Genomic DNA, 56,139 nt, shown 5'->3' on the forward strand with positions numbered 1-56,139 from the left:
ATGAAGAGCACCAACATGCTCGAGCGGCTGAACGAGGAGATCCGCCGCCGGACCCGGGTGGTCCGGATCTTCCCCAACACCCACAGCTGTCTACGCCTGGTACGGGCCCTGGCCGTCGAAATCCACGAAGGCTGGCTGGAGGACAACCGCTACCTGAACATGGATCTGCTCAAAGAGCACAAGAAAATCCTGCTGAGGCAGGCCGAGGCCGCCTGAGCCATACCGACCAACCGAACATGGCTGACTCACTTCTGCACAACTTGACGCACACAACCTTGCGGTTCCCTTGTGCAGAATAACTGCACGGCAGTCACCGCGCCTTGTTCGCACGCAAAAGCGACTCGAGCGCGGACGTGCGATTCAATCAGCGTCTCCCTAGGTTTCGCGCCCGGAAAGGGCAATGGCCCCGTCGCGGGCAGGGTTGAGCGGGCACCGCCCGTCGCCGATACTGTGTTGTTGACCTGACGACTCGGATTTTTCGTGGAATACGTCCTGATCCTCATCAGTACGATCCTCGTGAACAACTTCGTACTGGTGAAGTTTCTGGGCCTGTGCCCGTTCATGGGGGTCTCGCGCAAGGTCGAGACGGCCACCGGCATGGGCCTGGCCACGACCTTCGTCCTGACGTTGTCCGCCGTCAGTTCCTACGTGATCAATGAATACCTGCTGACCCCGCTCGGGCTGGAATACCTGCGCACCATCGCCTTCATCCTGGTAATCGCGGCGGTGGTGCAGTTCACCGAGCTGGTGGTGCGCAAGACCTCGCCCCTGCTCTACAACGTGCTGGGGATCTTCCTGCCGCTGATCACCACCAACTGCGCGGTGCTGGGCGTGGCCCTGCTCAACGTCCAGGAGGCACACAATTTTGTCGAGTCGGCCCTGTACGGTTTCGGCGCCGCGGTCGGTTTTTCGCTGGTGCTGATCCTGTTCTCCGCGATCCGCGAGCGCATCGCCGTCGCCGATGTGCCGGTGATGTTCCGCGGCAGCGCGATCGCCATGGTCACCGCCGGGCTGATGTCGCTGGCGTTCATGGGCTTCTCCGGGCTGGTGCGGCTGTGAGCGTGCTTTACGCCATCCTCGCGATCGGCGGCCTGGCCGCTGCATTCGGGCTGATCCTGGGGTTCGCCGCGCAGCGCTTCCGGGTCGAGGCCGACCCGGTGGTGGACCAGATCGACGCCCTGCTGCCGCAGACCCAGTGCGGCCAGTGCTCCTACCCCGGCTGCCGGCCGTATGCCGAGGCCATCGCCGCCGGCGAGGCGGACATCAACCGCTGCCCGCCCGGCGGTCAGGCCACGGTCCAGGCCCTGGCCGACCTGCTCGACCGCGAGCCCACCCCGCTGGAGGAAGAAGAGCAGGAGAAGGCCGTCGCGATCATCGACGAGAACATCTGCATCGGCTGCACCCTGTGCATTCAGGCCTGCCCGGTGGATGCCATCCTCGGGGCCGCCAAGCAGATGCACACCGTGATCGAGGAGGAATGCACCGGATGCGAGCTGTGCATCGAGCCCTGTCCGGTCGACTGCATCACCATGGTTCCGGTCGGCACCGACATCACCGAATGGCGCTGGTCGGAACCGGAACCCTCGCCCATCGAGCAGCCCATCAAGCGGCCCATCCACGCCATCGCGGACGGTTCGGGGGCTTCCGACTGAGTCGGATGTCCGCAAACCGTTAGAATACGCTTATGCAGCTGCATCGCTTCCACGGGGGCCTGAAACTGGCCGACGAGACCGAAGCCAGCACCCGCGATCCGGTGCTGGTGATGGGCGTGCCTCCGCAGCTGATCGTCCCGCTGGGCCAGCACATCGGCGAGGCCGCGGAGCCCTGCGTGGCGGTCGGCGACTACGTGACCAAGGGTCAGCGCATCGGCCAGTCCAAGGGATATATCGCCGCCCACGTGCACGCCCCCAGTTCCGGGGAGGTGATCGAGATCGCCCCGCACGCGGTGCCCCATCCCTCCGGTCTGGACGCCCCCTGTGTGGTCATCCAGACCGACGGGCGCGACGCCTGGGGCGACACCCGCATGGAACCCTGGCTGGACTGGGATACCCGCGAGCCGCGCAAGCTGCGCCAGCGCATCCGCGACGCCGGCATCGTCGGGCTGGGCGGGGCCGCCTTTCCCACCGCGGTCAAGCTCAACCCGCGCGCCGGTCAGCGCATCCATACATTGATCGTGAACGGGGCCGAGTGCGAGCCCTACATCAGCGCCGATGACATGCTGCTGCGCACCGCCCCGGAGGCGGTGTTCGAGGGCATTCGCATCGTCGCCCACCTGCTGGACGTCGAACGGGTGCTGTTCGCGGTGGAAGACAACATGCCCGAGGCGATGCGGGCCCTCACCGAAAACCTGCCGGGCGAACTGCGCGAGCTGATCCAGCTGGTCTCGGTCCCCTCCCTCTACCCCACCGGCGGCGAACGCCAGCTGATCAAGGTGCTGACCGGCCAGGAGGTTCCCAGCGGCGGTCTTCCGGCCGATGTCGGGATGGTCTGCAACAATCCCGGCACCTTCAAGGCGGTCTGCGACGCGATCATCCAGGGGCGCCCCCTGCTGTCGCGCATCGTCACCGTTACCGGGCCGGGCGTGCGGCACCCGCGCAATGTCGAGGCCCTGCTGGGGACCCCGTTCGCCGACGTCATCGCCGCGACCGGCGGTTACGCCGATGGGGTGGATCGCCTGGTGATGGGCGGCCCGATGATGGGTTTCGCGGTCCACGACGACGCCATACCCGTGATCAAGGGCACCAACTGCCTGCTCGCCACTCGCCCCCAGGACACCCCGCCCCCGGGGCCGGTGATGCCCTGCATCCGCTGCGGCGAGTGTGCGGCCGCCTGCCCCGCCCAGTTGCTGCCGCAGCAGCTCTACTGGCAGGCCAAGGCCAAGGACTTCGACGCGATCCAGGACTACGGCCTGTTCGACTGCATCGAGTGCGGCTGCTGCGCGCATGTCTGCCCCAGCAACATCCCGCTGGTGCAGTACTACCGCTACGCCAAGAACGAGATCTGGGCGCGCGAGAAGGAACGGCAGAAGTCCGACATCGCCCGCGAACGCTATGAGTTCCGCCAGGAGCGCATCGAGCGCGAGGAACGCGAGAAGGCCGAGCGCATGGCCAGGAAGAAGGCGGCGGTAAAGAAGAAAGAGGGCGAGGAAGGCGCCGACGACGACAAGCAGGCCGCCATCCAGGCCGCGCTGGAACGCGCCCGCGCGCGCAAGGCCGCCAAGGCCGCACAACCCGCCGAGACCCCGGGGGACGGACAGGACAACGCCGGCACCGCGGAGGCCGGCACATCCAGCGAATCCGGCCCGCGCGATTCCACGGACTCGGGCAGCCGCTGATGCGCTTTCGCACCGAATCCTCGCCGCACATGATCCCGGCCCACTCGGTGGGCGGGGTCATGCAGCAGGTCCAGATGGCCCTGGTACCCGGCACCCTGGCCATGGCCTGGTTCTTCGGCTGGGGCGTCCTGGTCAACGTGGTCCTGGCGGTGCTGTTCGCCGTGGCCTTCGAGGCTGCGATCGTGGCGGCCCGCAAGCGCCCGGTCATGGCCACCCTGAGCGACAACTCGGCCATCGTGACCGGCTGGCTGTTCGCCCTTGCCGTACCGCCGCTGACGCCGATCTGGGTCACCCTGATCGGTATCGCCTTCGCGATCGTGGTGGCCAAGCACCTGTATGGCGGGCTCGGCTACAACCCGTTCAACCCCGCGATGGTCGGCTACGTGGTCGTGCTGGTCTCGTTCCCGCGGGAGATGGCCCTGTGGCCCGCGCCGGACACCCTCTCCGACCTGTCGCTGGGCCTGGGCCAGACGCTGCAGACCGTGCTCACTGGCAGCCTCCCGGCCGCACTCGAGTGGGACACGATCACCCGCGCCACGCCCCTGGACGCAATGCGCGAGGGCCTGGGGGCCGGGCGGACCGTCAGCGAGGTCACCGCGAGCCCGCTGTTCGGCAGCTTCAGCGAGACCAGCTGGGAGTGGATCGGCAATTTCTTCCTGCTCGGCGGCCTGTACCTGCTGTTCCGGCGCATCATCCACTGGCATATCCCGCTGGCGGTGATCCTGGGCGTGGCCATCCCGGCCGGCTTCTTCTGGATGCTGGACCCGGATTCCTTTGCCTCGCCGGCGTTCCACGTGTTCAGTGGCGCGGTCATCATCGGCGCCTTCTTCATCGCCACCGATCCGGTCTCCGCCTCCACCACGCCGCTGGGTCGCATCCTCTACGGCGCCGGCATCGGCGTGCTGATCTTCATTATCCGCACCTGGGGCGGCTACCCGGATGCGGTCGCCTTCGCCGTGCTGCTGATGAATATGGTCGCCCCGACCCTGGACCACCTGACGCGGCCGCGCATCTTCGGGCGCTCGCGCCGCGGACCGCCGCCGGGGGACGGGCATGCTTGACCTGAAGCCCCGCGACATCCTGCTGGCCACCGCCCTGCTCGCCGGCTTTGCGGCCGCCGGGGCGGGGATCGTCGCTCTCGTCCAGGGCACGACCGAGGCCCGCATCGAAGAGAACCGCATGGCGGTCAACCGCAACCGCATCGCGGAGCTGACCGGCGACCTGGATTACCGGAACGACCCCGTGCACGACACCATCGATCTCGGCCATGACCTCCTGGGCGGTGACCACCTGCCGGCCTGGTTCGCCCGCGATGCCGATGACGAAGTGGTCGGCATCGTGTTTTCCGCGATCGCGCGCGATGGCTACAGTGGCGACATCCACCTGCTGATCGGCGTAGATCGCGACGGCGAGCTCCAGGGGGTGCGCGTCTCCGCGCATCGCGAAACCCCGGGTCTGGGTGACGCCATCGAGGCCGAGCGCTCCGACTGGATCCACGACTTCGACGGCCGCTCGCTGGGGAACCCCCCGGCCGAGGACTGGCACGTGCGCAAGGACGGCGGCGTGTTCGACCAGTTCACCGGCGCCACCATCACCCCGCGTGCGGTGGTTCGCGCCGTTTATCGCACGCTGCAATACTTCGACGAACACCGCGAGGAGCTGCTGGCGACCCGGCCCGACGACGCCCGCTCCATGGCGGAACCGCTCCCGCAGCCCGAGGACCACGGGGACGACGAGGCAAGCCGATGAACCCGACCCTGACCGACATCATTCGCGACGGCCTGTGGCACAACAACCCCGGGCTGGTGCAGCTGCTGGGGCTGTGCCCCCTGCTGGCGATCTCCGGCACCATGGTCAACGCGATCGGTCTCGGCATTGCGACCACCCTGACCCTGCTGCTGTCCAATGTGCTGGTCTCGCTGATCCGCAACCACGCGCGCCCGGAGATCCGCATCCCGGTGTACGTGCTGATCATCGCCTCCATCGTCACCGCGATCGAGCTGGCGATGAATGCCTGGTTCCACGGGCTGTACCTGATCCTCGGGATCTTTATCCCGCTGATCGTCACCAACTGCGCCATCATCGGTCGCGCCGAGGCCTTCGCCTCGCGCAACTCGGTGCCGCGCGCCGCCCTGGACGGCCTGATGATGGGCCTGGGCTTCACCGGCGTGCTGATCGCCCTGGGTGCGCTGCGCGAGGTCCTTGGCCAGGGCACGCTGATGGCCAATGCCCACCTGCTGTTCGGCGAGTGGGGGCACGGGATGACCCTGCAGCTCTATCCCTCCGAGCACGGCTTCCTGCTGGCCCTGCTGCCCCCGGGCGCCTTCATGGCCATGGGCCTGCTGATCGCCGCGAAGAACTGGATCGACAGCCAGTTCGAGCCGGAGCCGACCGCCAGCCGCGACGAGAGCGCCACCGAATCCGAAGCCGCACCCGACAACGCCTGAACCGAACCGGCCTTGATTCCTGGCCGTCAGCCGGTAAACTTCCGGCGCCACGAATCCGTTCTACCGGGGCCGCGCGCCCCGGACACTCAAACGTCCCAGGAGATTGGCATGGCTGGACATTTCCCGTTTGCTGGCAAGCGCGGCACGCGCTACGGCCTCGCCCCGCGCGGCACGATCGCCGCCTTTTTCGAGAACCACGGGTTCAACGACAACCTGCAGGAGAAGTACTACAAGTGGTGGTACGACTGGGCCAAGGACTTCGTCGAGAAGGACAGCGACCTGTCCTACACCATGATCCGCAAGTTCGACAGCTACCCGATGGGCACCCACGCCCACCACTCGTTCCACCTGAACGACAAGTACTGGCCGAGCTGCCTGGACGAACTGGGTTCGTTCATCCGCGACGTCATCTTCCCGAAGCTGGACGAGAAGGCGATGCATGATCTGGAAGAGAAGCACGCCAAGCTGATCAAGGATCTGGAGAAGGAAGCCGAATCCAACCCGCGCGACGCCGCGCCGGATGTCGGCATGTTCCGCCACGTCTGAGCAACGCCACTACGCGAGTTGCCGGCCCCGCGAAGCGGGGCCGGTTTGTTTGGAGCCTCCGCATCCATGAACGCCGCAAAGCGAGAAGCCATCTTCGAGCGCCTGAAGGCGGCAAACCCCGAGCCGACCACCGAGCTCGAGTACGACACACCGTTCGAACTGCTGATCGCGGTCATCCTGTCGGCCCAGGCCACGGATGTCGGCGTCAACAAGGCCACCCGCCGCCTCTACCCCGTCGCCAACACCCCCGAGGGCATCCTCGAACTGGGCCTGGACGGGCTGAAGGAACACATCAAGACCATCGGCCTGTACAACGCCAAGGCCGAGAACGTGATCAAGACCTGCCGCATCCTGGTCGACCAGCACGGCGGCGAGGTTCCACGCGACCGCAAGTCGCTGGAGGCCCTGCCGGGTGTGGGCCGCAAGACCGCCAACGTCATCCTCAACACCGCCTTTGGCGTGCCGACCATCGCGGTGGATACCCATATCTTCCGGGTCGCCAACCGTACCGGGCTGGCCAGGGGCAAGACCGTGCTCGAGGTGGAGAAGCGCCTGATGCGCCTGACCCCGAAGGCCTACTTGCAGGACGCCCATCACTGGCTGATCCTGCACGGCCGCTACGTCTGCAAGGCGCGCAAGCCGGAGTGCTGGCGCTGCCCGATCGCCGACCTGTGCGAATACAAGGCCAAGACCCCGCCGCCCGCGGGCGCCTGACACCCCCAACTCCGAGGACAACCCGCATGTACGGCAACCGCGACCAGATCCGTACCCAGTTCGTCGACGCCTGGCAGAAGGCGCAGGCCGGCGAGCCAGTCACCGACCTGGAGCAGCAACTGGTGGACGTGATCTCGGAACACCCCGAGTACCACGAATACCTGAAGGACCGCGAGACCGCGCTGACCGGCGAGTTCCCGCCCGAGCTGGGCACCTCCAATCCGTTCCTGCACATGGCGATGCACCTGAGCCTGCGCGACCAGGCGCGGACCGACCGGCCCGCGGGCATCCGCGAACTGCACCAGGGCCTGTGCGCCCGGTTTGGCGTGATGGACGCCGAGCACCGCATGATGGAATGCCTCGGCCAGACCCTGTGGGAAGCCCAGCGCAGCAACAGCGCACCGGACGAGAACGCCTACCTCGAGTGCCTCAAGCGCCTGGCGAGCCGGTAGCCGACTGTTCGGCCGGCGCCGGCTGCCGGTCCAGTCCCAGCCGATCCAGCAGCACCAGCATCGCAGGGGTGAACAGCAACGTCAGCGGCGTGGCGACAAACAGCCCCCCGGCGATCGCGGTCGCGAGCTGCACCCAGAAGCCGGTCACCGGCGCCCCGACGTAGAAATCCCTGCCGGCGAAGTCCACGGTCCAGGCCAGCACCATCGGCATCAGGCCGAGGATGGTGGTGATCGCGGTCAGCAGCACCGGCCGCATGCGCTGGGCCGCCGCGCGCAGGGCCGCCTCCAGGGCATCCAGCCCGCGTCGACGCTGCTCGTTGTAGGTGTCGATCAGCACGATGTTGTTGTTCACCACGATCCCGGCCAGCGCCAGCACCCCGATCCCGCTCATCACGATGCCGAATGGCTCCCCGCGCAGCAGCAGGGCCAGTAGCACCCCGGCGGTGGAGAACACGATCGCCGACATCACCAGCAGCGCCTGCGAGAACCGGTTGAACTGGGTAACCATCATCGCGAGCATCAGGAACAGCGACAGCGCAAAGGCCGCGAGCAGGAAGCGCGCCGCCTCGGCCTGCTCCTCGGCCTGGCCGCGAAACCGCAGCTGCACCTCCGGGTCCAGGTCCATGCCGGCGATGCGCGCCTCCAGCGCGCGCTGGCGCTCGTCCACCAGGTAGCCACTGGCCGCATCCGCCTCGAGGCTGTAGGCGCGATCGCCGTCGCGGCGCTTGATCAGACCGGTGGCCGGTACCGGCACCAGTTCCGCGAAATGCGCCAGCGGCACCAGCCCGGTCGCGCCGGGCAGGTTCAGGGTGGCCAGTTGCTGCAGGTGGCGCTGCTCCGCCGGCAGGCGCAGGCGGATATCCACCTCCTCGTCGCTGTAGTCCGGGCGGTAGCTGCCGAGCTGGATGCCGCGGGTCAGCAGCTGCACCCCCTCGCCCAACAGCGGCACGTCCACGCCGAAGCGCGCCGCCTGCTCACGATCGAAGCGCACCTCCAGCTCCACCCCGGGCAGTGGCAGGTCGTCGGTCACGTCCTCGAAGCCGCCCAGCTCGTCCATCGCACTGCGGATCTCGCGGATCACCGGCGCGATGCGGTCAGCCTGGCGGCTGGAGGCCTCGACCACGATCGGCCGGCCCTCGCGCGGCCCGCGTTCCTGGGCGCGAAACTGCAGGCGGATGCCCGGCAGGTCGGCGGTACGCTCGCGCAGGTCCTCGATGATCGCGGCCGCCGGCGGGCGCTCGCGCCAGGAGATCAGTTCCAGCTGGATCAGGCCGACCAGGTCTTCCGGGTAGTCGCCCTGCAGCCGCCCGAGCTGGGTACCGATGGTCCGCGCATAGACATGCTGGATCTGCGGCACCCCCTGCAGGCGCCCCTCCACCTGTCTCACCAGGGCGTCCGCCTCCCACACCGACAGGTCGCCGCGCGCCTGTACCTGCACCTGCACGAAGTCGGGCTCCACCTGCGGGAAGAACTCCACCCCGCGCCCCTGCTGGGCATACAGCGCATAGGCGGCGGCGACCAGCGCCAGCGTGCCCGCGAGCGTCCAGACGGGGCGGCGCACCAGCGGCTGCAGCAGGCGGATATAGGCACGGGTCAGGCCCTGCAGTTCGTCATAGCGGCCGTCCTCGGCCGCGCGCACGTAGCGCGTCTGGGCCGCGTTGATCGGGCGGCTCTGGCCGATCACGGACCCCAGCGCCGGGATGAACACCAGCGCCATCGCCAGCGAGGCGATCAGGGTCACGATCACCGTGGCGGGGAGGTAGACGATGAACTCGCCGACCATGCCGGGCCACAGCAGCATCGGCGCGAACACCGCCAGCGTGGTCCCGATCGCGGTGGTGATCGGCCAGGACATGCGCTGCGCCGCGGCGCGGAAGGCCTCCCGCCGCGGCATGCCCTCGGCCACATAGCGGTCAGCCAGCTCCACCACCACGACCGCGCCATCCACCAGCATGCCGACCACCAGAATCAGCCCGAACAGCACCACCACATTGAGCGTGAAGCCCATCAGATAGATCGCCAGGATGCCGCCGAGGAAGGCCCCGGGGATGGCCACCCCCACCAGCAGGGCCGCGCGCGCGCCCATCATTGCCAGAATCACCAGCGCCACGATCAGCACCGCAGCGATCACGCTGTTCTCGAGATCGCCCAGCAGGTCGTCGACATCGCGCGCCATGTCCTGCAGGTAGGTGACCTCGACCGTCTCCGGCCAGTCGGCCCGCGCCACCTCGATGGTCGCGCGTGCGGCCGCCACCACCTCCAGGATGTTGGCCTCCGAGGCCTTGCGGATCTCCAGCGACACCGAGGGCTGGCCGTCGATGCGGGTGAAGCCTTCCGGGTCCAGATAGCTCTGGCGGACCTCGGCGACATCGCGCACTCGCACCACCGCGTCGCCCTCCACCCGGATCGCGGTATCCAGCACGTCGTCGACGTCATCGATGGTGCCCGGCACCCGCAACGGGATGCGCCCGGCGCCGGTATCCAGCGCCCCGGCCGCAACCAGACGGTTGTTGCGTTCGATCGCCCGGGTCAGCTCGTCGAACGACAGCTCGAAGGTCTCCAGCACCAACGGATCGACCAGCACCTCCATCTGCTCCTCGCGATCGCCGCCGACATCCGCCTCCAGCACCCCGGGGATCGCCTCCACGCGGTCGCGCAGGTCGCGCGCCAGACGCACCAGCGTGCGCTCGTCCAGCGGCCCGGACAGGTTCAGCGTGAGCACCGGGAACAGCGACAGGTCGACCTCGGAGACGCTCGGGTCCTCGGCCCCGGCGGGCAGTTCCGGGCGCACCTGGTCGACCTCCTCGCGCAGGTCCGACAGGGCCCGGCGGTTGTCCCAGCCGGGCTCGAAGTCCAGCCGCACCAGGGCAAAGCCCTCGCCGGCCCAGGACTGCATCTCGTCCACCCCGGGCAGGGTCTGCAATTCGCGCTCCAGCGGGCGCAGCATCAGGCGCTCGGCATCCTCCGGACTGACCCCCGGATAGGGCACGGACACGAAGAAGATGGGGATGTCGATCTCGGGGGCCGCCTCCTTGGGCACCACCTGGTAGGCGGTCGCGCCCAGCACCAGGATCAGTAGCAGGAACAGCAGCACCGTCCGGGCGTGCTCCACCGCCCAGGCGATCAGGGCTTTCACCGCAGGGCCTCGCCCACCGGTTCCGGCCCGGCCGCGCCCGTCGATGCCTCCATGGGCCGGGGCTGCACGGTCTCGCCCGGGGTCACGAAGCCGTGGCCGATGGTGATCACCCGCGCGCGCTCCGGCAGCCCGGTAACCCAGACGCCGTCGGTGGCGGCACGGATCACCTCAACCGCGTGGAAGACCACCCGGTCGTCGTCATCCACCGTCTTCACCCCGACCCGGCCGCTGTCGTCCAGCCCCATCCAGGCCGGCGACAGCTTGTGCGCCGCGACCGTCTCGGTCGGGATCTCGACCCCGGCGCTGATCCCCGAGGGCAGCGCCTCGTCGGCATTCGGGACCTCGACCTCCACGCGGAAGGTCTGGGTGCCAGCCTCGGCCACCCGCGAGACGAACCGCACCTCGCCCTCGGCGCGACGCCCGTCGAGGAAGCGAATACGCGCCGCCTGGCCCGACTCCACCCGCCCGATCTGGTGCTGCGGCACGTGCACCACCGCCAGCAGCGGGTCGTTGTCCACGATCTCCGCTACCGGGTCTCCACGGGCCACGAAGTCGCCCCGTTCCGCCAGACGCTGATTCACCACCCCGGCCACCGGCGCGATGATGCGCGTGTTGCGGATATCCAGCTCGATCGCCTCTAGCTCCGCGCGGGCGGCCTCGCGCTCGGCCTCGCGGGCCTCCAGCTGGGTGCGCGACACATGGCCCTGATCGTGCAACCGCTGGGCGGCCTCGAATTCGCTCTCGGCGCCGCGCAGCCGGGCGATCGCCTGGCGCCGGCGCGCCTGGCGGTCATCCATGCGCAGCCGCGCCAGGGGCGCGTCGGCCGCCACGCGTTCCCCGCGGGCCACCTCCCACTCGGCCACCTGGCCGGCGGTCTCGGCGCGCACCAGCACGCGCAGATCCGGCTCCACCCGCCCCTGCAGCACCAGCAGGCGCTCCACCGGCTCCGCCTCCAGCGCGGTCACGGCCACGGCCATCGGCTGCGGCTCGGCCGCCCGCGGCGCCTCGTCGGCCTCGCGCCCGAACATCCCCGAGGCGATCCAGAGGATCACCAGCAGCAGGATGCCCAGCGCGATCAGCACGCGCGCCTGCCCGCGCAGGCGCTGCCACCAGGAATCAGCCATCGCAGCGCCTCCGCTGTATGCCGGCGGTACTCACTTTGCCCCGCCGAACAGACGCTGCCACCAGCGCCGGCGGCTCCCGGTCGGCGGCATCGCCGCCTCCAGGTCCACCGGCGGCACGCGCGACAGCACCCAGCCCGGCAGCACCCGCAGCCCCGAGGAGCCGCAGCTGGAGCCGAGGTTGTTGGGGTCGAAGATCTTCACGAATTCCGGCGCCTCGCGGTCATCGACGTAGACGATCCCGCAGTAGTCCTCGTCGTGATCCTGCCGCAGCAGGGTGTCGACCTCGTCGATGAAACGCCGGAAATCCTCTGCGGAGACCGGTTCCACGGGCACGGTATCCCCTACCGCGTAGATGTACCAGCCGCCATCGGCGCGGTCGCGCAGCCGCGTCCACAGCCGCTCCAGCTGCTCCCAGTACAGGATGCCGGTGGAACCGGCCTCGAAACGTTGCAGGAAGTCGGGCACGGGCCCTTGGGACGCTGGATTCATACGGAGATCCGTTTATCCGGAAAAGACCCTTATCCTAGGGAAACACTGATCAATGTACACACTCGCGTTGGCACCCCAGGTTCTTCGAGACCAGGCGCGTCGTGCGGCGGGTAGTGGTTCTACCCGCCCGTTTTCGATGGATTCGGGGCGCAACGCAGGATCGGGGAACCTGGGGTGCCAACCCCACAACCTATTGAACGAAGGGGCTCGGCCGCCCGTTGTTGACAAAAACGGGCGCGGGAACGGCGTTGCGGCTCCCTTGTGCAGAATGACTGCACGGCAGTCACCGCGCCTTGTTCGCACGCAAAAGCGACTCGAGCGCGAGCGTGCACATGAATCAGTGTTTCCCTCGGGAAACAGCGGTGAATGTACACGCTCGTGTAGTTCCCGCATGGCTTGCAGGGAACCCCCGACCGGGGCCAGGCTCTTAAACGGAAAGCCTTTAGCCAAGAAGACTGCGCCATGCGAACCATCTCCCACGCCACTTCCCTGCGCGCCGAGCCGGAACGGGTCTTCGAGTTGCTGAGTCACGTGCCCAACTTTGTCGACCTGTGCGACCACGTCGAGCATATCGAGTGCCTGGGTGACGACTGCTATCGCTGGACCATTCGGGCCGCCGGGATGCGCATGGATTTCGATGTCGAGGTCTGCACCGCGATCGCGCCGGAGCACTTTGCCTGGCGCTCCATCCGCGGGGTGCAGAACCGGGGCAGCTACCGCCTGAGCCCCGAGGGCGAGGACCGCACGCGCGTGGAGTTCGAACTGGAGTACAAGCTGAACCCGCTGCTCGACGCGGCCGTGCGGCGCGCGGCCCAGTCGCTGGTCGACCGGGTGTCGGGCCAGCTGATGGCACGGGCCCAGCAGTGGCTGGACGCCGAGGCGGCCCGTTCCTGACCCCAAACCTGGCCCCAGCGTGGCCGGGTGTCAGGCGGTCTCCGCCGCGGCGCTGGCATCGGGGCGCGCCAGCAGGTCGCGCAGGGTGCGCCCGTTCAGGCGCTCCTCGCGCGCCTGATCCACCTCTTTCAGCGTCGTCTCCACACTCAGGCTGCCGCGCAGACGACGAATGGCGTGGTCATCACTGTCCTCGCGCAGCGCCTCCAGGATTTCGTCCACGCGGATCGCGTCCAGGTCGCGGGCCGGTACCAGATGCTGGCCCTCGCTTCCCGCCTTCAACAGCAGACCGGCCTCTTCCAACCGGCGCGCCGCATCACCCAGGGCATTGCCCGGCACCGCCAGGGTCGCGGCCACCTCGTCCAGGGTGGGTGCCGGGCGCCCGTCGTGAAAGCGCTGGCCGACCTGCTGCATCAGGTGCAGCCCCATGCGTTCGCGTGCCGCCCCGGACAGGCGCAGGCGGATGCCGCGCACGTTCATGTACTCCGGGTGCTGGACGAAGAAGGCGACATTGGCCCCGATCAGCAGGATCAGCCAGGCGAGGTAGATCCAGATCAGCAGCATGATCATGATGGCGAAGCTGGAATAGATCGCCGCATAACGGGTGGAACCCGCCACCATGTTGGCGAATACCCAGCCCACGCTCTGCCACAGGAAACCGGCCACCACCGCGCCGATCAGCGCCGGGAGGATCTTGACCCGGGTGTTCGGCACGAACACGTAGATGAACGCGAACGCGGAGATGATCAGGATGTACGGCACCAGCCGCGAGATCTCGGTAATCAGCATGCCGAAGGGTTCGACCCCGGCAATCGCCTGCATCGCGGCCGATGACATCACCGTGGCGGTCAGCCCCAGCGCCGAGACCACCAGCACCGGACCAATCAGGATCACCGACAGGTAGTTGGAAAAGCGCTGGGCCAGGCTGCGGCTGTTCTCCACCCGCCAGATGGTGTTGAAGGCCAGCTCGATCTTCTGCACCAGTGCGATCACGGTGTACACGAGGAACAGCAGGCCCACGAAGCCGAGCACGCCCACGCGCATATTGTCGACAAAGTCGAGCACGTTGTGGGCGATCTCCACCCCCTGCTCGCCCAGCGGCTCGAGCACGCCCAGCAGGAACGGCTCCACCGCATTGTGGGCACCAAAGGCCTTGAGCACCGAGAACGACAGCGCCAGCAGCGGCACCATCGACAGCAGGGTGGTGTAGACCAGGCTCATCGCCCGCAGCGTCAGCTGGCCCTCGGAGACCTCGCGGGCCAGGCCGAACAGGCCCCGCACGACACCCAGCGGGACCGCCTTCCACCAGGGCAGCGCCGAGAGGTCCGTGTCCTGGACCAGCTCGACCAGCTGGCGCCGGCGGGCATCCAGGCGTTCGGCCCAGGCTACGCCCGCCACGCATCACTCCCGTGGGTATGTGGCCCCGTCACCAGGCCCTACTTCTGCCGCCACTGGCCGTTACGGTCCTGGTACCAGTAGCCCGCCGGGGCCTCTTCCACCCAGACGCGGGCAAAGGTCTCGCGGATCTGGCGTTCCCAGTCCGGGCGGTCATTGGCGCGCGCGATCTCGCGGTAGAGCGAATCGCGGTCGGAGTTCTCCTCGCTGACCAGGCGCTGTACGGTGCTGCGGTCCCGCAGAGGCACCTCGGAGAGGTCGCGGATCACCACGTCGCCGTTGTTGCCGAACCCGATCGCCCCGCTGCGGAAATGCGGCGCCAGCTGCGGCGCCCGCTCGCGCATCGAGGCCCGAATGCGATTGATCGCCGGGGTCTCGATCTGCAGGTCCGGGCTCTGCGCCGCGGCCGGGCTGACCAGACGCTCCAGCACCCAGGCCAGCACCGGCGTGCTGCTCGTCGCGGCCCCGGCATGACGCGGCTGGGCCGGAAGCTGCGCACCGGACTCGGACTGCGGCGCGGCCTCGCTGTCCGGCACCTGCAGCGCGTCGCGCACGATGGCACGCGCCGCCTCCTCCGCCGCGGCGGTGGGGAAGTAGATATTGATGGTCACGCAGCCGGCCAGCAGGGCAAACACCAGCGCCAGTCCCGGAACACTCCACAAAGCCTTCATGCCTGTCATCCCTTGTTCGAGCGGGTCCGTCCCGCATGTGCCCAATCTACACCATCATCCTGAATGGCAACCAAACGCTAGGGAAACACTGATGAACCAGGCGCGGTGCGCAGCCGGTAGTGGTTCTACCGGCCCGTTTTTGATGGATTCGGGCCGCAACGCAGGATCGGGGAACCTGGGGTGCCAACGCGAGTGTGTACATTCATCAGTGTTTCCCTACGTGGTTACTGCACCACCGGGCCCTCGCCCGCCTGGATCGTGGCCAGGCGGTTGATCAGCTCCGGCCAGTCGACCCGCCGGTTGTACCCGATCACCTGGATCTGCGGCAGCCCGCCACCCTGGACCAGTACGAACCCGTCATCGGGGCGATCCGCGACGCCGGAGGCGGTGCATACGTCCCCGCGCAGCTCGCAACGGAAACCCAGGCGGCGATAGCTGAAATTCTCGAAGAAGCGCAGAAAGATCGACGACGCCGCCGCCTGGATCCCGCCGCCCAGCTCGGTGATGTTTTCCACCGCGCGCTGGCTGATGCGCCGCCGCCCCGGCGCGTCCATCGGCGTCATCAGCTCCAGATCCATATGCACCGGCGACCAGTCCACCATCACCAGGTCGTTCACGTGGCCCGACAGACGGCCCTGGATACGCCCGAAATCGAAGGCACGGGTGACCAGTTCCAGGTCCAGGCGCTGAATCTGCGTCGACAGCCCCAGCTCCGGGGCGTAGCCGAACAGATCGTGGATATAGACATCGCGCAACACCACCTCGCCGTCAAACACCTGCACCAGCAACCGCCCGTCCACGTTCAGGTCGCCATCCTCCAGGCGGACGCGCGGGATCATTCCCGCCACCTGCCCGGAGAACCGGGGCCATCCCAGCACCTCGGTCAACGGCTCCAGGCTGATGGCCCGGATGCCGCCCTGAAACTGCACATCCGGCCCGGTCTCCGTCTGCTGCAGACTGAAGGCCCCGACCCGCAGCCCACCATCGAGGATCGGGATCTCGGTCGCCTCCAGTAACTCCAGTCCCTGTGGCCGCGCCCGCACCTGCGCGCTGAAGGCATCGAACGGGAGCCCGTAGAGATGGGCGGCATCCACTTCGATGCGCCCCGGACCGCCTGGCACCGTGTCCGACCAGTCGAGACCACCCCGAGCCCCACTGAGACCGAAGCGTCCCCGGCGATCCTGCGCCTCCACCCCGGACCACTCCGCACGCATGTAACGCGGCATGGAATCCTGCAGTTCGATCTCGCCCGCCAGGTGACCCGCGACATCCAGCTCGCCCAGCGGGGTCCCCACCAGCCAGGGCGACAGCAGGGTGTCGTAGATCACCCCCAGCGCCGCGATCTCCGCCTGGACCCGGCCCTCCAGCCCGCGCCCGGGCGCGAACGCCAGGTCCTGCCCCTGCAGGGCCGCCGCCCCATAGTCCAGCGAGAGCAAATCCGTGCGCGCCGAGCCGTTGTCGGCGTCCGCCACCAGGCCACGGGCCTCCAGCACGACCGGCCCCTCGGCGTCGAGATCCACGAACCAGGGATCCACGAACACCACGCCTGCCGTCACGGCCGCCTCCACATCCCAGCCGTTCGCGTCCCCCGCGACCCACAGTCGCGCATCCAGCTCCTCGCCCGCCTGGAGCCCGAGGTCATCGCTGAAGGCGAGGTCATGGACCCGCAGGGTGCCTTCCGAACGGCCGCGTTCACGCCAGCGCAGCGCGACATCCGCCCGGCCCTGGCCAAGGTGCACGGGCAGCTCCATCGGCAGGCGCGGGGAGGCGGCCAGCGCCGCCAGATCAATGCCGTCGAGATCGGCCCGCACATCCCAGCCGCGCGCCGGGTCGCGGTGCACACGAACATCCCCGCTGGCCCCGAACCAGCCCGGCCAGGCGCCCGCCAGGGTCAGCTGACCGCTCTCGCGGCCCCAGACCAGGCGCACCCGCGCGCCGCGCAGGTCCAGATCCCCGGCATCCCCCCAGAGCCGGGCGGCCTCGCAGCGGACCTCGGTACGGCCGAGCCGCAGGTCGCCACATTCCACCCGCAGTCGTCGCAGGGTCCCGATCGGGGCGGGAAGCTCGACGCGTTCCGCGCGGATTTCCAGCGACAGGCCTTCGCGCGTCCATTGCACCCGCGTACTCAGGCCGCGGGCATCGAGATCCTCGCGCAGCAGGGATTCGATCTGCAGGTCGAGCTGGACACCGCCGGCAGCCGATGGGGATTCGGCGGCCGTCACCGACCCCGCCAGCAGGAAAAGCACCAGCCCGGCCGCCGCGGCCACTGCGCCCGGTGCACCGCGCCGCGCGTGCATCAGGCCGGGTCGCCCCGCTCCGGCAGGCGATCGCGCAGCGGGCGCGCCAGACGCGCCACCCACTCGCGCAGGGCGAAGCGGGAGGTCTCCAGGGCGTCCAGTCGCGGCAGGAAGTCCTCGACCCGCATCGGGTCGCCGGTCGGGCCGCGAAAGCCGGCCGGGGCCGGGTCGGCGGCCAGTCCCGCGCGCTCGAAGCAGGCCAGTGCACGCGGCAGATGCAGCGCCTGGGTCACCACCAGTACCCGCTGCACATCACTGTTCTGGAGTCGCTGGCGGGTGTGGGAGGCGTTCTCGCAGGTGTTGCGCGAGGTGTTCTCCAGCCAGCGCACCGGCACCCCCAGATCGCCCTGCAGGCTCGCCGCCATCAGCTCGGCCTCGGAGCGCCGGCCCGGCAAGGCACCCGGACGCCCGCCGGAGACCAGGATCGGCAACCCGGTATCGCGGTGCAGCCGCGCCGCATGTCGCAGGCGCTCGTGGGTCTGCGGATTCAAGGCGTCACGCCCGCCGTCCTCGGCGCGCCCGGGCCAGCGGCCACCCCCCAGCACCACGATGGCATCGGCCCGGCCCACCGCGATCACGCCGTCGCGCAGGTCACGCTCGATGCTGTGGGCCAGCGGCTGGGCCACGATGTTCAGGCTCGGCAGCACCAGCGCCAGCAGGCCCAGGGCGAGCAACGCCCGCCCGCCCCGCCAGTCGGCCCACCACAAGGCCACGCCCACAAGGGTCAGCGTGATGCCCAGACCGGGCGGCAGCAGCAGGTGCTCGGCGATCGTCTGCAGGGTGGCGAGCACGAGAGTCTCCGCCCGCGACCGGGGTTACTTCTTGCCCGGGGAGTAGAGATAGTGGGCGTAGGTGGCCACGTCCTCGGAGACCCGGCGGATCAGGTGATCCAGGCTGATGATGGCGAACTCGAGCAGGTTCACCGCGATGTACGGCTGTTCGACACGCAGGCGGTCGTACATGGAGCGCGACAGGCGCAACAGGCGGGTATTGTCGCTCAAGGCACGCATGCGCACGCCGCGCGGCACGCGGTCGAAGAACGACATGGACCCGGCCAGCTCGCCGGTCTGCATGCGACCGACCTCGATCTCCTGGCTGCCGTCATCGTGGTACAGCGCGGCGGTCCCGCTGACCACGAAGAACAGCGACTCCCCGACCTCGCCGATATCCGCGATCACCTGCTTGTGATGGGTCTCCACCACTTCCAGGTACTCGAGCAGGACTTCGACCTCGGCCGGCGTCAGGGACGCCGAGATCGGGTGCTTGGAGAGGAATTCGGTCAGCAGTTCCTTGGACATGGAGAGGGTTCCTTCTGACGGGTCCGCGGTAGAAGTGAGAGTGCTTTAGAGTATAACGAACACGGCCCCGGGACGGGGCCGACACGCCACGGAACGCCGGGGAGGTAGCCCTTGATCGACATCGACGTCCTGCGCCGTAACCTGCCGCGACGCCTGCGCGAGGGGCGCACCCTCCTGCTGGTCGCCGCCCCTGAGACCACGGACAGTCCACCGGATGTGGAGCAGGAAACGGTGGCAGCGTTTCTCGAGCATCCGCCCGAGCCACGAGTGCCGCTGGTCCTGCTCCCGGACACCCTCAGCGCGCTGGATGTGACCACCGGACAACAACTGCTGGGCGGCCTGCGCGACCGCTGGGCCGACGAGGTGCTGATTCTGCATCGGCTGGACGACCAACGCTGGGACCTGAACGACTTCCTGGCGCTCGGATTCCGGCGCGACCCCGAAGCCGAGACCGCCGCGCCGGATCACGCGGTCTATCGCACCAGCCTGTACGACTACAAGCTCACTCCCGACTGGCTGAACGCCCGGTTCTGGGCGAACCCCGAGATGTGGGACAAGGCCCGCTGGTAACGCTGTGCCGGGCGAATCGCGACGCGGGGACTACTCGTCGCGGGGGTTCAGGCGCGGATGCGTCTCGTCACCCCACCACCAGACCAGCGCACCGGATGCAAACATCGCGATCACCACGAACCAGAAGCCCCAGATCACCGAGCCGCCCAGGTGGGCCACGATGCCCAGGCCCAGGGCCCCAACGCCGTACCCGAGATCGCGCCAGAACCGGTAGGTACCGATGGCCGAGCCGCGCCAGTTCGGGTGCGCAATGTCCGCCACCGCCGCACTGAGGTTCGGGTACAGCAGCGCCATGCCGAACCCGGTCACCGCCGCCGCGAAGGACCACCACAGTACGCCCTCGCCGAGCAGGGTCAGGGCGACCCCGCCGCCACAGATCCACATCCCCCAGATGATCGGCTGGCGTCGCCCCACGTGATCGGACAGACGCCCGGTAAGGAACTGCGAACCGCCCCAGACGAAGCCGTAGATCCCGACGACCCAGCCGATCGCCGCCAGACTGAGCCCCTGCTGATACAGGAACACCGGGTAGAACACCCAGACCAGCGCATCCACGAACTTCTCCACCAGCCCGGCCTGGCTGAACGCCGCCATGCGCCGGTCACGCCAGGACATCAGGGTGAACACCTGCCAGGTCGTCGGCGTGTCGGGGATATTCGTCGGGTAACGCGGCACCGGGCCGGTGGACTGACCGGCCGCATGCCGGGCACCCTCGGCCTTTGCCCAGTCGAGGGTCTCGCGCACGAACACGGCGGTCATCACGATCGCCAGGGCGATCACCACCAGGCCGAAGATCAGCAGGCCCCAGCGTGGCCCGAACGCGGCCGCCATATAGCCGGTCACGATCCCCGCCACGGCAACCCCGACATACCCGGAGAACTCGTTCATGCCCATGGTGAAACCGCGCTCGTCGGCGCGGGTGATATCCATCTTGGCGGTCTGCGTCATCGACCACGCCAGCCCCTGGTTCACGCCCAGCAGGACGGTCGCCGCGACGATCCAGCTCCAGGACGGTGCGTAAAGGATCATGAACGGGATCGGGATGGCCGCCACCCAGCCCAGCATCAGGACCGTCTTGCGCCCCAGCCGCTCGGACAGGCGCCCGGCAACGAAGTTGAGCGCCCCCTTCACGACCCCGAAGGCGACCACGAACGCGGTCAGCAGCATGAACGAGCCCTCGGCCACACCGAACTCGCTCTCCGCCAGCGCCGGCACGACCGTGCGCATCATCCCGATGGTCAGACCAACGAAGAAGACCTGGATCAGTTGCTGCCCGAACTGCCCGAGGTTCTCCCGAATCCCGTGCGTCAGATGGGCGTAGGCTTCCGCGGCCTTGTGATGGTCCGTCATGAAGAGTCCCTCTGCTATCGGATCAGGAGGCGATATTCGCCGCGACGTAGGCATCCATTCCCACCGGGCGCGGGGGGATGTTCTGGGTCAGAAAATCGACGAACGCCTCCCGCTCACCGATCGCAAGCCCCGGGTTGAAGCGCTTTTCGAACCCGAGCGTCGACGACGGCTTCCCGGACAGCCCCGCGCCGCAGGCACTGCCGGCATAGTGACCGGGATAGATCTCCAGTTCGTCCGGAAGGCCCAGGAGGCGCTCGTGAAGGCTGTCGAACAACCGTCCCGCCATCTCGCGCTCCCGCCCGGCCAGATCGGGGCGTCCAACACTGCCGATGAACAGCGTATCGCCCGTAAGAACGAACCAGGGCTGGTCCCCGCGGCGTTTGTCGGTCACCAGAAGACACAGGCTGTCCTCCGTGTGACCGGGGGTATGGATCACCTCGACCTCGACGTTGCCGACCTCGAGCCGATCGCCATCCTCCAGCGCATGGAAGTCGAACTCCACCACCGAACGATCCGACGCATGCAGGCAATACTCCGCCCCGGCACGTCGGGCCAGGTCACGGCCACCGGAATAGTGATCGGCATGCACATGCGTGTCGATCACATGCGTGATGGCAACACCCGCCTCGGCGGCCCGCTCCAGGAACCATTCCTGGTCCCCGTCCACGACATCCACCGCGATGGCCTTGCCCAGCGATCCACAGCCGAACAGGTAGGACAGCGACGACTCCCGGGTGGGCAATTGATGAAAAAACATGACACTCCTCCTGGACCGTTCACCGGTCGCGTTCTTTTTGTCGGTTGTCCTCATCGGCGCTCACGGGCAGACCGTGGTAGCGCCACTCCGCGATGCCGTCCTCGAGCCGGCTGGCCCGGATGCCGTGCCGACCCAGGATCTGGACGGCCTCGCTCGCCATCAGGCAGTACGGTCCTCGGCAGTACGCCACCACGGGGCGGTCAGTCGGCAATTCGCCCAGCCGGTCGCGCAATTCGCTGACGGGGATGGATCGGGCATAGGGAAGATGGGCGCTGGCGTATTCCATGCCCGGACGTACGTCGAGCACGATCACCTCGCCGCGCCGCGCCCGCTCGAGTAGCTGTTCGCCCGCCATGGGGGCCAGATCGCCCGCACCCTCGGCGATCTCTCGAGTGGCGGCCTGCAGCTCCAGCAGCCGTTCTTCGGCCAGTGTTCGCAGCATCACCCAGAAATCGGCGACATGCCGATCGACCAGGCGGTAGAACATGTACCGGCCTTCGCGCCGGGCCTCCACCAGCCGCGCAAGGCGCAGCTCCTTCAGGTGGGCACTGGCCAGCTTCACGCTGATCTCCGCGTCCGACGCCAGTTGTTCGACGCTCTTCTCCCCCTGCACGAGGATCTCGATCAGCTCCAACCGCTTGGGACTGGCGGCCGCGCGGGCAATGCGGGCCACCTGTTCGTACAGGAGGTCTTTGAGTTCGCGTCCGGACACCGCACACATTCCAATATTCGTTGGAATATAAGCTAACCAACGCGCGCCGCCAACGCAAGCCCTGCTTGCGCACCCGCGCGGGACCGGACCCTCCGGTTTTTGGGGCATTCTGGCGAACGCAGTAATTCCTGAGTACGGTACTCGGGAACTTCAATTAGAAGTTGCTTACTAACTGAATGACTATCCCGTGCCCACGGGCACCCTTCCCCTGCAAAAGGAGGACGTCATGAGCCAGCTGATCAACAACTTCCCGGCCGACGGCGTGGTCACCATCAACCGCGTGATCCTGAAGCCGGAGTACACCATCGACGACCTGCAGGAGCGTGTCGCGGTCCTCTGCGAGAACGTGAAGACCTACCACTCGGATACCGGCTTTGTCGGCGGCTTTGTCGCCCTGAACTCCGGCGCGGTCTCCAACGAGGGCTCGACGATCGGCCAGGCGGTCGAGAGCCCGATGAAGGACAAGGAAGCGCTGATCATTACCTTCTGGAACAGCTTCGAGGAACACGAGGCGTCGCATCAGAGCGAGACCTTCCAGCCCCTGTTCCAGCAGGTCCTGGAACTGTGCGAGAACGGGAACGAGGAGATCGCCTACGAGATGCTCTGGTCCGGCGCGGCCTACGACCCGGAACAGGCCAAGGCCGCCCGCGAGGCCAAGGAAACCCACGCGGCCTGACGGCTGCACGCCGGGAGCGATCCCGGAACAAGGAACTGTCGTCTCTCCAACGACTGTACCCATTGCCGGGGCCTAACGCCCCGGCTTTTTTGTCGGCCGCCCTGGTCGTGCCTCCATAACGCCCTGCAGGAGCCTGCTTGCAGGCGAATTCCCCTGACCACGTCTGACTTTGGCAGGGGCTTCGCCTGCGAGCAGGCTCCTGCGATTTTCGGGGTGTGCTGAACCGGGGGTCATCTCAAGCATCCGGGCTCTTGCTGACGCCGGAGATCCCGGCTCTGCGCTTCACCCCGGCCGGGTGACCGCATGGCCTCCGAACGCAGACGGGTGTCCTCTCGCCCCGGCCGCGCCGGCCCCAAACGAACGAACCCCGCGGCATGGCCACGGGGCTCGCTGGGTATGCCGAAAAGCATCGGTCTCAGCGCGATGCGTCGTCCCGATCCTCGGGCTCGTGCATCTCCGGCGGCGAAGACAGGGTGTGAGTCTTCTCGTCGTAGCGTCCCTTCAGCTCGTCGGTCTTGCTGTGTTCCCACAGCGGGACACCGACGAAATAACCCGCGCGCCCGATCGCATGGGCGGCCACCGGCGCGGTCAGCAGCAGGAAGCCGATCACCGCCACCGCGCGCGTGGTCACGCCGCCGTCACCGAAGTACACCGCGACCCCGACCATCATCAAGCCAGCCCCCAGCACGCCCGCCTTGGTGGTCGCGTGCAGGCGCATCGGCAGGTCGGGCATGCGCACCAAGCCCAGCGCCGCCACGACCATGAACGCCGCACCCACCACCAGAAACAGCCCCGTGAAGAACTCAGTCATCGTCGCGATGCCCCCCTTTCTCCAGGTAACGGGCAAAGCCGACCGCCGCGAGGAACGCGGTCAGCGCCAGCACCATCGCCACGTCGATGAACGGGGTGCGGCCGCTGGAGATTACATACACCGCGATAAAGCCGATCGTCAGCGATGCGATCAGTTCCAGCGCGACCACGCGATCGGGCAGGGTCGGCCCCAGATACAGCCGCCAGAACCCCAGCAGCAGGGCGATACTCAGCAGCACATTGGAAGCGATGATGGCGATATCGAACATCTGCATCCCCTGCGCCTAGCGCAGGACCTCCAGCGCGCGGTGTTCCAGGTACTTGATGGAGCGGATCACCTCGTCCCGATCCTCGATGTACATCACGTGGATGTACAGCACCTTCTTGTCGGTGGACACGTCGAGGCTCAGTGTTCCCGGGGTCAGCGAGATCAGGTTGGCGACGATGGTGATCTCGCCATCGGTCCTGGCATCCAGGGGGAAGGCGATCACGCCCGGCACCATGTGGTGGGTCGGCGTCATCACGTCATACGCCACCTTCAGATTGGACAGGAACAGCTCCCAGAGGAAGTAGCCAATGAACGCGATGAACTTGGGCACCCGCCGCGCGTAGCTCGAGAAACCCGGCTTGTCGCGCAGCGCGAAGGCCAGCAGCACATAGCCGAGGAAGAACCCCACGAGCAGGTTGCCGGTGCTGAACGTGCCGGTCAGGAAGACCCAGATCAGGGCCAGCGCGATATTCCAGGTCAGCGCGATCATGGCTGTGCCCCCAGTACCGCCTCGATGTACTGCGACGGATCCAGCAGCTGTTCGGCCGACATCAGGGCCATCTGGTAGATCGGCTCGCCGTACAGGCCAATGGCCACGGTCATCAGCGCCAGCATGATCACCGGGAGCCACATCCAGATCATCGGACCGGAGGTCACGTCATCGGTCTCCACGCCTTCCGGCTGCGCCTTCCAGAATACCTCGGCCCAGATCTTGATCATCGAGTAGAGCGTCAGCAGCCCCACCACCAGCGCGACCGCCACCACCCAGTAGGCCTCGGCCTCGATGCCCGCGCGGATGATGATGAACTTCGCGAAGAACCCGGACAGCGGCGGCAGCCCTGCCAGCGACAACGCCGGGATCAGGAACAGCACACCCAGCATCGGATTCGTGCGGTAGATCCCGCCCATCTGCTTCAGCTCGTGGGTGCCCTTCATCACGAAGGTGATCCCGCTGATCAGGAACAGATTCGCCTTCACGATGATGTGGTGCATGATGTAGAACACCCCGCCGACCAGCGCCAGCGGCGTAAACAGCGCCAGCCCCATGATCATGTAGCCGATCTGGCTGATGATGTGGAACGACAGGATGCGCCGGAACTCGTAATGCGCCGCCGCCCCGAGCACGCCGGTCAGCATGGTCGCGGCCGCGACCCACAGCAGGATCTCGTGGGTGTAGTCCACGTCCTGATTGAAGATCAGCGTGAACACGCGGAACAGCGCATATACCCCGACCTTGGTCAGCAGACCCGCAAAAAGCGCGGATACCGCGACCTTGGGCGTGTGATAGGAGGCCGGCAGCCAGAAGAAGAACGGGAACGCCGCCGCCTTCACCCCGAAGGCGACCAGGTACAGCATCGCGATCACGGTGATCAGCCCGGTGTCCTCCACCGTGGCCAGCTTGTCCGCGATGTCGGCCATGTTCAGCGTGCCGGTCAGACCATAGGTCAGGCCGATCGCGGTCAGGAAGATCATCGACGACAGCAGGTTCAGGGTGACGTACTTGATCGCCCCCTCCATCTGCGCGCGTTCCCCGCCCAGGATCAGCAGGGCGAAGGAGGCGACCAGCATCACCTCGAACCACACGTAGAGGTTGAAAATGTCGCCGGTCAGGAAGGCGCCGTTTACCCCCGCCAGCAGCAGGTGCAGCAGCGGGTAGTAGCCGAACTTCTCCGACATCTTGCCGATGCCGGAGAGCGAATACAGCGCGGTGGCGAAGCCGATGATCCCGGTCAGCACCACCATGATCGCGGCCAGCATGTCGGACACCAGCACGATCCCGAACGGAGCGGGCCAGGAGCCCATCTCCATCACCACATGGCCGTGCTCCCAGGTATCCGCCAGCAGCCAGACGGAGACCGCCAGCATTGCGCCGGTGCCGAGCACGCCAAGCGAGCGCTGCGCGAAGTGCGAGCGCCAGAACATTACGGACAGTGCGCCGAACAGCAGCGGCAGCACGACCGGAAGGGCTACCGACATCATCATCGATCGGTGTCCTTCATCTGATCCATGTCATCGGCCTGCACCACCTCGTAGGCGCGGTGAATCAGCACCACGGCGAACGCCAGCACCCCGAACCCGATCACGATCGCGGTCAGCACCACGGCCTGGGCCAGCGGATCGGCGGATACGCCCTCGGGCACCGTGTCGCCCGGCGCGATCAGCGGCGGCGCACCGGAGGTCATGCCGGCCACGGTGAAGATCAGCAGGTTGGCGGCATTCGACAGCAGTACCAGCCCGATCACCAGCTTCACGATCGAGCGGCGCAGCATCATGTAGATGGCCGCGGCATACAGGCCGCCCACCACAAAGGCCATGACGACTTCCATCAGTCTTCCGCCTCCGCGAGGTTCAGCATGATGGTCAGCACGGACCCGATTACCACCAGGTACACCCCGATATCGAAGATCAGCACGGTGGAGAGCTTCATCTCGCCGAACAGCGGCGCGGTGAACTCCCACCACTGGGCGGTGAAGAAGGCCTCCCCGCGGAACACCCCGGGGATCGCGCTGATCACGGCCAGCACCATGCCAACGCCCAGCACGTCGCGCGGGTCCACGCGCAGCACCTTGCGCGCCGACTGGATATCCATCGAGAACAGGTAAAGCACGATCGCCGCGGCCGCGACCAGGCCGCCGATGAAGCCGCCGCCCGGTTCGTCATGACCGCGCAGCAGCAGGAACACGGAGAACAGCAGCAGCAGCGGCAGCAGGAAATGCCCCGCAGTGCGCAGGATCAGGGAATGCATGTTCATCGGCGGTCCTCCGCGCGGAAACGCAGCATCGCGTACACCCCGATCGCCGCCAGCGCCAGCACGAAGATCTCGCCCAGCGTATCCAGCGCACGGAAGTCCACCAGGACCACGTTGACGATATTGCGGCCGTAGCCGGAGGGCACCGACTCGTCAATGAAGTACTGCGAGATCGACGGGAACAGGCGCGCATCCAGGGTGCTCAGGATCAGCAGCGTGATCATGCCGCCCATCACCAGCGCGATCCCGGCATCGCGCACCCGCAGCGCGGTGGACGACAGGTTCAAGAAACCCGGCAGGCGGAACAGCACCAGCACCAGCAGGATCACGGTCAGGGTCTCGACGAGCACCTGGGTAATACCGACATCCGCCGCGCTGTAAAGCACGTAGACCAGGGCCACGGTAAAGCCCAGCGACCCCAGCGCCGCCACCGCCCCCAGACGCGAGCGCGTCAGCACCGCGAACAGCATCGAGGCCACCAGGATCGCCAGGATCGCGACCTCGTGGATCTTCAGCGCGGCCCAGTCGAGGCCGCCCACGCCGACGTCGAACAGCTGCGCCGTCACCCCGACCAGGCCCGCGGTCATCGCGACGATCACGATCACGTAATAGCGCAGATAGCCGTTCTGCAGCACGCGGGTCTGCCACTCCGACAGTGCCACCAGGCCGTCCATCATCTTGAAGTAGCCCTTCTCCGGGCCGTATTCGGCCGCGCGGTCCACCCACGCCAGCGCGCGGCGCGCCTGCTCCCAGCGCCAGTACAGCACCCCACCGGCCACCAGGCTGAACGCGGAGATCGCCAGCGGCCAGTTGATCCCGTGCCACAGCGCCAGGTAGCCATCCACCGGCGCGCCCTGCACGCTGGCCGCCGCGGCATTGATCAGGCCTTCGTCCGCCAGTCCCGGGCCGAGACCGAAGATCAGCCCCAGACTCGCAAGCACCGCCGGGCCGGCGAGCATGGCCACTGGAGCGTCATGGTGCGGCGTCTTCGGCGTATCCACCTTGGGCCCGAACCACGGGCGAATACCGACGATCGCGGCCACCGCGACCCCCAGGATCGCGGTCAGCACCGCCAGCAGCGCGAGGATGCCGCCCAGGCTCGGGGCATCGAGCACGGCCTCCAGCATCAACTCCTTGGCGACGAACCCGAACAGCGGGATCACACCCCCCAACGACAGCGCCGCGAGAATCGCGAACGCGGCCGTGACCGGCAGCGCGCTGCGCAGCCCCCCGGTCTGCAGGAAATCCTTGGCACCGGCCTCGTGATCGAGGATACCGGCGACCATGAACAGCGCGCCCTTGTACAGCGAGTGCGCCAGCAGGAAGGCCATCGCCGCCATCAATGCGGTTTCGGTGCCGATCCCGATCAGCATGGTCAGCGTACCCAGGGCCATCACCGTGGAGTACGCCAGCACCTTCTTCACCCCGGTCGAGCGGAAGGCCAGGAACACACCGGTGAACATGGTCACCGCACCGAACAACGCCAGCGTGGTGAACCAGATGTCGGTGCCACCCAGCGACGGGTTCAGGCGCGCCAGCAGGTATACGCCGGCCTTCACCATGGTCGCGGAGTGCAGGTAGGCGGAGACCGGGGTCGGCGCAGCCATCGCGCGCGGCAGCCAGAAATGGAACGGGACCTGCGCCGATTTGGTGAAGGCCCCGATCAGGATCAGCAGCAACAACGGCAGGTACAGCGCATGCTCGCGCACCACGTCGCCGTTGTTGAGGATCTCGGACAGCTCCCAGGAACCGCCGGCCATCGCCAGCATGATGATCCCGGCCAGCAGCGCCAGGCCGCCGCCCACGGTGACGAACAGGCCCTGCAGGGCGTACTTCCGGGCGTCCGCGTTCTCGTGGTTGTAACCGATCAGCAGATAGGACGTGATGCTGGTCAGCTCCCAGAACACGAACATCGCGACCAGGTTGTCCGCCAGCACCAGCCCCAGCATGGAGCCCATGAAGGCCAGGATGATCACGTAGAAGCGCCCGAGGTCACGGTCCCCCTCGAGGTAGCGCCCGGCGTAGGTGACGATGAAGAAGCCGATGCCCGAGATCAGCAGCGCGAACAGCAGCGACAGCCCGTCCACCAGGAACGAGAGCTGGATATCCAGCCCCGGCAGCCAGGGCCAGGCCAGCACGATGGACTCGCCACTGGAGACCGCCGGCAGAAAGTTCAGGAAATAGACGAACAACGCGGCCGGCAACAGACCCAGCACCCAGCCGCTGGCACGGCCGGTCAGGCGGTGCACCGCGGGGGCGGCTGCCGCCAGCAGGAACGTTGAGAGAATTGCGTAGAGCATCCGGCCAGCTCAGTCCTTTTGGTTCCGGGCCAAGGACGCGGCCCGCGGCCACGCGTACAAATCGTTCCGTCGCAACCGAGACAGGCCGGCGCCGACCGGCGCATGCCCGCCTCGAACGGTCGCGGAAGCCTACTGACTTGGGTGGGACCGCGCAAGAAACGTGATGTTCCTCGCGCGGACCGTTCCGGGAAACGCGCTGCCGGTCAGACCCAGTCGCTGCGCCGCCTGCGCGTGGGGATGCGCGTCAGGATAATGCCCAGGATCACCGAACCCACGGTGACCAGGGCCCCGGTCATGAACCACTTGCGCTGGCTGTCGGCCTGCATCACCTCGACCTGACGCCGATACTCGTCGGCCGAATCGCGGGACTCGATCAGTTCCTGCTCCAGCCGGCGGTTCTCGCGTTGAATCTCCTGCGGCCGCTCCGCGATATCCCGCAGCTCTTCCAGTTCCGACTCCATGTCCGCGATCCGGGCCTGGAGTTCGTCGCGCTCGGTGGTCAGTTCGTTGCGCCGGTCCAGCAACTCCGCGATCCGGCCCTCCTGATCATCCGCACCGGAACGGATCTCGGCCAGCTCGGCCTCGACCTCGGCCAGGCGCTCGCGGGAGTGCGGCTCGTCCTGCAAATAGCGGGTCAGGATCCACGCCTCGTTGCCACTGGGCAGCCGCACCCGGCTCCAGCCGTCACCGGACTGTTCCATCACCGTGACCGGCTGCCCGGCGCGCACCGCACTGACAATGCGGTTCTGGTTCGAGGGGCCGCCGCGCACGCCGACCTCGAGTTCCTCACTGACATAGCGCGTCTGCTGCGCGGCCGCCCCGCTCCAGGCCACCAGCATCACGCTCCCCAGAACCAGCGCCATCACGCGCATCGACCACCGTTTCATCGTCATTTCCGCTGCCATCTCTTGATTCGCCCGGGATCTCCGGCGCCGCATTCTACAGGGGGCAGAAAGCCGCGCACGCAAAGCCGTACCGGGGGTTGATCGAGTTCACATTCCGGCTTCCTGACACTTACACGAACCGCTCGCGCACGGCCCGCGAGGGGAACGTGATCAGATCAAATGCCACCGGAAGCAGACGCCGCACTTGCGCCGCCGCGACCGCCAGCAGGTACAGGATACCCGCCAGAACCGCCAGCACGAGCGTCAGCAGGCCGCCCAGAATAACCCGGGTCGCCTGTAGCACCCCCACCAGCCAGATCGGCGCCAGCGCAACGATCAGGGGTACCAGAAGGCCCAGAACCGCGCCCACCGACTGCTCGAACAGGTTCAGGGTCGGCGGCAACGCGTCGCCCCCGGCCAGCAGGGTATCCATCAACTCCTGACGATACGCCACCCACTCCAGATGAAAGCCGCCCAGCGCGGAGATCAGCGCGAGCACGGCCAGCGCAAGGCCTGCCACCACCACCAGTGCCCGGCGCACGCCCTCACTGCCGTCCATCATCGCCTGCGGCAGCAGACGGGACACGCCGCGGGCCTCGGCCAGCAGCCAGCCGGAGACCGCCGCGGCCCCCAGCAGGGTCGCCACCACCAGATTCGGGAAGGCCACCCCGCCGGCCTCCAGCGAGGCCGGAAACTGCGTCCCCAGGGCCGGATCGAACAGCCGCTGGTACACCACCACGGCCACCGCGGTCAGTACCAGTCCGGCCGCGCCCAGCAGCCACTGACTGCCGGCCTGGGCATACGCGGGCAGGTGCCGCTGCGCCGGATGGTCCCGGTTCTCGCAGTTCGCCAGACCGTTATCCAGGCGCTCGCCCTGGCGTTGCAGGTCGGCCAGGCGCCGGTGTACCTGCTCCAGACGCCCGGTCAATTCGTGCAACGGGGCTTCCAGGCGTCGCCGCGCCGACAGCAGGCCACGCGCCATCTGTCGGTGCTCCTCCATGCCGAGCCGTGCAATCCGCAACACCGTTTCCTGCATGTCCTGCGCCAGGCGCTGACTCTGCGGGCTGTCGCCCACCGGCGTGCTCGCCAGGGCCTCCAGGCGGCTGACCCAGCCGGGCTCGGCGGAAAGACGCCCCTCGTCGCGGGCATAGGCATCCTCCAGCTGGCGCAGGGTCTCGTGAACCTGCTGGCGCAGATCGGGGATCTCGGCCAGATCGTGGCCCACCAGGCGAGCGTAACGCCGCTCCAGGGCATGGACCGCCACATGAACGCGTTCGGCCTCCAGCCGGGCAAGGTGGGCGTGGTGCCAGCGCTGGGTCGCGTCGCGCAGATGCAGCACCTGCCGCCGGAGGGCACACGTCAGGCGTGTCACGCCGCCGGTCAGCCCCACCAGCAGGCGGCGCAAGGGCCGCCGTGCCAGGTCCAGCACCACGATTGCGACCACGATCCCCAGCACCCACAGCATTACAGTGACGGCCACGACTCCCCCTCGCTTGTTGTTCTTTCAGGCATGGTCCGCGCCCGCCACCTCGGGCGCAACTCCGGGCCCCACCAACCGGTTGCCTGATTATGTCGAATCGTTCCGGTTCCCGTCTCCACGCCGGGCCAATCACGCTCAAGTTTGCCGCGCCCGCGCCGATACCCGGATTAAATCCCCGGAGACCTCGCGATGCTCAGCCTCGACCTCATGCCGGCACCCGAACCGGCCCGCACCGAGAACCCCGCCTGGCTCGACGCCGGCTTCACCGCCGGCTGGCTCCCGGCCTTCCGCAACCGCCGCACCGGCGAGGTTCGCGCCAGCCACCTGGAAGACGGGCGCCTGGCCTGTACCCACATCCTGGATACGGTCCCGACCGCGTGGGTGGCCGAGCACGACGATCAGGGCCGCCCCGGCGCCCTGATCGCCGACATCCAGGCCGGCTACCTGCGCGGCGACCGCTTCTTCACCCTCGCGGAACTGCTACGGTATCCCTCCGACGCCTGATCAAGGAAACACTGATTACTGTGCACGCTCGCGTTGGCACCCCGGGTTTTCCGAGACCAGGCGCGGTGCGCAGCCGGTAGTCGTTCTACCGGCAAGGGCCGCAACGCAGGATCGGGGAACCTGGGGTGCCAACCCCGCAAGCCATTGAAACCAGGGGCTCGGGCGCTTTTACGTGGGAACGGCGTTGCGGTTCCCTTGTGCAGAATGCTGCACGGCGGTCACCGCGCCTTGTTCGCACGCAAAAGCGACTCGAGCGCGAGCGTGCACAGTAATCAGTGTTTCCTTAAGGGCCATCAGCGCGCCGCCGAATCCCGTCGCAATTGCTTTTGCGCGCGGGTTTCGGTCCAATACCGGCCTTTTCCCCGAGCGGCGCTCCCATGCAGAAGAATCAGTACGATCGCGACGAACTCCTGGCCTGTGGCTACGGCAACATGTTCGGTCCGGGCAACGCCCAGTTGCCGGTCCCCAACATGCTGATGATGGACCGGGTCCTGGAGATCAACAGCGACGGCGGCCAGTACGGCAAGGGCGAGATGATCGCCGAGCTGGATATCAATCCCGACCTCTGGTTCTTCGCCTGCCACTTCCCCGGCGACCCGGTGATGCCCGGCTGCCTCGGCCTCGACGCCATGTGGCAGCTGGTCGGCTTCTATCTCGCCTGGCTCGGCAATCCAGGACGCGGGCGCGCCCTGGGGGTGGGCGAGGTCAAGTTCACCGGGCAGGTCCTGCCGACGGCCAAGAAGGTCACCTACCACATCGACATGAAGCGGGTGATCTCGCGCAAGCTGGTCCTCGGCATCGGCGACGGCATCGTCAAGGTCGACGGCCGCCCGATCTACGAGGCCCACGACCTCCGCGTCGGCCTGTTCACCTCCACCGAAAACTTCTAGCCCCACCGGCTTCCGCCATCGCGAGCGCGGGAGCCGGTGTTCTTCGCCCTCTCACGTTTCCCTGCCTTCTACCCGCCGCCTGCCTCGTGGTGGCTGGTCCTGGAGTGGCATCCGGTGTTTACGAGCCTTCGGTCCGCGTACCGCCGATTGTTGGCTAGGCCTGGTTCGGCATCCGGTGTTTATGGTGCCTTCGTCCGGCCACCTGCCAGGCGCTGACTCGCCAGCGCGCCCCGAGGTACTTCTTTGCTCGTGCAAAGAAGTACCCAAGAAACACGCCCGACTGCCGCGACCCCGGCCCGCTGCGCGGGCCGGGGTTTCCCTCGCTCCGAGGGTTTTCGCGGGCGGCGCTGAACTCGCTGCGCCTGCGGCTCCGCTCAGACATCCAGCGCCTCTAATCCCGCGAAAACCCTCTCCGCTCGGCGCGACGACAACGGGGGTTCAAGGTCAAGACAACAGCCGTCCCGACGGTCGTGCCAGTGAAGGATGGCAAGGTCTTCGCACATCTTGGGCACGCTCGGCCTTCGGCCGTTGCTTGCCGCGCCCGCGCAGCGGGCGCCAGGGGCTTTCGGACGGCGTTGCCTATGGTTAGGCATAAAGGTGGGGATTTGTTCGGATTTGACCTTCGCTTCCCGTATAGAGCCCCTTGCGGAAGGGTTCTCGGGCCGGCCCGTTTTCTATAAATTCGGGGCGCTGGATGTCTGAGCGAAGCGCAGCGCAGCGCAGCGAGTTCAGCGCCGCCGGCCCGAGAGCCCTGGAGCAAGGTTCCCGGGCGAAATCCGGGTGCCCTTCTTTGGGTGCTTTCTTGGGCAAGCAAGAAAGCCAGTTGTTGATCAAAAACGGGCGGGGCGCGCTGGCGAGTCAGCGCACGGCAGTATGTGGACCGAAGGCACGTAAACACCGGAGGACGAACCAGGACCAGCCACAGAAAGGCATGCGGCTGAACGAAGTCCCCGGATACACCCGATGCCGAACCGGGGTCTTGATGGGGCCGGGCAACCGAGGTGCTCGGCCAACGGCGGACAAGCCGCGTCACCCGTCCACTTTGGATGACGCACCGAACGCGTCGCGCAGCCAGCCTCGCAGGGCATCAAACCCTTCTTCGGCAGACTCGGACGGCGGCTGCATCCCCGACACAAAGCCGCGCGCGCGGAACGGCTCCAGCAACTCTGGATCGCCCGAGATCACATGCACCGGCACCGCCCAACTGGCGTCCTGCCCGGTGATCAACGCCGCCGGCTGATGATCCCCCAGCAGGAAAAACAGCGTGTCCTCGTCCGCATAGCGTGCCGCATAGTCCCCAGTCACCTCCAGCGAATAGCGCACCGACTCCGCGTAGAAATCGCGCACCCGGCCGAAGTCGCGCCAGAGCACCTCCGGCTCCGGCCCCTTCCCCGCCCACTCGTGGAACCGTTCACCATCTCCGATGCCCTCCCAGTCCTCCAGGACCGGCAGGATGGGGGTCCACGGCGCATGCGAACTGACCAGCGCGAGCATCGCGAACACCGGTGCATCGGAAGGCGACCGAACCTGCTGTTCGAAAAACGACCAGGTGTACTGGTCCGGCATGGTCACCCAGAAGAACGGCGGGCCGGCGTAGTCAAAGCCGTGCTTGTCCACGATCCGGTCCCAGCCGAACCAGCGTCCCTCGGGCCAGTCGAGCTGGATGGCCGGGGACAGCATCGCCGTGTGATGGCCAGTCGCCACGAAGTCCTGCACCAGGGTGTCCCGCGGCGTGTCCTGCAGCGCCTCGTAACGCCCGGCGTAGCGCACCTGCACGCCGGAGAGCAGGGAGGCATGGGCCAGCCAGGACTGGCCGCCGGCGATCGGCGCCTCCAGTACGCCGCTCACCACGTGCAGGTCCGCGGCCTCCAGGTCCTCTTCCAACCGCTCGAGCGCGGGCACGATGACCGGCGCGTAGCGCGCATCGAAAACGGCGGAGACGCCATAGGACTCCACCAGCCCGAGGATCACGTCGACCCCCGCGAGCCCCGGAAGGGCAGCCGCAACGGCCTCTTCGCGGGTCGCCTCCAGACGGGCACGAAAGCGCTGGTTCTCGGCAAGGGCCGACCGCCCCGCCGCGACCTGCTGCTGGATCATCGCCATACCCGGCGCAGCCGTTCCCGGGGGTGCTGCTCCGCGCTCGGCGGCCAGCACGCCCCCCAGACCGACGCCAAACGCCCCGATGGCGATGGCCAGCGGAACACGACGACCGCCCCCCGCAGGCGCCGCGAGGGCACCGAGCCCCCGCCCGGCTCCCCAGATGACCGCCACCAGCAGGGTCACCAGGAAAACCCCCAGCAGCCCGGTCGCCAGCGCGCCCAAGTTGCCGGTCACCAGGCGGTAGACGGCGTCCAGCAGCACCCAGTCCTGCACCACGTTCAACGGTCGGGACAGGCTCGCGCGGGTCAGGGCATCGAACAACGCCAGCACCACCAGGATCAGGAGCACCGAAGCAACGAGCCAGGCCAGCCCCCGCGCAAGCCGGCCCGCCGGCAACAGTGCGAACAGGCCGACCAGCACGAAGGCCTCCCAGGCCAGCCCGTACGGCGCGAGCCCCGCATGACGCGGAATCTCCAGCCCCAGAAGGACCGCGTTCAGCGCCACCAGCGTCAGCAGCCACCGCGTCATCGGTATGCCGGGATCAGGATCGGCCTCGCCCGAAGGTCATGCGCTGCATCACCCCGTCGCGGCGAATGCGCCAGTGGTAGAGCGCGGCAACCACATGTCCCGCCACCAGGATCAGGGTCACCCGACCCAGGGCCTGATGCCAGGCGAACAGCGTCTCCGACAACGCCTCGTTCTCCGGGAACAGGCCCGGCAGGATCAGCGGTCCTAGTTGCACCGGGTAGCCACCGGCCGCGGTCGCCCACCAGCCGATCACCGGCATCAGGATCAGCAGGACGTACAACAGCCCGTGCACGGCCTCGGAACCCATCCGCTGCCAGCGAGCCAGCGCGACCGCATACCCCGGCTTGCCGCGCCGCAGGCGCAGTCCGATCCGCACCAGCATCAAGACCAGAATCAGCACCCCGAAACTCTTGTGCCAGGTATAGAGCGTGTTGGTCGCCGCCTCGCCAAAGCGCGCCTGCAGACCCTCGAAGCCGAACCAGCCAATGGTCCCGCCCAGCCCCAGCGCCCCCAGCACCAGCACGGCCACCAGCCAGTGCAACACCCGCTGCGCGAGGCTGTAGCGCGGCCAGACGGCCGCATCCCCTTGCTGTCGCATCCCGAACCACCTCCTCGAGTCGGCTTTGCTGTCCGAAGGAAACACCCTATCAGTCCGCCACGCCCGAAGTATCCCCAACGACATCGGCCATATAACCGCTGCGTGCGGTGCCCGCGCTACCCTTGCGTGGATGAACCGTTCCCCCATCAGCGGACCGTCCCGGTCACATCCACTCGACCCGACCCGCATCCGCTGCCTGACGTTCGACCTCGACGACACCCTGTGGCCGGTGATGCCGGTCATCCACCACGCCGAGGCGCGGTTCTACGCCTGGCTGCGGGAACAGGCCCCCGCGGTCTGCGAACGCTTTGATCCAGACGCCCTGATCCAGTCCCGCACGGCCTTCATGCGCGCGGCCCCCGACCACGAGCGCCACGACCTGACCCGCCTGCGCAAGCGCTGGCTGCGCGAACTGGCCGAGACCTGTGGCTGCTGCCCGGAGCGTCTGTCGGGTGAAGGCTTCCAGGTGTTCTGGGAGGCGCGCAACGAGGTCACGCCCTACCCCGAGGCCGCGGGCGTGCTGACTACCCTGGCCCGCCACTTCCGTCTGGGCGCAATCAGCAACGGCAATGCCGACGTATTCCGCACCCCCCTCGGGCGGCACTTCGACTTCGCCATCGCCGCAGGCGAAGCGGGTGCGGCGAAGCCCGACCCGCGCATCTTCCACCAGGCCCGCGAGCAGGCCGGAGTCGAACCCGACGCCATCCTGCACGTTGGCGACGACAGCACCGCGGATGTCCTCGGTGCCCTGCAGGCCGGCTTTCGCGCCGCCTGGTTCAACCCGGCGTCCCTGCCCTGGGAGCACGGCCAGCCGCGCCCCTGCCTGACCCTCGGGCGTCTCGGCCAGCTGCCCCGCCAACTCGGCATCCCCACCTGACCCTGCACCGCCTTCCGTAGGAGGCCAGCCCCCTGGCCGATTGGGCTTACCAGCGCTCAATCGGCCAGGGGGCTGGCCTCCTACAGGGGGGACACCACCACACCCGTGGGAGCCTGCTTGCAGGCGAAGCCCCTGCCCGCGCCCGACTCTGGCAGGGCTTCGCCTGCAAGCAGGCTCCCACGGGGCAGAACCGATGAAGGAGCCCATCCTGCGATCCGGGATTGGCTTTGCCCCGCGATTCTTCCAAACTGCCGCCATGATCCCGACTGCCTCCCTGCGCCCATGAAGCTCCTGTGCGTGGGCGACATCCACCTGGGCCGTCAGCCCTCGCGCATCCCGCCCGCGGTCGATGACGCGGTCGGCATTGCGGCGCTCGGCCCCGCGGCGGCCTGGCGGCGCAGCGTCGACTACGCGCTGGAACAGCCGGTCGACGCCGTCCTGCTGGCCGGCGACGTGGTGGAACAGGAGGACGACTTCTTCGAGGCCTACCGCGACCTGCGCGAAGGCGTTCAGCGCCTGACCGCTGCCGGCATCCGCGTCCTCGGGGTCGCCGGCAACCATGATGTCCAGGTGCTCCCGCGCCTCGCAAAGGCCCTGCCGGCGTTCGAGCTGCTGGGCGCCGGTGGTCAGTGGGAGACCCGCGAACTTCAAAGCCGCGAGGGCGGCCGCGCGCGTATCGCGGGCTGGTCATTCCCGCAGGCCCGCGTCAGCGAAAGCCCGCTGGAGTCCGGCTTTCCCGAGCCCGTCGACTGCCCCACCCTCGGTCTGCTGCACTGCGATCGTGACCAGATGCGCAGCCCGCATGCACCGGTGCGCAGCAGCGCGCTGGAGGCGGCCCCGGCGGAGGCCTGGCTGCTCGGCCATATTCACCGCCCCGACGCCCTCGCCGCGCCACGCCCGATGGGCTACCTCGGCTCCCTGACCGGCATGGACCCGGGCGAGCCCGGGCGCCACGGCCCCTGGCAGCTGGAACTGGCCGCGAACGGCACGCTCTCCATCCAGCAGGTCCCGCTGGCACCGCTGTACTGGGACACCCTGGAGATCCCGGTCGACGGCCTGGACGTCGCCGCGGACATCCATCACCGCGTAACCGAGGCCCTGGAACGCCTGCACACCGAAATCGAGCAATGGCCGCAGCGGCCACGGGCGGTCGGCTGCCGGCTGCGATTCACCGGCCGCAGCGACCAGCGCGCGGCACTGGAGCGCGTCCTGAATGCGGACGATCCGCGTGCCACGGTGCAGACCCTGGGGGATCGCCTGTACTTCGTCCACGACTGGCGCCTGGAGGCCCAGCCGGCCGTGAACCTCGAGGCGCTGGCCGCGGGGAATGACCCGGCCGCCCTGCTCGCGCGCAAGCTTCTGCTGCTGCAGGGGGCGGACAGCGAAGCGCGCCGCGCCCTGCTGGACGCCGCGCGCGAGCCCCTCGCCGAGATAACCCGCGCCCCGCACTACCGCGCGCTGGGGCGCGAGGCCCCGGATGACACCGCGCTCGCGGCGACCCTGGAGGCCGCGGCCCTGCACGCACTGGACCGCCTGCTGCTGCAGCGCGAGGGCGACCAGTGAAGCTGGAATCCCTGGACATCCAGCGCCTCCCCGGCATCCATCCGGGCTTCCGGCTGGAGGCCCTGGGACCGGGCGTGAACGTCGTGGTCGGCCCCAACGCCTCGGGCAAGTCCAGCCTGCTGCGCGGCCTGCGCGCCGCCCTCTATCCACAGGAACAGCGCAACAGGGGCGTGCAGGTCGCGGCCCGTTTCAACGACGCACAGGGCAGCCTCGAGGCGCAGCGCGTCGGCACCGACCTGTACTGGCTGCGCGACGGGCAGCGCGGCGATCCGCCGCCGCTGCCGGATCATCGTTTCATCGACTGCTACACCCTGCACATCGAGGACCTGCTGGCCGCGGACCACGCGACCGAACGGGCGATCGGCGACTGGCTGGCGCGCGAACTGGCCGGCGGCTACGACCTCCCCGCCCTGCGCGCGGACCCCGCCCTGGCCCTGAAGACCACTCATGCCCGCAACGAAGCACAGGCCCTGGCCACCGCCGAGCAGGAGCTGCGCCAGCGCACGCGCGAACAGCGCGCCCTGCAGGAGGACGAACAACGTCTCGCCGAACTGGAGGCGCAGCGCCAGGACGCACAGCGGGCCAGCGACGCGGCCGCCCAGTACGAACGCGCCCTGGAGCTGCTGGAGGCCCGCCGCGAACGCCAGTCCCTGGAGACCCGGCTGGCGGCCTTCCCGGAGGGCCTGGCCCGGCTGCGCGGCGACGAACTGGACAGCCTGGAACAGCTGCGCAAGACGCTGCGCCGCCTCGACCACGAGCGCCAGCAGGCCCAGGCCCGGCTCGATGCGGCCCGCGACCAGCTGGATACCAGTGGACTGTCCGAAAGCCCCCTGGAAGCCGCCGCGTTCGACGACCCGCGCGCCCGCGTACGCGAACTGCAGGGACTGGAGAGCCGCGCCGACCAGGCCGCACGCGAGCTGCAGTCCGCCCGTTCGGCCGTCGCCTCGGCAGCTGACGCTCTGGGCGCCGACCCGGCTGCCGTCCCGACGCTGGACCCGACCGCGGTCCACACGACGGAACAGGCCCTCGAAACCCAGCGCCAGCTGCAGGCCGCGATCCGCCGCCGCGAGGACGAACTGGCCGGCCTGCCCGCGGCCGACCCCGACCGGCCCGACCCGGAGGCGCTGCGCCGCGCACGGGACGAACTGCTGCACTGGCTCGGCGCCCCGCGCCCGCCGGCGAACTCCGTCCTGCACCGAGCGGCGCGGATCACGGCCCTGGCCGCAGCTGCGGCGGCCATCGGGAGTGCGGCCCTGTGGGTCCACTGGGGCTTCCTCGTCCTGGCGCTCCCCGTGGCCTGGTCGGGCTGGATACTGGCACGACCGAACCACGACGCCGTCCCGCGCCAGGCGGCCGAGGCGCGTTACCGCGATACCGGCATCGAGCCACCCTCGGCCTGGACGCCGGAGGCGGTGCGTGAACGCCTGGAGGCCGTGGAACGGGAACTGCGCGCAGCCGAGGCCGACCGCCACGCGGCCGAACGCCGCACCCGGCTGGAGCGTGAACTGGAGGAGAAGCACGACGCGCTGGCAGCTGCTCGGGAACAACTGCGCCAGACGGCCGCGGCGGTCGGCTTCGACCCCGAGTGTCTGGATGCCTCGTTGCAGCGCTGGATCCACCTGAGCGCGGAACTGGACCGCGCCCGTCGCGACGAGGCCACGGCCCGGGGCGAGCAGGAGCAACTGACGGCCCGTATGGACGAACTGCGCACGGCCCTGGTGCGGTTCCTGGACGCGTACGCGGCCGCCCCGGAGGACGCGCAGCCCACGGCCGACGCCCTGGCGCAGCGTCTGGAACGGCTGGCCCGCCGCCTGCAGGATCGGGACGAGGCACGCCGCGAACAGCACGAGGCGCAGCGCGAGCTCGAGCGCCTGGAAGTCGAGGCCGACACCACGCGCGCACGCGTCACCGAACTGTACGCCCGGGCCGGGCTGGAAGAGGATGACGAAGCGGGACTGCGCGAACACCTGCGGCTGCGGCCGGAATGGCAGCGCCTGCAGGATGAGCTGCGCGACGTCCGCGCCCGCGAAGGCGATCGCAGCCGTCACCTTGAGGCACAACCGGACCTGGTGGCGCTGGTCGATCAGGACGCCGAGGCGGCGCTGCGCGAAGCGCTGGCCGAATGCGAACACCAGGCGCAGCAGCGCGACGAGCTCACCCGCGAAATCACCCGCATCGAGACCGAGATCGACCGCGCCGGACGGGATCGCGCACTGGAGACCGCGCGCGCCCGGTGGGCCCAGGCCCGCGACGCCCTGGACACGCGTCTGGACGAGGCCCTGTTCGCCACCGCGGGCCAGTTTCTGCTGGACCAGGTCACCATCGAGCACGAAGAGACCGCGCAGCCCGCTGCCCTGCGCCGGGCACGTGACTGGTTTCAGCGTTTTACGCGCCATCAATACGAGCTGCTGTTCAGCCCCGGCGAGACGGCCACGCCATTTGGCGCGCGCGAGACCGCCAGTGGCGACACCCGCGGCCTGTCGGAACTCTCCAGCGGCACGCGCATGCAGCTCGTGCTGGCCGTGCGCATCGCCTTCGCGCTGGAGGCCGAACGCGGGCGCACGCCCCTGCCACTGTTCCTGGACGAGGCCCTGGGCACCGCCGACCCCGAGCGCTTCCGCGCGGTCGCCGAAAGCCTCCAGCTACTGGCACAGGAGGATGATCGGCAGGTCTTCTATCTTACGGCCCAGCCCGAGGATGCGCGCTACTGGTCCGCCCGGGACGCCACGGTGCGGATCATCGACCTGCCGGCCGTGCGCGGCGCCCAGCACGCCATCACCGATGCCGGTGACCTGGCCCTGCCCGAACGCCTGGCGATCCCGAGCCCGGGCGACGCCCGCCCCGAGGACTACGCCACCACGCTCGGCGTGCCCGCGATCGACCCGTGGCAGGATGCGGCGCGGATCCACCCGTTCCATCTGCTGCGCGACGACCTTGACGCCCTGCACCGGCTGCTCACCCTGGGGGTGGACAGCATCGGCACGCTGGAGACCGTCCTGCGCGGGCCCGATGCCGAACTCCTGGGGGACCCGGCGCGGCGCGAGCAGCTTGCGGCCCGGGTCGAGGGCGCGCGCGCCTGGCTACGCGCCTGGCGCCAGGGCCGCGGGCGCCCCGTGGACCGTGCCGCGCTGGAGGTCTCCGGCCTGATCAGCGATGCCTTTATCGAAGCGGTCAGTGAACTGGCCGCGCAGGTGGACGGAGACGCCGAGGCCCTGGTCCGGGAACTGGAGCAGGGCGCGGTCAAGCGCTTCCAGAGCGCGACGCGCGAGCGCCTGGAGGCATGGCTCGGCGAGCACGGCTACATCGACCCGGAACCGACCAACAGCGACACCACCCTCGAGCACCGGGTGATCGCCACACTGCAACCCTTCAGCCCCTCCCCGGACGCCGCGACCCGCGACGGCCAGGCCCTGGCGCGCAGTCTGCAGGCGGGCCTGCGCTCGAACTGAGTCCGCGGGCGGGGATCAGGCGCGGGCACGCCCGGACAGGAAGGCGTCGACGCGGTCCAGGTCTTCCGGGGTGTCGACGCCGGGGGGATGGGCCTCGGTGCGGCGGCCGACCTGGATCCACGCGCCCATGTCGAGGGCGCGCAGCTGCTCCAGCTGCTCCAGTTGTTCCAGCGGGGCCGGCGGTTCGGCGCTCATACGCCGCAGGAACCCGGCACGGTAGGCGTACAGCCCCAGATGACGGGTGGCCTGCTCTACTGCCGGTACCTGCCCGGCGCGGTGGGCCTCGCGATCCCAGGGGATCGGGGCACGGGAGAAGTACAGCGCCCGGCCGCTGCGGTCGGTCACCAGCTTGACCTGGTTGGGGTCCGCCAGGTCCTGTGCGCAGCGGATGGGCACGCCGAGGGTGGCCATGTCCGCCTGCGGGGTCTGCGCCAGCAGGGCCGCCAGGTCATCCAGCAATGGTCCCGGGGTCAGCGGTTCATCGCCCTGCAGGTTGACCACGATGGACTCGTCCCCCCAGCCCTCGGCGGCCGCGACCGCGGCGATGCGGTCGGTGCCCGAGGGCAGCGCGGGATCGGTCAGGAAGGCTTCGGCCCCGCACTGGCGCGCGACCGCGAGGATGCGCTCGTCATCCCCGGCCACGATCACGCGGCCCGCTGCACTCTCCTGCGCCCGGCTGATCACATGCGCGATCAGCGGGCGCCCGGCGACCGCCGCGAGCGGCTTGTCCGGCAGCCGGCTGGAGGCCATGCGGGCCGGGATCACCACGACGAAGCCCGTCATGCGGCGACTCAGGCCTCGCGCCAGCGTCCCTTCTCGTCCTCGGAGAGCACGCGGGCCTCGTCCTCCAGCATCACCGGGATGTCGTCGCGGATCGGATAGGCGAGCCCGGCGGAGACCGAGATCAGCTCCTGGTTCTCGCGGTCATATTTCAGCGGACCCTTGGTGACCGGGCAGACCAGAATATCGAGCAGACGCTTGTCCATGCATTACCCCAGGTGTTTGAGCCGACTGACGGTCTCCAGACGCGCGAGCAGCGCCGGCTCGAAAGTGGTTGGCAACCGGGCCGCGATCGGCCAGTACCAGTGATTGTCCTGCGCAAACGACCGGCATTTTACGGCATCCTTCTCGGTCATCAGAACCGGCAACTCGTCATCGAAGCGGATCTGGTGCGGCAGGAAGCGATGATGGTCGGGAAACGGATGTCGAATGATACCGATCTTCGCCGCCTCCAGGGTACGGAAGAAGCGCTCCGGATCGGCAATACCGGCGATCGCGTGGGCATCGCGCCGGGCAAACCGGTGGGGCTTGCGCGACTCGTCGGCCCCATCCACCCGCAGCAGCCGGCTGGCCGGGACCAGTTCCATCGGAATCTCGCCGGGGCCGGCTTCGCCCCCGGTCACGATCACGAAATCCGCCCGCTCGCGCGCCCGCCTGGGCTCGCGCAGCGGCCCCGCCGGCAGGCACAGCCCGTTACCGAAGCGGCGCTTGCCGTCGACCATCAGGATGGTGATGTCGCGCGGCAGGCGGTGATGCTGCATGCCGTCATCGGCGATGACCACGTCCACCCCCTGCTCGGTCAGGGCCCGCGCGCCGCGAACCCGGTCGCGGTCCACCTGCACCGGCACCCCGGTGCGGCGCGCGATCAGCAGGGGTTCATCCCCCACCACCACCGGATCGGAATCGGGGGTCACCGCAATCCCGGCGACGTCCCCGCGCCCGCCGTAGCCACGGCTGACAATACCCGGCCGATACCCGGCGGCACGCAGACGCTTGGCCAGCCAGACGGTCATCGGCGTCTTGCCACTGCCACCCAGCGTGAGATTCCCCACCACGATCACTGCCTTGGCCGGGATGGTGATGTCGCGCCGCAATTGTTCCTGGCGCTGACGGTTCCACTCGGCCAGCCCGGCATACACCAGCGACAGCGGAAACATCGCCGCCGCGAACGGCCCGCGCTGGCTCCACTGATCCCACAGCCGGGCACCAAACCATGCCTGCAGCGAGCCCATGGCTACCAGTCCCAGACCTGCTGCAGTACGGCGTCGAAATTTGCATCCACCTGGCGTCGCTCCTCCCAGAAGCGTCGGCGGGCCGCATCACCCTGCTGGCGCCGCGCAGCCGGGTCGTCCCGCAGTGCCTGCCAGGCCGCCAGCACCGCGGCCGGCTCGCCCAGCACCGGGCAGGGCACCTCCGCGGCCGGCGCCTCGCCCAGGCTCACGGCCGCCCCGCCAGCCAGGCCCTGCCACAGGGCCTGGCGATCCGGCGCGGCCAGATGTACTGCATGGGCGGCACTGGCCGCGGCCGCGAACCAGCGCCGATCATCCAGGTGCAGGATGGTCCCCGGCGGCAACGCCGACCGGTCCCAGCCCGAGACCACCTGATCGGCACCCGGCAACGGGGCGGCGTCCGTCTCCCCGCGCAGGCTGGCCAGCAGGATGTCGGCCTGCCCCCAGCCGGAGCCCTCCCAGGCCGCCCGCCACTCCGCCCACTGCGCCGGCGTGCCATGCCACCACCACAGGCGTTCCACCCCGCCCCCGACCAGCGAGCGCAGCACCACATCGGCCTGCGCCTCGACGAACCGGGCCTGGGGGTCGGCCGGGTCCAGCGCCCGAACGCGGGCGGCCGGCCAGCCATCAGCGGCGACAGGATCGACGGGCCAGTGGCAGGCCACCGGGGACATGGCCCCGGCAGCCGGCTCGGTGTTCACCGCGATCACCGGCGCCTCGGTCTCCTGCAACAGATGGACCGGCGCCCGGCCACCGGCCAGCAGGATGCCGTGGGGCTGAAAGCGCCGCAGCACCCTGCGCACCACCCGCGGCCGGTCGCAGGGGCCGTAGCCCACCCCGACCTTGCGAAACGGCTGCATGTGGCGCTCGAAGAGCTCCGGGTAATCCTGCTCGAATGTCAGGACGATGCGCACGTCCTGGCGCTTGTCGCGCACCGCACCCAGCAGCTCGATCCCCAGGCGCACGTCCTCGGGGCTGCCGCCGGCCTTGATCCAGATCAGCCGCCCGCGATCCGCGGGCGGGGTGAGGAAACCCCGCCGGGCCCGTGCCCGGCTGCCATCGCCCCGGCGGTAATCCCGCCAGGTCGCGCGCCAGACCGGGAGCGGACGATCCCCGTAGCCCCCGGCATCAGCCCGCATCCCCCGCCTCCTCGCGGAACTGCAGGCGGTGCAGGTGGGTGTAGACCCCGCCTCGAGCAATCAGCTCCTCGTGCCGCCCGCTCTCCACGATGCGGCCGTTGTCCATCACCAGGATGCGGTCGGCGCCCTCGACCGTGGAAAGGCGGTGGGCGATGACCAGCGTGGTGCGCGTGCTCACCAGCGCATCCAGCGCGGCCTGCACCTGGCGCTCGGATTCGTTGTCCAGGGCGGAGGTGGCCTCGTCCAGGATCAGGATCGGGGCGTCCCGCAGCAGGGCGCGGGCGATCGCCAGACGCTGGCGCTGCCCCCCGGAGAGACGGGTACCGTTTTCCCCCACCAGGGTCTGCATCCCGTCGGGCAGGCGCTCGATGAATTCCAGTGCATGCGCGGCGCGCGCCGCCTCGCGGATCTCCGCCTCGGTCGCCTCGGCGCGCCCATAGGCGATATTGGCGGCGACGGTGTCCGCGAACAGGGTGACGTTCTGGCCGACATAGGCAATCTGCCGACGCAGGTCGCGCAGGCGGATGGTCTCGAGGTCGTGGCCGTCCAGCAGGATGCGCCCCTCGGTCGGGTGATAGAAACGCGGCAGCAGATTGACCAGCGTGGTCTTGCCGCTGCCCGAGCGCCCGACCAGGGCCACGTTCTCGCCTGGCTCCACCGCGAAGGAGATGGCCTTCAGCACATCCGGGCCGTCCGCGCTGTAGCGAAACGCCACGTCCTCGAATGCCAGCTGGCCCTCGGCGCGGTCCAGCGGCACGTGGCCGGTGTCGCGCTCCGGCGTCTCGTCCAGCACCGCGAAGATGTTCTGCCCGGCCGCGATACCGCGCTGCAGGGTCGCGTTGATCATCGACAGCCGGCGGATCGGGCTCAACAGTAGCAGCATGGCGGTCAGGAAAGAAACGAACGTGCCGGCCGTGACCGTGTCGTCGCCGAAATCCGAGGTCGCGACCCAGATCACGAAGGCCAGTACCGCCGCGACCAGGAACTGGATGGTCGGGGTATAGGCGGCCTTGATGCCCTCCATGCGCATATGCAGCCGGCGGTTGCGCTCGTTGATGTCCTCGAAGCGCCCGCGCTCGTAGGTCTCGCCGCCGAAGATGCGCACCACCCGGTGGCCCTCGATCACCTCCTGGGTCACGTGGGTGACATCGCCCATGTTGTACTGCAGGCGGTGCGAGATGCGGCGAAAGTGCTTGGTGACGACGCGCACCAGCACGGCCAGCACCGGGGCGATGATCAGGATGGTCAGGGTCAGGGTCGGCGTCAGCCAGAACATCCAGGCCAGCAGCGCGATGATCGTCAGGGTGTCGCGCACCAGGGTACTGAAGCCGTCGGTCGCGGCCGTCGCCACCTGCTCCACGTTGTAGGTCACGCGCGAGATCAGCTCGCCGCTGCTTTGCTCCTGAAAGCGCTGCACCGGCATGTGCAGCAGCCGCTCGAACAACTCCTCGCGCAGGCGCTTGACCACCTGCCGCCCGACATAGCGCATCGCATAGACGGACCCGAACTCGGCCACGCCGCGGACCAGAAACAGGCCGATCAGGGCCAGCGGAATCCACGCCACCAGGGGATGGCCCTCGCCCTCGGCGAAGGACTCGTCCATCAGCGGCTTCATCAGCGCGGCGAAGCCCGCCTCGGTCGCCGCCATGCCCAGCATCGCGACCGTGGCAATCGCCAGCAATGGCCAGTAGACGAAGGCATAGCTCAGCAGGCGACGGTAGACCGTCCAGCCGGAATCGAAGTGCTGCGGGTGCTGCTCGTCAGTCGTCATCGGCAGCCTCGCCCAGCGTGGCGATCGACACGGATGTAATGCCCAGGCGGCCCACCACGTCCAGGGCGCGCACGACCGACTGATGGCTGGCGTTGGCGTCCGCTCGGATCAGCACCGGGTCATCTTCGCGACCCTCGCGCGCCTCGGACAGCACACGCTCCAGGGTCTCGGCGCGGCGATTGATCAGCTCCTGGCCGTTGATGAAGTAGTTGCCGTTGGCATCCACCACGATGTCGATCCAGGCGCGCTCCACCGCTTCGGCCTCGCGGTCGGCCGAGGGCAGGGTCAGCTCGATGTCCGCATGCTGGTCAAAGGTCGTGGAGACCATGAAGAAGATCAGCAACAGGAAGACGACGTCGATCAACGGCGTCAGGTTGACACCCGGCTCCTCCTGGCGGCGTGGCGCGCGGAAGTTCACGCCTGCGCCCCGCCCTCGGCCGCGCCGGCCGCGCGCTCGCCGTGGATCACCTCGACCAGCTTGGTGGCCTCCTGCTCCATCTCCAGCACCAGCTCGTCGATATGCCCGCGGAAGTAGCGGTGGAAGGCCAGTGCCGGGATCGCCACGCCGATGCCGGTCGCGGTGGTGATCAGGGCCTGGGAGATGCCCCCGGCCAGATCACGCGGACTGCCCACGCCGATCTCGGTGATCACGGTGAAGACCTCGATCATCCCGACCACGGTGCCAAGCAGGCCCAGCAGCGGGGTGATCATCGCGATGGTGCCCAGCGTATTCATGTAGCGCTCGAGCTCATGCGCAACGCGCCGGCCGGCCTCCTCGATGCTCTCCTGCGTGATCTGGCGCGCGCGGTCATGGGTGGCCAGGCCGGCAGCCAGGATCGCGCCCAGCGGTGACCCTGCACGCAGGCGCTGGATGTCGTCGAGCTTGAGCCCCTGGGTGCGCATCTGCTCCCACACCGAGGTCAGCAGGCGCGGCGGGACCACGCGCGAGCGGCGCAGCGTCCACAGCCGCTCCAGCACGATGGCGACGGCCAGTACGGAACACAGCAGGATCGGCAGCATCAGCCACCCGCCCGCTTGTACGATCTCCAGCATGCAATTCCCCTCGGATATCGACGCGCGTCAGGCGCGCCGGAATACGGCCATGGATTCCACGTGCGCGGTATGCGGGAACATGTCCATGATCCCGGCCCGCTCCAGGCGATAGCCATGATGATGCACCAGGCGCTCGGCGTCACGGGCGAGCGTGGCCGGGTTGCAGGACACATACACCATGCGCTCGATCCGCTGCGGCGCCAGCGCCTCGATCACCGCGGCCGCGCCGGTGCGCGGCGGATCCAGCAGCACGCGATCATAGCGTTCGGCCAGCCAGCCGGCGTTCTTCAGGGCCTCCACGTCATCCAGGTCGGCGCGTTCGTAGCGGGTGTTGGCGATGCCCTGGTCGCGGGCATTGGCGCGCGCCCGTGCCAGCATCGCGTCGTCCACCTCGACACCAACTACTTCGCCGGCCACCTCGCCGTTCGTCACGCTGCGCGCCAGCGGCAGGGTGAAGTTGCCCAGCCCGCAGAACAGATCCAGCACCCGCTGGCCCGGCTGCAGGTCCAGCGCGGCCAGCGCCTGCGGGACCATCTTGCGGTTGATGCCGGCATGCACCTGGATGAAATCCGTGGGCATGAACGGGACCGACACGCCGTAGTCCGGGTGGCGATAGACCAGTGGCTCGATCGGCCCGGCCAGCGGTTCCACCGTCTCCGGGCCGCCGGGCTGCAGGTACACCTGAATGCCCTCGGCCTCCGCCCAGGCCGACAGGCGCGCGCTGTCTGCCTCGGACAGCGGATCGAGGTTGCGGAAGATCAGCGCCACGCGCTCGTCGTCATCCACCGCCACCTCGATCTGCGGCAGGCGGTCGCGCGCCTCGAGGCCGCCGATCAGCTCGCGCAGGGCCCGGATGCGCTGACCCACCGCCGGGTGCAGCACCTCGCAATGGGTCATTTCGGCCAGATACGGGCTGCCGCGCTCGCGAAAGCCAACCAGCACCCCGCCCTTCTTGGGCACGTACTTCGCCCCCAGCCGCGCGGTGCGCCGATAGCCGAGGGTGGTGTCGGTCAGCGGCTCGAAACGGGCCTCCGGGGTCACATGGCCGATACGCTCCAGGGCATCGAACAGGGCCTGCTCCTTGATCGCACGCTGGGTCTCGATGGAGGCATGCTGCAGCTTGCAGCCGCCGCACAGGCCGAAAAACTCGCAGGGCGGTTCGACCCGGCCCGCGACCGGCTCCAGCACCTCGACCACCTCGGCGCTGTCGAAGCGGCGTTTGCGCCCGGTCTGCACAGCCATCACCCGTTCGCCCTTCAGGGCACCGTGGATGAAGCAGGCCTTGCCGTCGCGGCGGATTACCCCCTGGCCGTCCAGCGTGACCTCCTCGATGGTGGCCTCGAACGGGGTCTTGTCGATGCGTGCCATCAGTCCGCGCGGCCGGCCGGCTGCCAGGCGTCGAGGAATTCGCGGTGGTGTGCGGCACCGCTGGCCTCCAGATACTCGGCCAGCTGCTGCTGGCGACTGGCCAGGGCCGCGTCGGTCAGGTTGCCGCGCATGTACTCGAATCGCAGCCAGACCAGATAGGTGTTCAGCACGTCGTGCTCCACATAGTCGTGGATCTCAGCCTGACGCCCGTCACGCCAGGCCGGCCAGACCCGGGAGCCGTCCATGCCCAGCTTGCCGGGAAAGCCGAGCAGGCTCGCCATCATGTCGAGGCTGGTGACCGCGCGGCCCTGGAAGCCGGCCAGCACGTCCATCAGGTCCACATGGCGCCAGTGGAAGCGCGACAGGTAGTTGTTGTAGCGAAACTCGCGGTCGTCGTCGCCCTGCTCCCAGTAGCGCGGGGCCTGCACACCGTTGACCAGCGCGCGGTAGTGCAGCACCGGCAGGTCGAAGCCGCCGCCGTTCCAGCTGACCAGCTGAGGCGTGCGCTTGTCGATCACGTCGAAGAACTGGCGCAGCAGCTCGGCCTCGGTCGGCGCCTGGCCATCCTCGCCCTCGCGCCCGAAGGCGGAGAGCTTCAGCGCATCGCCCCCCTGGTAGAGCACGCCGATGGACACGATGCGATGCAGCGGATGCTTGAGAAACTCCGTGCCGGCCTGCGCGCGGCGCAGGGCGAACAGCGCCTCCGCCACCTCGTGATCGCTCAGGCCCTCGAAGTCGTGCAGGCGCCGGGCGCCGTCGATGTCGGGGACGGTCTCGAGATCGAAGATCAGGACCGGGGCACTCATGACGGGAACACGCCGGTGGAGATGTAGCGGTCGCCGCGGTCACAGATGATCGCGACGAAGGTCCCGCCCTCGGTCGCGGCCGCAAGCTTCAGGGCTGCGGCCACGGAACCGCCGGAGGAGACCCCGGCAAAGATGCCCTCCTCGGCGGCCAGCCGGCGCATGGTGTCCTCGGCCTCCTCCTGGGTCACGTCCACCGTCTGGTCCACCCGCGAGGCCTCGAAGATGGTGGGCAGGTACGCCTCCGGCCAGCGCCGGATACCGGGGATGGACGATCCCTCGGTGGGCTGCACGCCGACGATCTGCACCTCCGGGTCGCGCTCCTTCAGATAGCGCGACACGCCCATGATGGTGCCGGTGGTCCCCATCGCCGAGACGAAGTGGGTCACCGTACCCTCGGTGTCGCGCCAGATCTCCGGGCCGGTGCCGATGTAGTGGGCCTCGGGGTTGTCCGGGTTGCCGAACTGGTTCAGCACCCGGCCCTTGCCCTCGGCCTCCATGTGGTCGGCCAGGTCGCGCGCGCCCTCCATACTCTCCTCGCGCGAGACCAGCACCAGTTCGGCGCCAAAGGCCTTCATCGACGCGCGGCGCTCGGCGGACATGTTGTCTGGCATCACCAGGATCATGCGATAGCCCTTCATCGCCGCGACCATCGCCAGCGCGATGCCGGTATTGCCGCTGGTCGCCTCGATCAGCGTATCGCCGGGCTGGATGTCGCCGCGGCGCTCGGCCGCCTGGATCATGTTCAGCGCGGGCCGGTCCTTGACCGAACCGGCGGGATTGTTGCCCTCGAGCTTCACCAGCACGGTGGACGGCAGATCCGCCGCCATACGCTGCAGGCGCACCAGCGGCGTGTTGCCGACAAAGTGCTCGAGGGTCGGGAAGGATTCAGGGTGCAGGCGTTTCTTCATGCGCGCAGAGTATAACGACCGGGCCCCGTCCCTGCCCACGCACGCGACGGTCCGGCGTCGGGGCTTCCCATGGAGATTGCTTCGTCGCGTTGCTCCTCGCAATGACGCGAAGGGGGCATCGTCATCGCGAGGCGCGCAGCGCCGTGGCGATCGGTGTGACCGGGCCACCTGCGCAAGCCCATCTCGCAACCTCCCGGGTTCCTGCCTAAGATCGTGTCATGCTGGTACTGCTGGAATACCTGGTCGTCACCTTCCTGGCGGTGTTCGTGATCGTGAACCCGCTGACCACGGCGTTCATCTTCATGGCGATGCTGCCGCGCGCTTCGGAGGAGAAGCGCCGGGCGATCGCGCTGCGCTCGGTGAAGGTGGCCACCTCCCTGCTGTTCGCCTTCGCCCTGCTGGGCGGGGTGATCTTCCAGTTGTTCGGGATCACCCTGGCGGCGTTTCGTATCGCCGGCGGGATCATCCTGTTCGGTATCGCGATCGGCATGATCCGGCAGAAGGGGGCGACCGAGAAGGAGACCGCCGAAGAGGTGAAGGCCGACAAGGGGCACGTGACCGAGGACATCTCGGTGATCCCGCTGGCGATCCCGTTCATGAGCGGCCCGGGCGCGATCGCCACGGTGATGATCCTGACCAGCGAGGCCCCGACCGTCTATCACACGGGACTCGTGTTCCTCGGCGTGCTGGCCTGCATGGTCGCCTGCTACTACGCAATGGTCTATTCGCGCTATATCGTCCAGTACCTGGGCGATACCGGGAAGGACATCCTGACCAAGGTCTTCGGCCTGATCCTCGCGGTGCTGGCCGTGCAGTTCGTGATCAACGGCATCAGCGACGCCGCGATCGGCTTCATGCTGGATACGCAGATGCTGGACGAGACCGAGATCGAGGACCCGCGCATCCCGCCGCGCGACCACGACTGACCTGCCTCCCCCGCTACGATTGGGCGCTGGCGAGCCAGGCGCGCAGCGTGGCCACATCCACCGACGGGCCCAACAGCGCGGGACCGGCCAGAACGGTCGCCGGTTCGTCCGGCTCGCCGAACCCGTCCAGCACCGCCAGCGCGCCATCGAAGTCCTGTTCCCGGGTGTAGTCGTTGGTGGTGACCACCACCTCCAGCCCGGCGCCGCGCGCGGACCGGACGCCGTTGTCGGAATCCTCCAGGGCCAGACAGGCGCTGGCGGGCAGGTTCATCGCCTCCAGCGCATGGGTGAAGATATCCGGCGCGGGTTTCTTGGCCGGCACCACGTCCCCGGCGGAGATCACCTCGAAGCGGTACGGCCCCGCGCTCCCCAGCGTGGCCTCCAGCAACGCGGTCACGTTCTCGGGGGTGGTGGTGGTCGCAATGGCCAGACGCAGTCCTTCGGCCTCCGCCTCGTCCAACAGGCGGCGAACGCCCGGGCGCAACGGGATCGCGCCGGACTCCAGCATGGCCACGTAGTGACGCGTCTTGGCCGCATGCAGCTCGCGGATGCGGGCATCGATCCCCGGCTCCTCGAGGGCCTCGGGATGATCTTCCGACAGGTACTGGCGAATGCGTTCCTTGCCGCCGGTGACCCGCAGCAGTTCTCCGTAGCGCGCCACACTCCAGTCCCAGTCGAGGCCCGCCTCCGCGAACGCCTTGTTGAACGCCACCCGATGCCCGTCCCGCTCGGTGTCCGCCAGTGTGCCGTCGACGTCAAAGATCAGTGCCTGCAATTCCGCCATCGTGATTCCCGGTCCCTTCCCGTATCTCGCTGAAAACAGTGCCCCACCGCTCGCAGCCCCTGCAGGTCCGGAGGCGACCGGGCGCAAACCGTCATGGCACGGGACTTGCCCGCCCCGTCCGACTCTGGTACTAAGTGCGCCTCATTTTTCCAGCCGGAGAAAGCCCGCATGGCTGCAGACGAAAAGACCGACAAGCCCTCCACCCAGCACATGGTCGCCGGGGGCATTGCGCCCTACGAGCCGAAGCCGGACGAAGAGTACATGAATCCGGATCAGCTGGACCATTTCCGCAGCCTGCTGCGGGCATGGCGCCAGGAACTGGCGGAGGAAGTCGATCGCACCGTGGGGCACATGCGCCAGGACGCGGCCAACTTCGCCGATCCGGCCGACCGCGCCACCCAGGAAGAAGAGTTCGGCCTGGAACTGCGGGCCCGCGACCGCGAGCGCAAGCTGTCGAAGAAGATCGACGAGGCCCTGCGCAAGATCGAAACCCACGACTACGGCTACTGCGAGACCTGCGGCGTGGAGATCGGCATTCGTCGCCTGGAGGCCCGCCCGACGGCCACCATGTGCATCGACTGCAAGCAGCTCGACGAGATCAAGGAAAAGCAGCGCGCCTGATCCCGGCCGGGCCGTGACCCCCACGCCCGAACCGCAGTCCCCGGTCGACGGCTACGTCGGCCGGTTTGCCCCGACCCCTTCCGGCCCGCTGCACGCGGGCTCCCTGCTGGCCGCCGTCATCTCCTGGCTGGACGCCCGGAGTGCCGATGGCGAGTGGCACCTGCGTATCGACGACATCGACGCCCCCCGGGTTCGCCCGGGGGCAGCCGATGCCATTCTGCGCACCCTCGAGGCCTTCGACCTCGGCTGGGACGGACCGATTGTCTGGCAAGGCCAGCGCGGCCCCGCCTACCAGCGGGCCCTGGATACCCTGATGGACACCGACCGGGCCTTTCCCTGCGGGTGCACCCGCAGGGACCTGGCTACCCACGGCCGCCCTGGCTGGGAAGGCCCCGTCTATCCGGGCACCTGCCGCCACGGCCTGCCGCCCGGTCGCGAGCCCCGCGCCCTGCGCGCCCGCGCCAGCCGGCGCCAATGGACCATCGAGGACCGTTTTCTCGGTGCGGTCGCCTTCGATCTGGAGGCCCTGGGCAGTGACTTCGTCATCCGCCGCGCGGACGGCATCGTGGCCTACCAGCTCGCCACCGTGGTCGACGACCTCGACCTGGGCGTCACGCATGTGGTCCGCGGGATCGACCTGCTCGGCTCCACCCCGCGCCAGATGCAGCTTTACCAGGCGCTGGGACACCCCCCGCCGGCCTATGCCCACCATCCGCTGCTGGTCGCGCCCGGTGGCGACAAACTCGCCAAGGCCACGGGTGCCACGGGGATTCGAGCGGATGCGGCGCGGCACCACCTCGCCGACACCCTGGGGCAGATCGGACTCGCGCCTTCCGACCGGCAGGCCCCGGACGCGCCCGGTGCCCAGCTGGCCGAGGCCCTGGAACAGCTGCGACACCGGGCGCTCGCAGCATACCTGCCGCTGCGCGCCACGCTGCCCGGAGCCACCGCCGCGGTGTAGACTCGCCGCATGCTGTCCCGCCGCGCGCCAACCCGGAAGGCCCCGCAGGAACCCGTGCCCCGCAGCGGCCCGGCACGGGGGAACATCTGACCATGGACGCCCCGCGCGCCATCCTGATCGCCCTCCTCGGGGCCCTGCTGTTCCTGAGTCCGCTGGTGATCTGGGTCGCCCATCTGAGCCCCGCCTGGTGGTGGCCATTCGCCGCCTGGGCAATCTTCATCCTGGCCATCGCGGCCCTGAGCCGGGGCGGTCGCCGTGACCCTTAGCCTCGGCCTGCTCTATGCCGTGGGCGTGGCCTACCTGGCCCTGCTGTTCGGCATCGCCTTCCTGGCCGACCGCGTCCCCCGGGTCGGCCGGCTGGCGGCAAACAGCTGGGTCTTCAGCCTGTCGCTGGGGGTCTACGCGACCTCCTGGACCTTCTACGGCAACCTCGGCTTTCTGGCCGACCAGGGCTATCTGTACCTGACAATCTACCTGGGCGTAACCCTGGCCTTCGCCGCCACGCCCTGGCTGCTGCGCCCCATCCTGCGCGTGACCCGCGAACAGCAACTGACCTCGCTGGCCGACCTGTTCGCCTTTCGCTACCGCAGTCGCCTGACCGGACCGGTGGTGGCCCTGTTCATGCTGGCCGGCGTGCTTCCGTACATCGCCCTGCAGATCAAGGCGGTGGCCGAGTCCGCCGCGGTCCTGACCGCGGAAACCCCGCCCCACCTGCTCGCCCTGACCTTCAGCGCCACCATCGCACTGTTCGCGATCCTGTTCGGGGCCCGCCACATCGCCCCGCGCGAGAAGCACGCCGGCCTGGTGCTGGCCATCGCCTTCGAATCCATCGTCAAGCTGATCGCCATCCTCGGCATCGCGGCGGTGGCCCTGTACGCGGTGTTCGGCGGTTTCAGTGGCCTCGACGACTGGCTGGCCGCGCACCCCGAGGCGGTCGATGCGCTGTACGCCCCGGTACGCGAGGGTGGCTGGTTCGCGATGATGATTCTCGCCTTTGCCGCGGCCTTCCTGCTGCCGCGCCAGTTCCACATGCTGTTTACCGAGAACATCAACCCGCAGGCCCTGACCACCGCCGCCTGGGCCTTCCCGGCGTTCCTGCTGCTGCTGAACCTGCCGATGCCGATCCTCTACTGGGCCGGCGAGGCGGTCGGCCTCGGCATCTCGCCGAACTACTACGCCATCGGGATCGCCGGACTGCTGGAGTCGCCCAGCCTGGCGCTGCTGGTCTTTATCGGCGGCCTGTCCGCCGCCAGCGCCATGATGATCGTGACCACCCTTGCGCTGGCCCACATGGGGACCAACTACCTCTCGCCGCTGACCCGGCTGCACGAAGAGGAACGCAGCGCCAACATCTATACCCGCCTGCTCTGGGGGCGGCGCATCTGGATCGTGTTCATCATCGGACTGGGCTATGCCTTTTACGGCCTGTTGCAGGTGGTCGAGGGGCTGGCGCAGCTGGGGCTGATCTCGTTCGCCGCGGTGGCCCAGCTGCTGCCGGGCCTGATCGGTCTGATGCTGTGGAAACAGGCGACTCGGGTCGGCTTCCTGCTCGGACTGGCCGCAGGCATCGCCGGCTGGGCCTTCACCCTGGTGATGCCGCTATTGTCGGATGCCGGCATCGCCACCGGACTGCCGGACCCGCAACAGTGGCTGCTGGCCGGGATGCTGGACCCGTGGACCTTCGCCCTGATGCTGAGCCTGGGCATCAACGCCCTGCTGTTCGTGATCGGGTCGCTGCTGACCCGCCCCAACCGCGAGGAGATCGAGGCCGGCCGAGCCTGCTGCCCCAACGAGTCCACCGGGGCCGGGGCCGGCCTGCCCCTGGCTGGCGACGTGACCGAGATGGAAACCGCCCTGGCGGCCACCCTGGGGCCGGGTGCCGCGCATCACGAGGTCCAGCGCGCACTTGACGACCTCGGCCTGCCGCGGCACAC

General features: G+C 68.5%; 57 protein-coding genes (1 of these 57 only partly in view). 24 read left to right on the forward strand and 33 right to left on the reverse strand.

Features of this window, described 5'->3' with window-relative positions:
- From D105_RS14280 to D105_RS0112030, 10 genes are all read left to right on the forward strand, one after another.
- Positions 1-216 (forward strand): transposase (locus D105_RS14280; protein WP_019558383.1); only part of this gene is annotated, 216 nt, incomplete at its 5' end.
- Between the two features lie 264 nt (positions 217-480).
- Positions 481-1,059, forward strand: coding sequence for an electron transport complex subunit RsxA (rsxA, locus tag D105_RS0111990; protein ID WP_018866879.1), 579 nt, complete (start codon positions 481-483; stop codon positions 1,057-1,059).
- Entirely contained in the window at positions 1,056-1,652 is a 597-nt protein-coding gene (gene rsxB / locus D105_RS0111995) for an electron transport complex subunit RsxB (protein ID WP_018875761.1), read from the forward strand. Before rsxA ends, rsxB begins: the two co-directional genes overlap by 4 nt.
- A 32-nt stretch (positions 1,653-1,684) precedes the next feature.
- A complete protein-coding gene (gene rsxC / locus D105_RS0112000; protein ID WP_018878552.1) occupies positions 1,685-3,334 on the forward strand; it encodes an electron transport complex subunit RsxC in 1,650 nt (549 codons plus the stop codon).
- Entirely contained in the window at positions 3,334-4,395 is a 1,062-nt protein-coding gene (rsxD, locus tag D105_RS0112005; RefSeq protein WP_018866882.1) for an electron transport complex subunit RsxD, read from the forward strand. The genes rsxC and rsxD overlap by 1 nt, the downstream gene beginning before the upstream one ends.
- Positions 4,388-5,083, forward strand: a complete 696-nt coding sequence (rsxG, locus tag D105_RS0112010; protein ID WP_018866883.1) for an electron transport complex subunit RsxG — start codon at positions 4,388-4,390, stop codon at positions 5,081-5,083. The genes rsxD and rsxG overlap by 8 nt, the downstream gene beginning before the upstream one ends.
- Positions 5,080-5,781, forward strand: a complete 702-nt coding sequence (locus tag D105_RS0112015) for an electron transport complex subunit E (RefSeq protein WP_018866884.1) — start codon at positions 5,080-5,082, stop codon at positions 5,779-5,781. The genes rsxG and D105_RS0112015 overlap by 4 nt, the downstream gene beginning before the upstream one ends.
- A gap of 108 nt (positions 5,782-5,889) precedes the next feature.
- A complete protein-coding gene (locus D105_RS0112020) occupies positions 5,890-6,327 on the forward strand; it encodes a hypothetical protein (RefSeq protein WP_018878553.1) in 438 nt (145 codons plus the stop codon).
- 66 nt (positions 6,328-6,393) lie between these two features.
- Complete coding sequence (gene nth / locus D105_RS0112025; RefSeq protein ID WP_018878554.1) at positions 6,394-7,041, forward strand: endonuclease III; 648 nt, start codon at positions 6,394-6,396, stop codon at positions 7,039-7,041.
- A gap of 26 nt (positions 7,042-7,067) precedes the next feature.
- Positions 7,068-7,493, forward strand: coding sequence for a DUF1841 family protein (locus D105_RS0112030; protein ID WP_018866887.1), 426 nt, complete (start codon positions 7,068-7,070; stop codon positions 7,491-7,493).
- Here D105_RS0112030 and D105_RS0112035 read toward each other — a convergent pair.
- The 3 genes from D105_RS0112035 to D105_RS0112045 are packed head-to-tail and all read right to left on the reverse strand — an operon-like array spanning position 7,471 to position 12,242.
- Positions 7,471-10,629 carry an efflux RND transporter permease subunit gene (locus D105_RS0112035; protein WP_018878555.1) on the reverse strand — a complete coding sequence of 1,053 codons (3,159 nt, stop codon included), beginning with the start codon at positions 10,627-10,629 and terminating at the stop codon, positions 7,471-7,473. The genes D105_RS0112030 and D105_RS0112035 overlap by 23 nt on opposite strands.
- Positions 10,626-11,753 (reverse strand): efflux RND transporter periplasmic adaptor subunit, encoded by a 1,128-nt coding sequence (locus D105_RS0112040; RefSeq protein WP_018878556.1) that lies wholly within the window; start codon positions 11,751-11,753, stop codon positions 10,626-10,628. The genes D105_RS0112035 and D105_RS0112040 overlap by 4 nt, the downstream gene beginning before the upstream one ends.
- Positions 11,754-11,783: 30 nt before the next feature.
- On the reverse strand, positions 11,784-12,242 hold the full coding sequence (locus D105_RS0112045) for a hypothetical protein (RefSeq protein ID WP_026279246.1): 459 nt from the start codon (positions 12,240-12,242) through the stop codon (positions 11,784-11,786).
- Between the two features lie 462 nt (positions 12,243-12,704).
- On the opposite strand from D105_RS0112045, the gene D105_RS0112050 reads away from it, so the two are divergent.
- Positions 12,705-13,136, forward strand: coding sequence for an SRPBCC family protein (locus D105_RS0112050; protein ID WP_018878557.1), 432 nt, complete (start codon positions 12,705-12,707; stop codon positions 13,134-13,136).
- 30 nt (positions 13,137-13,166) lie between these two features.
- Here the strand turns inward: D105_RS0112050 and D105_RS0112055 are convergent, their stop codons facing one another.
- The 5 genes from D105_RS0112055 to D105_RS0112075 form a co-directional block, all read right to left on the reverse strand.
- Entirely contained in the window at positions 13,167-14,531 is a 1,365-nt protein-coding gene (locus tag D105_RS0112055; RefSeq protein ID WP_018878558.1) for a YihY/virulence factor BrkB family protein, read from the reverse strand.
- Between the two features lie 38 nt (positions 14,532-14,569).
- The gene (locus D105_RS0112060; protein ID WP_018878559.1) at positions 14,570-15,199 is read right to left on the reverse strand and encodes a YdbL family protein; all 630 of its coding nucleotides are present in this window, start codon (positions 15,197-15,199) and stop codon (positions 14,570-14,572) included.
- Between the two features lie 224 nt (positions 15,200-15,423).
- Positions 15,424-17,496 carry a hypothetical protein gene (locus tag D105_RS0112065; protein WP_018878560.1) on the reverse strand — a complete coding sequence of 691 codons (2,073 nt, stop codon included), beginning with the start codon at positions 17,494-17,496 and terminating at the stop codon, positions 15,424-15,426.
- Positions 17,496-18,287: a YdcF family protein gene (locus D105_RS0112070; protein ID WP_018878561.1), complete on the reverse strand. Its 792-nt coding sequence runs from the start codon at positions 18,285-18,287 to the stop codon at positions 17,496-17,498. Before D105_RS0112070 ends, D105_RS0112065 begins: the two co-directional genes overlap by 1 nt.
- Before the next feature lie 24 nt (positions 18,288-18,311).
- Positions 18,312-18,794, reverse strand: a complete 483-nt coding sequence (locus D105_RS0112075; RefSeq protein WP_018866896.1) for a Crp/Fnr family transcriptional regulator — start codon at positions 18,792-18,794, stop codon at positions 18,312-18,314.
- A gap of 111 nt (positions 18,795-18,905) precedes the next feature.
- On the opposite strand from D105_RS0112075, the gene D105_RS0112080 reads away from it, so the two are divergent.
- Positions 18,906-19,364, forward strand: coding sequence for a DUF6231 family protein (locus D105_RS0112080; RefSeq protein ID WP_018866897.1), 459 nt, complete (start codon positions 18,906-18,908; stop codon positions 19,362-19,364).
- A gap of 30 nt (positions 19,365-19,394) precedes the next feature.
- Here D105_RS0112080 and D105_RS0112085 read toward each other — a convergent pair whose 3' ends face one another.
- The 3 genes from D105_RS0112085 to D105_RS0112095 are packed head-to-tail and all read right to left on the reverse strand — an operon-like array spanning position 19,395 to position 22,192.
- Entirely contained in the window at positions 19,395-20,714 is a 1,320-nt protein-coding gene (locus D105_RS0112085; RefSeq protein ID WP_018875772.1) for an MFS transporter, read from the reverse strand.
- Between the two features lie 22 nt (positions 20,715-20,736).
- A complete protein-coding gene (locus D105_RS0112090; RefSeq protein ID WP_018866899.1) occupies positions 20,737-21,471 on the reverse strand; it encodes an MBL fold metallo-hydrolase in 735 nt (244 codons plus the stop codon).
- A gap of 19 nt (positions 21,472-21,490) precedes the next feature.
- Positions 21,491-22,192, reverse strand: a complete 702-nt coding sequence (locus D105_RS0112095; protein WP_018866900.1) for a metalloregulator ArsR/SmtB family transcription factor — start codon at positions 22,190-22,192, stop codon at positions 21,491-21,493.
- Positions 22,193-22,409: 217 nt separating this feature from the next.
- Here D105_RS0112095 and D105_RS0112100 point away from each other — a divergent pair, with 217 nt between their 5' ends.
- Positions 22,410-22,859: a hypothetical protein gene (locus D105_RS0112100; protein WP_017942339.1), complete on the forward strand. Its 450-nt coding sequence runs from the start codon at positions 22,410-22,412 to the stop codon at positions 22,857-22,859.
- 415 nt (positions 22,860-23,274) lie between these two features.
- On the opposite strand, the gene mnhG is transcribed toward D105_RS0112100, so the two are convergent.
- The 9 genes from mnhG to D105_RS0112145 all read right to left on the reverse strand — a co-directional run bounded on the left by mnhG (position 23,275) and on the right by D105_RS0112145 (position 31,335).
- Positions 23,275-23,670 (reverse strand): monovalent cation/H(+) antiporter subunit G, encoded by a 396-nt coding sequence (mnhG, locus tag D105_RS0112105; RefSeq protein WP_018866902.1) that lies wholly within the window; start codon positions 23,668-23,670, stop codon positions 23,275-23,277.
- Positions 23,663-23,938, reverse strand: coding sequence for a monovalent cation/H+ antiporter complex subunit F (locus D105_RS0112110; protein WP_026279247.1), 276 nt, complete (start codon positions 23,936-23,938; stop codon positions 23,663-23,665). The genes mnhG and D105_RS0112110 overlap by 8 nt, the downstream gene beginning before the upstream one ends.
- A gap of 15 nt (positions 23,939-23,953) precedes the next feature.
- Entirely contained in the window at positions 23,954-24,427 is a 474-nt protein-coding gene (locus D105_RS0112115; protein ID WP_018866904.1) for a Na+/H+ antiporter subunit E, read from the reverse strand.
- Complete coding sequence (locus tag D105_RS0112120; RefSeq protein WP_018866905.1) at positions 24,424-25,920, reverse strand: Na+/H+ antiporter subunit D; 1,497 nt, start codon at positions 25,918-25,920, stop codon at positions 24,424-24,426. Before D105_RS0112120 ends, D105_RS0112115 begins: the two co-directional genes overlap by 4 nt.
- Complete coding sequence (locus tag D105_RS0112125) at positions 25,917-26,264, reverse strand: Na+/H+ antiporter subunit C (protein ID WP_018866906.1); 348 nt, start codon at positions 26,262-26,264, stop codon at positions 25,917-25,919. The genes D105_RS0112120 and D105_RS0112125 overlap by 4 nt, the downstream gene beginning before the upstream one ends.
- Positions 26,264-26,689 (reverse strand): Na+/H+ antiporter subunit B, encoded by a 426-nt coding sequence (locus D105_RS0112130; RefSeq protein WP_017942333.1) that lies wholly within the window; start codon positions 26,687-26,689, stop codon positions 26,264-26,266. Before D105_RS0112130 ends, D105_RS0112125 begins: the two co-directional genes overlap by 1 nt.
- The gene (locus D105_RS0112135) at positions 26,686-28,986 is read right to left on the reverse strand and encodes a putative monovalent cation/H+ antiporter subunit A (protein WP_018878562.1); all 2,301 of its coding nucleotides are present in this window, start codon (positions 28,984-28,986) and stop codon (positions 26,686-26,688) included. The genes D105_RS0112130 and D105_RS0112135 overlap by 4 nt, the downstream gene beginning before the upstream one ends.
- Positions 28,987-29,189: 203 nt before the next feature.
- Entirely contained in the window at positions 29,190-29,858 is a 669-nt protein-coding gene (locus D105_RS0112140) for a TIGR04211 family SH3 domain-containing protein (RefSeq protein ID WP_018875777.1), read from the reverse strand.
- Positions 29,859-30,000: 142 nt separating this feature from the next.
- Positions 30,001-31,335, reverse strand: a complete 1,335-nt coding sequence (locus D105_RS0112145; RefSeq protein ID WP_018878563.1) for a hypothetical protein — start codon at positions 31,333-31,335, stop codon at positions 30,001-30,003.
- A 204-nt stretch (positions 31,336-31,539) separates the two neighbouring features.
- On the opposite strand from D105_RS0112145, the gene D105_RS0112150 reads away from it, so the two are divergent.
- The 3 genes from D105_RS0112150 (at position 31,540) to D105_RS15280 (ending at position 33,446) form a co-directional block, all read left to right on the forward strand.
- Positions 31,540-31,854 carry a hypothetical protein gene (locus D105_RS0112150; RefSeq protein WP_018866910.1) on the forward strand — a complete coding sequence of 105 codons (315 nt, stop codon included), beginning with the start codon at positions 31,540-31,542 and terminating at the stop codon, positions 31,852-31,854.
- 377 nt (positions 31,855-32,231) lie between these two features.
- On the forward strand, positions 32,232-32,744 hold the full coding sequence (gene fabA / locus D105_RS0112155; RefSeq protein ID WP_018866911.1) for a 3-hydroxyacyl-[acyl-carrier-protein] dehydratase FabA: 513 nt from the start codon (positions 32,232-32,234) through the stop codon (positions 32,742-32,744).
- 483 nt (positions 32,745-33,227) lie between these two features.
- Entirely contained in the window at positions 33,228-33,446 is a 219-nt protein-coding gene (locus D105_RS15280) for a hypothetical protein (protein ID WP_081619313.1), read from the forward strand.
- Positions 33,447-33,773: 327 nt separating this feature from the next.
- On the opposite strand, the gene D105_RS0112160 is transcribed toward D105_RS15280, so the two are convergent.
- Both D105_RS0112160 and D105_RS0112165 read right to left on the reverse strand, forming a co-directional pair.
- Positions 33,774-35,372, reverse strand: coding sequence for a hypothetical protein (locus D105_RS0112160; RefSeq protein WP_018878564.1), 1,599 nt, complete (start codon positions 35,370-35,372; stop codon positions 33,774-33,776).
- Between the two features lie 13 nt (positions 35,373-35,385).
- Positions 35,386-35,970: a cytochrome b gene (locus D105_RS0112165; protein ID WP_018875781.1), complete on the reverse strand. Its 585-nt coding sequence runs from the start codon at positions 35,968-35,970 to the stop codon at positions 35,386-35,388.
- Between the two features lie 130 nt (positions 35,971-36,100).
- On the opposite strand from D105_RS0112165, the gene D105_RS0112170 reads away from it, so the two are divergent.
- The 3 genes from D105_RS0112170 to D105_RS0112180 all read left to right on the forward strand — a co-directional run bounded on the left by D105_RS0112170 (position 36,101) and on the right by D105_RS0112180 (position 41,859).
- A complete protein-coding gene (locus D105_RS0112170; RefSeq protein ID WP_018866914.1) occupies positions 36,101-36,847 on the forward strand; it encodes an HAD family hydrolase in 747 nt (248 codons plus the stop codon).
- A gap of 282 nt (positions 36,848-37,129) precedes the next feature.
- The gene (locus D105_RS0112175; protein ID WP_018878565.1) at positions 37,130-38,410 is read left to right on the forward strand and encodes a metallophosphoesterase; all 1,281 of its coding nucleotides are present in this window, start codon (positions 37,130-37,132) and stop codon (positions 38,408-38,410) included.
- Positions 38,407-41,859: an AAA family ATPase gene (locus D105_RS0112180; protein WP_018878566.1), complete on the forward strand. Its 3,453-nt coding sequence runs from the start codon at positions 38,407-38,409 to the stop codon at positions 41,857-41,859. Before D105_RS0112175 ends, D105_RS0112180 begins: the two co-directional genes overlap by 4 nt.
- A 15-nt stretch (positions 41,860-41,874) precedes the next feature.
- Here D105_RS0112180 and kdsB read toward each other — a convergent pair whose 3' ends face one another.
- Genes kdsB through cysM form a run of 10 tightly spaced genes read right to left on the reverse strand, consistent with a single transcriptional unit; the run spans position 41,875 to position 50,913 of the window.
- Complete coding sequence (gene kdsB / locus D105_RS0112185) at positions 41,875-42,642, reverse strand: 3-deoxy-manno-octulosonate cytidylyltransferase (protein ID WP_018878567.1); 768 nt, start codon at positions 42,640-42,642, stop codon at positions 41,875-41,877.
- A gap of 8 nt (positions 42,643-42,650) precedes the next feature.
- Complete coding sequence (locus D105_RS0112190; RefSeq protein ID WP_018878568.1) at positions 42,651-42,845, reverse strand: Trm112 family protein; 195 nt, start codon at positions 42,843-42,845, stop codon at positions 42,651-42,653.
- 3 nt (positions 42,846-42,848) lie between these two features.
- Complete coding sequence (gene lpxK, locus D105_RS0112195; protein ID WP_018875787.1) at positions 42,849-43,871, reverse strand: tetraacyldisaccharide 4'-kinase; 1,023 nt, start codon at positions 43,869-43,871, stop codon at positions 42,849-42,851.
- A gap of 2 nt (positions 43,872-43,873) precedes the next feature.
- On the reverse strand, positions 43,874-45,007 hold the full coding sequence (locus D105_RS0112200; protein ID WP_018878569.1) for a glycosyltransferase N-terminal domain-containing protein: 1,134 nt from the start codon (positions 45,005-45,007) through the stop codon (positions 43,874-43,876).
- Positions 44,997-46,778 (reverse strand): lipid A export permease/ATP-binding protein MsbA, encoded by a 1,782-nt coding sequence (gene msbA, locus D105_RS0112205; protein WP_018878570.1) that lies wholly within the window; start codon positions 46,776-46,778, stop codon positions 44,997-44,999. The genes D105_RS0112200 and msbA overlap by 11 nt, the downstream gene beginning before the upstream one ends.
- A complete protein-coding gene (locus D105_RS0112210) occupies positions 46,768-47,196 on the reverse strand; it encodes a biopolymer transporter ExbD (RefSeq protein WP_018875790.1) in 429 nt (142 codons plus the stop codon). The genes msbA and D105_RS0112210 overlap by 11 nt, the downstream gene beginning before the upstream one ends.
- Entirely contained in the window at positions 47,193-47,831 is a 639-nt protein-coding gene (locus D105_RS0112215) for a MotA/TolQ/ExbB proton channel family protein (RefSeq protein WP_018878571.1), read from the reverse strand. The genes D105_RS0112210 and D105_RS0112215 overlap by 4 nt, the downstream gene beginning before the upstream one ends.
- A gap of 27 nt (positions 47,832-47,858) precedes the next feature.
- Positions 47,859-49,199, reverse strand: a complete 1,341-nt coding sequence (gene rlmD, locus D105_RS0112220) for a 23S rRNA (uracil(1939)-C(5))-methyltransferase RlmD (protein WP_018878572.1) — start codon at positions 49,197-49,199, stop codon at positions 47,859-47,861.
- Positions 49,199-50,005 carry a 3'-5' exonuclease gene (locus tag D105_RS0112225; RefSeq protein WP_018878573.1) on the reverse strand — a complete coding sequence of 269 codons (807 nt, stop codon included), beginning with the start codon at positions 50,003-50,005 and terminating at the stop codon, positions 49,199-49,201. The genes rlmD and D105_RS0112225 overlap by 1 nt, the downstream gene beginning before the upstream one ends.
- Positions 50,002-50,913 (reverse strand): cysteine synthase CysM, encoded by a 912-nt coding sequence (gene cysM / locus D105_RS0112230; protein ID WP_018875794.1) that lies wholly within the window; start codon positions 50,911-50,913, stop codon positions 50,002-50,004. Before cysM ends, D105_RS0112225 begins: the two co-directional genes overlap by 4 nt.
- A gap of 218 nt (positions 50,914-51,131) precedes the next feature.
- On the opposite strand from cysM, the gene D105_RS0112235 reads away from it, so the two are divergent.
- Entirely contained in the window at positions 51,132-51,839 is a 708-nt protein-coding gene (locus tag D105_RS0112235) for a MarC family protein (RefSeq protein ID WP_018866927.1), read from the forward strand.
- A 13-nt stretch (positions 51,840-51,852) separates the two neighbouring features.
- Here the strand turns inward: D105_RS0112235 and D105_RS0112240 are convergent, their stop codons facing one another.
- Positions 51,853-52,623: an HAD family hydrolase gene (locus tag D105_RS0112240; protein ID WP_018878574.1), complete on the reverse strand. Its 771-nt coding sequence runs from the start codon at positions 52,621-52,623 to the stop codon at positions 51,853-51,855.
- Positions 52,624-52,791: 168 nt separating this feature from the next.
- Between D105_RS0112240 and dksA the strand changes: the two genes are divergently transcribed.
- The 4 genes from dksA to D105_RS0112260 all read left to right on the forward strand — a co-directional run.
- The gene (gene dksA, locus D105_RS0112245; RefSeq protein ID WP_018866929.1) at positions 52,792-53,244 is read left to right on the forward strand and encodes an RNA polymerase-binding protein DksA; all 453 of its coding nucleotides are present in this window, start codon (positions 52,792-52,794) and stop codon (positions 53,242-53,244) included.
- 13 nt (positions 53,245-53,257) lie between these two features.
- Positions 53,258-54,205, forward strand: coding sequence for a tRNA glutamyl-Q(34) synthetase GluQRS (gene gluQRS / locus D105_RS0112250; protein WP_018878575.1), 948 nt, complete (start codon positions 53,258-53,260; stop codon positions 54,203-54,205).
- A 92-nt stretch (positions 54,206-54,297) separates the two neighbouring features.
- Positions 54,298-54,471: a hypothetical protein gene (locus D105_RS15215; protein ID WP_018878576.1), complete on the forward strand. Its 174-nt coding sequence runs from the start codon at positions 54,298-54,300 to the stop codon at positions 54,469-54,471.
- Positions 54,461-56,139: the 5' portion of a sensor histidine kinase gene (locus tag D105_RS0112260; protein ID WP_018878577.1), read on the forward strand. The gene runs 1,249 nt beyond the window's last position; the window shows 1,679 of its 2,928 coding nt (coding positions 1-1,679); it begins with the start codon at positions 54,461-54,463; its stop codon lies beyond the right edge, outside the window. The genes D105_RS15215 and D105_RS0112260 overlap by 11 nt, the downstream gene beginning before the upstream one ends.

Source organism: Thioalkalivibrio sp. ALE28 (assembly GCF_000377425.1).
GTDB lineage: Bacteria > Pseudomonadota > Gammaproteobacteria > Ectothiorhodospirales > Ectothiorhodospiraceae > Thioalkalivibrio.

What these genes read in the sequence shown, in the direction of transcription:
- rsxC (WP_018878552.1), top strand. Translation starts at nt 1,685, where the DNA reads ATGCAGCTGCATCGCTTCCACGGGGGCCTGAAACTGGCCGACGAGACC.
- rsxD (WP_018866882.1), top strand. Translation starts at nt 3,334, where the DNA reads ATGCGCTTTCGCACCGAATCCTCGCCGCACATGATCCCGGCCCACTCG.
- rsxG (WP_018866883.1), top strand. Translation starts at nt 4,388, where the DNA reads ATGCTTGACCTGAAGCCCCGCGACATCCTGCTGGCCACCGCCCTGCTC.
- D105_RS0112015 (WP_018866884.1), top strand. Translation starts at nt 5,080, where the DNA reads ATGAACCCGACCCTGACCGACATCATTCGCGACGGCCTGTGGCACAAC.
- D105_RS0112020 (WP_018878553.1), top strand. Translation starts at nt 5,890, where the DNA reads ATGGCTGGACATTTCCCGTTTGCTGGCAAGCGCGGCACGCGCTACGGC.
- nth (WP_018878554.1), top strand. Translation starts at nt 6,394, where the DNA reads ATGAACGCCGCAAAGCGAGAAGCCATCTTCGAGCGCCTGAAGGCGGCA.
- D105_RS0112030 (WP_018866887.1), top strand. Translation starts at nt 7,068, where the DNA reads ATGTACGGCAACCGCGACCAGATCCGTACCCAGTTCGTCGACGCCTGG.
- D105_RS0112040 (WP_018878556.1), bottom strand. Translation starts at nt 11,753, where the DNA reads ATGGCTGATTCCTGGTGGCAGCGCCTGCGCGGGCAGGCGCGCGTGCTG.
- D105_RS0112045 (WP_026279246.1), bottom strand. Translation starts at nt 12,242, where the DNA reads ATGAATCCAGCGTCCCAAGGGCCCGTGCCCGACTTCCTGCAACGTTTC.
- D105_RS0112050 (WP_018878557.1), top strand. Translation starts at nt 12,705, where the DNA reads ATGCGAACCATCTCCCACGCCACTTCCCTGCGCGCCGAGCCGGAACGG.
- D105_RS0112060 (WP_018878559.1), bottom strand. Translation starts at nt 15,199, where the DNA reads ATGAAGGCTTTGTGGAGTGTTCCGGGACTGGCGCTGGTGTTTGCCCTG.
- D105_RS0112065 (WP_018878560.1), bottom strand. Translation starts at nt 17,496, where the DNA reads ATGCACGCGCGGCGCGGTGCACCGGGCGCAGTGGCCGCGGCGGCCGGG.
- D105_RS0112075 (WP_018866896.1), bottom strand. Translation starts at nt 18,794, where the DNA reads ATGTCCAAGGAACTGCTGACCGAATTCCTCTCCAAGCACCCGATCTCG.
- D105_RS0112085 (WP_018875772.1), bottom strand. Translation starts at nt 20,714, where the DNA reads ATGACGGACCATCACAAGGCCGCGGAAGCCTACGCCCATCTGACGCAC.
- D105_RS0112090 (WP_018866899.1), bottom strand. Translation starts at nt 21,471, where the DNA reads ATGTTTTTTCATCAATTGCCCACCCGGGAGTCGTCGCTGTCCTACCTG.
- D105_RS0112095 (WP_018866900.1), bottom strand. Translation starts at nt 22,192, where the DNA reads ATGTGTGCGGTGTCCGGACGCGAACTCAAAGACCTCCTGTACGAACAG.
- D105_RS0112100 (WP_017942339.1), top strand. Translation starts at nt 22,410, where the DNA reads ATGAGCCAGCTGATCAACAACTTCCCGGCCGACGGCGTGGTCACCATC.
- mnhG (WP_018866902.1), bottom strand. Translation starts at nt 23,670, where the DNA reads ATGACTGAGTTCTTCACGGGGCTGTTTCTGGTGGTGGGTGCGGCGTTC.
- D105_RS0112110 (WP_026279247.1), bottom strand. Translation starts at nt 23,938, where the DNA reads ATGTTCGATATCGCCATCATCGCTTCCAATGTGCTGCTGAGTATCGCC.
- D105_RS0112115 (WP_018866904.1), bottom strand. Translation starts at nt 24,427, where the DNA reads ATGATCGCGCTGACCTGGAATATCGCGCTGGCCCTGATCTGGGTCTTC.
- D105_RS0112120 (WP_018866905.1), bottom strand. Translation starts at nt 25,920, where the DNA reads ATGATGATGTCGGTAGCCCTTCCGGTCGTGCTGCCGCTGCTGTTCGGC.
- D105_RS0112125 (WP_018866906.1), bottom strand. Translation starts at nt 26,264, where the DNA reads ATGGAAGTCGTCATGGCCTTTGTGGTGGGCGGCCTGTATGCCGCGGCC.
- D105_RS0112130 (WP_017942333.1), bottom strand. Translation starts at nt 26,689, where the DNA reads ATGAACATGCATTCCCTGATCCTGCGCACTGCGGGGCATTTCCTGCTG.
- D105_RS0112135 (WP_018878562.1), bottom strand. Translation starts at nt 28,986, where the DNA reads ATGCTCTACGCAATTCTCTCAACGTTCCTGCTGGCGGCAGCCGCCCCC.
- D105_RS0112140 (WP_018875777.1), bottom strand. Translation starts at nt 29,858, where the DNA reads ATGCGCGTGATGGCGCTGGTTCTGGGGAGCGTGATGCTGGTGGCCTGG.
- D105_RS0112145 (WP_018878563.1), bottom strand. Translation starts at nt 31,335, where the DNA reads ATGCTGTGGGTGCTGGGGATCGTGGTCGCAATCGTGGTGCTGGACCTG.
- D105_RS0112150 (WP_018866910.1), top strand. Translation starts at nt 31,540, where the DNA reads ATGCTCAGCCTCGACCTCATGCCGGCACCCGAACCGGCCCGCACCGAG.
- fabA (WP_018866911.1), top strand. Translation starts at nt 32,232, where the DNA reads ATGCAGAAGAATCAGTACGATCGCGACGAACTCCTGGCCTGTGGCTAC.
- D105_RS15280 (WP_081619313.1), top strand. Translation starts at nt 33,228, where the DNA reads ATGGCAAGGTCTTCGCACATCTTGGGCACGCTCGGCCTTCGGCCGTTG.
- D105_RS0112160 (WP_018878564.1), bottom strand. Translation starts at nt 35,372, where the DNA reads ATGACGCGGTGGCTGCTGACGCTGGTGGCGCTGAACGCGGTCCTTCTG.
- D105_RS0112165 (WP_018875781.1), bottom strand. Translation starts at nt 35,970, where the DNA reads ATGCGACAGCAAGGGGATGCGGCCGTCTGGCCGCGCTACAGCCTCGCG.
- D105_RS0112170 (WP_018866914.1), top strand. Translation starts at nt 36,101, where the DNA reads ATGAACCGTTCCCCCATCAGCGGACCGTCCCGGTCACATCCACTCGAC.
- D105_RS0112175 (WP_018878565.1), top strand. Translation starts at nt 37,130, where the DNA reads ATGAAGCTCCTGTGCGTGGGCGACATCCACCTGGGCCGTCAGCCCTCG.
- kdsB (WP_018878567.1), bottom strand. Translation starts at nt 42,642, where the DNA reads ATGACGGGCTTCGTCGTGGTGATCCCGGCCCGCATGGCCTCCAGCCGG.
- D105_RS0112190 (WP_018878568.1), bottom strand. Translation starts at nt 42,845, where the DNA reads ATGGACAAGCGTCTGCTCGATATTCTGGTCTGCCCGGTCACCAAGGGT.
- lpxK (WP_018875787.1), bottom strand. Translation starts at nt 43,871, where the DNA reads ATGGGCTCGCTGCAGGCATGGTTTGGTGCCCGGCTGTGGGATCAGTGG.
- D105_RS0112200 (WP_018878569.1), bottom strand. Translation starts at nt 45,007, where the DNA reads ATGCGGGCTGATGCCGGGGGCTACGGGGATCGTCCGCTCCCGGTCTGG.
- msbA (WP_018878570.1), bottom strand. Translation starts at nt 46,778, where the DNA reads ATGACGACTGACGAGCAGCACCCGCAGCACTTCGATTCCGGCTGGACG.
- D105_RS0112215 (WP_018878571.1), bottom strand. Translation starts at nt 47,831, where the DNA reads ATGCTGGAGATCGTACAAGCGGGCGGGTGGCTGATGCTGCCGATCCTG.
- rlmD (WP_018878572.1), bottom strand. Translation starts at nt 49,199, where the DNA reads ATGGCACGCATCGACAAGACCCCGTTCGAGGCCACCATCGAGGAGGTC.
- D105_RS0112225 (WP_018878573.1), bottom strand. Translation starts at nt 50,005, where the DNA reads ATGAGTGCCCCGGTCCTGATCTTCGATCTCGAGACCGTCCCCGACATC.
- cysM (WP_018875794.1), bottom strand. Translation starts at nt 50,913, where the DNA reads ATGAAGAAACGCCTGCACCCTGAATCCTTCCCGACCCTCGAGCACTTT.
- D105_RS0112235 (WP_018866927.1), top strand. Translation starts at nt 51,132, where the DNA reads ATGCTGGTACTGCTGGAATACCTGGTCGTCACCTTCCTGGCGGTGTTC.
- D105_RS0112240 (WP_018878574.1), bottom strand. Translation starts at nt 52,623, where the DNA reads ATGGCGGAATTGCAGGCACTGATCTTTGACGTCGACGGCACACTGGCG.
- dksA (WP_018866929.1), top strand. Translation starts at nt 52,792, where the DNA reads ATGGCTGCAGACGAAAAGACCGACAAGCCCTCCACCCAGCACATGGTC.
- D105_RS15215 (WP_018878576.1), top strand. Translation starts at nt 54,298, where the DNA reads ATGGACGCCCCGCGCGCCATCCTGATCGCCCTCCTCGGGGCCCTGCTG.